The 55936-nt window shown below is 69.9% G+C and carries 54 protein-coding genes and 1 pseudogene (1 of these 55 cut by a window edge); 23 read left to right on the plus strand and 32 right to left on the minus strand.

Annotated elements, in window-relative coordinates; all coding sequences use genetic code 11:
- Positions 1 to 403: 403 nt before the first annotated feature.
- The 7 genes from tyrS to AB0I43_RS35930 form a co-directional block, all read right to left on the minus strand.
- A complete protein-coding gene (tyrS, locus tag AB0I43_RS35900; RefSeq protein WP_357433452.1) occupies positions 404 to 1693 on the minus strand; it encodes a tyrosine--tRNA ligase in 1290 nt (429 codons plus the stop codon).
- A gap of 244 nt (positions 1694 to 1937) precedes the next feature.
- Positions 1938 to 2363, minus strand: coding sequence for a DoxX family protein (locus AB0I43_RS35905; RefSeq protein WP_357433454.1), 426 nt, complete (start codon positions 2361 to 2363; stop codon positions 1938 to 1940).
- A 121-nt stretch (positions 2364 to 2484) separates the two neighbouring features.
- Positions 2485 to 3090 (minus strand): DNA-3-methyladenine glycosylase, encoded by a 606-nt coding sequence (locus AB0I43_RS35910; RefSeq protein ID WP_357433455.1) that lies wholly within the window; start codon positions 3088 to 3090, stop codon positions 2485 to 2487.
- 23 nt (positions 3091 to 3113) lie between these two features.
- The gene (locus AB0I43_RS35915) at positions 3114 to 4262 is read right to left on the minus strand and encodes a low temperature requirement protein A (protein ID WP_357433457.1); all 1149 of its coding nucleotides are present in this window, start codon (positions 4260 to 4262) and stop codon (positions 3114 to 3116) included.
- Between the two features lie 42 nt (positions 4263 to 4304).
- Positions 4305 to 5189, minus strand: coding sequence for an RNA polymerase sigma-70 factor (locus AB0I43_RS35920; protein ID WP_357433459.1), 885 nt, complete (start codon positions 5187 to 5189; stop codon positions 4305 to 4307).
- Between the two features lie 83 nt (positions 5190 to 5272).
- Positions 5273 to 6457 (minus strand): FAD-dependent oxidoreductase, encoded by a 1185-nt coding sequence (locus AB0I43_RS35925; protein ID WP_357433461.1) that lies wholly within the window; start codon positions 6455 to 6457, stop codon positions 5273 to 5275.
- Between the two features lie 102 nt (positions 6458 to 6559).
- A complete protein-coding gene (locus AB0I43_RS35930; RefSeq protein WP_357433463.1) occupies positions 6560 to 7258 on the minus strand; it encodes an NAD(P)H-binding protein in 699 nt (232 codons plus the stop codon).
- A gap of 94 nt (positions 7259 to 7352) precedes the next feature.
- Between AB0I43_RS35930 and AB0I43_RS35935 the strand changes: the two genes are divergently transcribed.
- The 5 genes from AB0I43_RS35935 (at position 7353) to AB0I43_RS35955 (ending at position 11652) form a co-directional block, all read left to right on the plus strand.
- On the plus strand, positions 7353 to 7826 hold the full coding sequence (locus AB0I43_RS35935) for a MarR family transcriptional regulator (RefSeq protein WP_357433465.1): 474 nt from the start codon (positions 7353 to 7355) through the stop codon (positions 7824 to 7826).
- Positions 7827 to 7896: 70 nt separating this feature from the next.
- Positions 7897 to 9408, plus strand: coding sequence for a multicopper oxidase domain-containing protein (locus AB0I43_RS35940; RefSeq protein WP_357433466.1), 1512 nt, complete (start codon positions 7897 to 7899; stop codon positions 9406 to 9408).
- Between the two features lie 110 nt (positions 9409 to 9518).
- Positions 9519 to 10247 carry an ABC transporter ATP-binding protein gene (locus AB0I43_RS35945; RefSeq protein ID WP_357433468.1) on the plus strand — a complete coding sequence of 243 codons (729 nt, stop codon included), beginning with the start codon at positions 9519 to 9521 and terminating at the stop codon, positions 10245 to 10247.
- The gene (locus tag AB0I43_RS35950) at positions 10244 to 11017 is read left to right on the plus strand and encodes an ABC transporter permease (RefSeq protein WP_357433470.1); all 774 of its coding nucleotides are present in this window, start codon (positions 10244 to 10246) and stop codon (positions 11015 to 11017) included. The genes AB0I43_RS35945 and AB0I43_RS35950 overlap by 4 nt, the downstream gene beginning before the upstream one ends.
- Positions 11014 to 11652, plus strand: a complete 639-nt coding sequence (locus AB0I43_RS35955) for a TetR family transcriptional regulator (RefSeq protein ID WP_356978811.1) — start codon at positions 11014 to 11016, stop codon at positions 11650 to 11652. The genes AB0I43_RS35950 and AB0I43_RS35955 overlap by 4 nt, the downstream gene beginning before the upstream one ends.
- On the opposite strand, the gene AB0I43_RS35960 is transcribed toward AB0I43_RS35955, so the two are convergent.
- Both AB0I43_RS35960 and AB0I43_RS35965 read right to left on the minus strand, forming a co-directional pair.
- Positions 11627 to 11857, minus strand: a complete 231-nt coding sequence (locus AB0I43_RS35960; RefSeq protein ID WP_356978809.1) for a Trm112 family protein — start codon at positions 11855 to 11857, stop codon at positions 11627 to 11629. The two genes, AB0I43_RS35955 and AB0I43_RS35960, sit on opposite strands and share 26 nt — an antisense overlap.
- Positions 11858 to 11867: 10 nt before the next feature.
- Positions 11868 to 14009 (minus strand): hypothetical protein, encoded by a 2142-nt coding sequence (locus AB0I43_RS35965; RefSeq protein WP_357433500.1) that lies wholly within the window; start codon positions 14007 to 14009, stop codon positions 11868 to 11870.
- 316 nt (positions 14010 to 14325) lie between these two features.
- Here AB0I43_RS35965 and AB0I43_RS35970 point away from each other — a divergent pair, with 316 nt between their 5' ends.
- On the plus strand, positions 14326 to 15420 hold the full coding sequence (locus AB0I43_RS35970) for a glycosyltransferase (RefSeq protein WP_356978807.1): 1095 nt from the start codon (positions 14326 to 14328) through the stop codon (positions 15418 to 15420).
- Entirely contained in the window at positions 15407 to 16549 is a 1143-nt protein-coding gene (gene rffA / locus AB0I43_RS35975; protein WP_356978805.1) for a dTDP-4-amino-4,6-dideoxygalactose transaminase, read from the plus strand. The genes AB0I43_RS35970 and rffA overlap by 14 nt, the downstream gene beginning before the upstream one ends.
- Here the strand turns inward: rffA and AB0I43_RS35980 are convergent.
- From AB0I43_RS35980 to AB0I43_RS36005, 6 genes are all read right to left on the minus strand, one after another.
- Positions 16546 to 17145 carry a methyltransferase domain-containing protein gene (locus AB0I43_RS35980; protein WP_356978803.1) on the minus strand — a complete coding sequence of 200 codons (600 nt, stop codon included), beginning with the start codon at positions 17143 to 17145 and terminating at the stop codon, positions 16546 to 16548. The two genes, rffA and AB0I43_RS35980, sit on opposite strands and share 4 nt — an antisense overlap.
- 130 nt (positions 17146 to 17275) lie before the next feature.
- Positions 17276 to 17797, minus strand: coding sequence for a L,D-transpeptidase (locus tag AB0I43_RS35985; RefSeq protein ID WP_356978801.1), 522 nt, complete (start codon positions 17795 to 17797; stop codon positions 17276 to 17278).
- Positions 17798 to 17995: 198 nt separating this feature from the next.
- On the minus strand, positions 17996 to 18448 hold the full coding sequence (locus tag AB0I43_RS35990; RefSeq protein WP_356978799.1) for a GtrA family protein: 453 nt from the start codon (positions 18446 to 18448) through the stop codon (positions 17996 to 17998).
- 13 nt (positions 18449 to 18461) lie between these two features.
- Positions 18462 to 20684, minus strand: coding sequence for a hypothetical protein (locus AB0I43_RS35995; RefSeq protein ID WP_357433472.1), 2223 nt, complete (start codon positions 20682 to 20684; stop codon positions 18462 to 18464).
- Between the two features lie 52 nt (positions 20685 to 20736).
- Positions 20737 to 23694 (minus strand): AMP-binding protein, encoded by a 2958-nt coding sequence (locus AB0I43_RS36000; RefSeq protein ID WP_356978795.1) that lies wholly within the window; start codon positions 23692 to 23694, stop codon positions 20737 to 20739.
- Between the two features lie 157 nt (positions 23695 to 23851).
- Positions 23852 to 24637, minus strand: a complete 786-nt coding sequence (locus tag AB0I43_RS36005; RefSeq protein ID WP_356978793.1) for a hypothetical protein — start codon at positions 24635 to 24637, stop codon at positions 23852 to 23854.
- Positions 24638 to 25482: 845 nt separating this feature from the next.
- Here AB0I43_RS36005 and AB0I43_RS36010 point away from each other — a divergent pair.
- From AB0I43_RS36010 to ilvA, 7 genes are all read left to right on the plus strand, one after another.
- Positions 25483 to 26889 (plus strand): family 2B encapsulin nanocompartment shell protein, encoded by a 1407-nt coding sequence (locus AB0I43_RS36010; RefSeq protein WP_356978791.1) that lies wholly within the window; start codon positions 25483 to 25485, stop codon positions 26887 to 26889.
- Between the two features lie 73 nt (positions 26890 to 26962).
- A complete protein-coding gene (locus AB0I43_RS36015) occupies positions 26963 to 27829 on the plus strand; it encodes a geranyl diphosphate 2-C-methyltransferase (RefSeq protein ID WP_356978789.1) in 867 nt (288 codons plus the stop codon).
- Positions 27826 to 28383: an isopentenyl-diphosphate Delta-isomerase gene (gene idi / locus AB0I43_RS36020; RefSeq protein ID WP_356978787.1), complete on the plus strand. Its 558-nt coding sequence runs from the start codon at positions 27826 to 27828 to the stop codon at positions 28381 to 28383. Before AB0I43_RS36015 ends, idi begins: the two co-directional genes overlap by 4 nt.
- A 271-nt stretch (positions 28384 to 28654) precedes the next feature.
- Positions 28655 to 29002 (plus strand): hypothetical protein, encoded by a 348-nt coding sequence (locus AB0I43_RS36025; RefSeq protein ID WP_356978785.1) that lies wholly within the window; start codon positions 28655 to 28657, stop codon positions 29000 to 29002.
- A 136-nt stretch (positions 29003 to 29138) separates the two neighbouring features.
- Entirely contained in the window at positions 29139 to 30311 is a 1173-nt protein-coding gene (locus AB0I43_RS36030; protein WP_356978783.1) for a serine hydrolase domain-containing protein, read from the plus strand.
- Positions 30312 to 30335: 24 nt separating this feature from the next.
- Entirely contained in the window at positions 30336 to 31037 is a 702-nt protein-coding gene (locus AB0I43_RS36035; protein ID WP_356978781.1) for an HAD family hydrolase, read from the plus strand.
- A gap of 120 nt (positions 31038 to 31157) precedes the next feature.
- Positions 31158 to 32387 carry a threonine ammonia-lyase gene (gene ilvA, locus AB0I43_RS36040; protein WP_356978779.1) on the plus strand — a complete coding sequence of 410 codons (1230 nt, stop codon included), beginning with the start codon at positions 31158 to 31160 and terminating at the stop codon, positions 32385 to 32387.
- Positions 32388 to 32436: 49 nt separating this feature from the next.
- Here the strand turns inward: ilvA and AB0I43_RS36045 are convergent, their stop codons facing one another.
- The 4 genes from AB0I43_RS36045 to AB0I43_RS36060 are packed head-to-tail and all read right to left on the minus strand — an operon-like array spanning position 32437 to position 35652.
- Positions 32437 to 33405, minus strand: a complete 969-nt coding sequence (locus tag AB0I43_RS36045) for an ABC transporter substrate-binding protein (protein WP_356978777.1) — start codon at positions 33403 to 33405, stop codon at positions 32437 to 32439.
- A gap of 28 nt (positions 33406 to 33433) precedes the next feature.
- Positions 33434 to 34438, minus strand: a complete 1005-nt coding sequence (locus AB0I43_RS36050; RefSeq protein ID WP_356978775.1) for an ABC transporter permease — start codon at positions 34436 to 34438, stop codon at positions 33434 to 33436.
- A gap of 17 nt (positions 34439 to 34455) precedes the next feature.
- Positions 34456 to 35271 (minus strand): ATP-binding cassette domain-containing protein, encoded by an 816-nt coding sequence (locus tag AB0I43_RS36055; protein WP_356978773.1) that lies wholly within the window; start codon positions 35269 to 35271, stop codon positions 34456 to 34458.
- A 57-nt stretch (positions 35272 to 35328) separates the two neighbouring features.
- Positions 35329 to 35652: a multidrug efflux SMR transporter gene (locus AB0I43_RS36060; protein ID WP_356978770.1), complete on the minus strand. Its 324-nt coding sequence runs from the start codon at positions 35650 to 35652 to the stop codon at positions 35329 to 35331.
- Between the two features lie 116 nt (positions 35653 to 35768).
- Here AB0I43_RS36060 and AB0I43_RS36065 point away from each other — a divergent pair, with 116 nt between their 5' ends.
- Positions 35769 to 36452: a hypothetical protein gene (locus AB0I43_RS36065; RefSeq protein ID WP_356978768.1), complete on the plus strand. Its 684-nt coding sequence runs from the start codon at positions 35769 to 35771 to the stop codon at positions 36450 to 36452.
- A gap of 15 nt (positions 36453 to 36467) precedes the next feature.
- Here AB0I43_RS36065 and argH read toward each other — a convergent pair whose 3' ends face one another.
- The 3 genes from argH to AB0I43_RS36080 form a co-directional block, all read right to left on the minus strand.
- On the minus strand, positions 36468 to 37889 hold the full coding sequence (gene argH / locus AB0I43_RS36070) for an argininosuccinate lyase (protein WP_356978766.1): 1422 nt from the start codon (positions 37887 to 37889) through the stop codon (positions 36468 to 36470).
- Positions 37886 to 38761, minus strand: coding sequence for a class I SAM-dependent methyltransferase (locus AB0I43_RS36075; RefSeq protein ID WP_356978764.1), 876 nt, complete (start codon positions 38759 to 38761; stop codon positions 37886 to 37888). Before AB0I43_RS36075 ends, argH begins: the two co-directional genes overlap by 4 nt.
- 62 nt (positions 38762 to 38823) lie before the next feature.
- Entirely contained in the window at positions 38824 to 40026 is a 1203-nt protein-coding gene (locus AB0I43_RS36080) for an argininosuccinate synthase (protein ID WP_356978762.1), read from the minus strand.
- A gap of 166 nt (positions 40027 to 40192) precedes the next feature.
- On the opposite strand from AB0I43_RS36080, the gene AB0I43_RS36085 reads away from it, so the two are divergent.
- Entirely contained in the window at positions 40193 to 40345 is a 153-nt protein-coding gene (locus AB0I43_RS36085) for a hypothetical protein (protein ID WP_356978760.1), read from the plus strand.
- Here the strand turns inward: AB0I43_RS36085 and AB0I43_RS36090 are convergent.
- Genes AB0I43_RS36090 through AB0I43_RS36120 form a run of 7 tightly spaced genes read right to left on the minus strand, consistent with a single transcriptional unit; the run spans position 40342 to position 47473 of the window.
- Positions 40342 to 40857, minus strand: a complete 516-nt coding sequence (locus tag AB0I43_RS36090; protein ID WP_356978758.1) for an arginine repressor — start codon at positions 40855 to 40857, stop codon at positions 40342 to 40344. The genes AB0I43_RS36085 and AB0I43_RS36090 overlap by 4 nt on opposite strands.
- Positions 40854 to 41795: an ornithine carbamoyltransferase gene (gene argF / locus AB0I43_RS36095; RefSeq protein ID WP_356978756.1), complete on the minus strand. Its 942-nt coding sequence runs from the start codon at positions 41793 to 41795 to the stop codon at positions 40854 to 40856. Before argF ends, AB0I43_RS36090 begins: the two co-directional genes overlap by 4 nt.
- The gene (locus AB0I43_RS36100; RefSeq protein WP_356978754.1) at positions 41792 to 42991 is read right to left on the minus strand and encodes an acetylornithine transaminase; all 1200 of its coding nucleotides are present in this window, start codon (positions 42989 to 42991) and stop codon (positions 41792 to 41794) included. Before AB0I43_RS36100 ends, argF begins: the two co-directional genes overlap by 4 nt.
- Positions 42988 to 43941 (minus strand): acetylglutamate kinase, encoded by a 954-nt coding sequence (argB, locus tag AB0I43_RS36105; protein WP_356978752.1) that lies wholly within the window; start codon positions 43939 to 43941, stop codon positions 42988 to 42990. The genes AB0I43_RS36100 and argB overlap by 4 nt, the downstream gene beginning before the upstream one ends.
- The gene (gene argJ / locus AB0I43_RS36110; protein ID WP_356978750.1) at positions 43938 to 45155 is read right to left on the minus strand and encodes a bifunctional glutamate N-acetyltransferase/amino-acid acetyltransferase ArgJ; all 1218 of its coding nucleotides are present in this window, start codon (positions 45153 to 45155) and stop codon (positions 43938 to 43940) included. The genes argB and argJ overlap by 4 nt, the downstream gene beginning before the upstream one ends.
- A complete protein-coding gene (gene argC / locus AB0I43_RS36115; protein ID WP_356978748.1) occupies positions 45152 to 46219 on the minus strand; it encodes an N-acetyl-gamma-glutamyl-phosphate reductase in 1068 nt (355 codons plus the stop codon). Before argC ends, argJ begins: the two co-directional genes overlap by 4 nt.
- Positions 46220 to 46246: 27 nt before the next feature.
- Positions 46247 to 47473, minus strand: a complete 1227-nt coding sequence (locus tag AB0I43_RS36120; RefSeq protein ID WP_356978746.1) for a cation:proton antiporter — start codon at positions 47471 to 47473, stop codon at positions 46247 to 46249.
- 242 nt (positions 47474 to 47715) lie between these two features.
- On the opposite strand from AB0I43_RS36120, the gene AB0I43_RS36125 reads away from it, so the two are divergent.
- The 4 genes and pseudogenes from AB0I43_RS36125 (at position 47716) to AB0I43_RS36140 (ending at position 51097) form a co-directional block, all read left to right on the plus strand.
- Positions 47716 to 48909: a cytochrome P450 gene (locus AB0I43_RS36125; RefSeq protein WP_356978744.1), complete on the plus strand. Its 1194-nt coding sequence runs from the start codon at positions 47716 to 47718 to the stop codon at positions 48907 to 48909.
- Positions 48910 to 48962: 53 nt separating this feature from the next.
- A pseudogene (locus tag AB0I43_RS36130) lies at positions 48963 to 49031 on the plus strand (hypothetical protein); the annotation flags it as partial.
- Positions 49032 to 49260: 229 nt separating this feature from the next.
- Positions 49261 to 49878: an adenylate kinase gene (locus tag AB0I43_RS36135; protein ID WP_356978742.1), complete on the plus strand. Its 618-nt coding sequence runs from the start codon at positions 49261 to 49263 to the stop codon at positions 49876 to 49878.
- Between the two features lie 49 nt (positions 49879 to 49927).
- Positions 49928 to 51097: an alpha/beta hydrolase gene (locus AB0I43_RS36140; RefSeq protein ID WP_356978740.1), complete on the plus strand. Its 1170-nt coding sequence runs from the start codon at positions 49928 to 49930 to the stop codon at positions 51095 to 51097.
- Here AB0I43_RS36140 and AB0I43_RS36145 read toward each other — a convergent pair whose 3' ends face one another.
- A complete protein-coding gene (locus AB0I43_RS36145) occupies positions 51098 to 51586 on the minus strand; it encodes a pyridoxamine 5'-phosphate oxidase family protein (RefSeq protein WP_356978738.1) in 489 nt (162 codons plus the stop codon). It abuts the gene before it with no gap.
- Between the two features lie 61 nt (positions 51587 to 51647).
- Here AB0I43_RS36145 and AB0I43_RS36150 point away from each other — a divergent pair, with 61 nt between their 5' ends.
- Complete coding sequence (locus AB0I43_RS36150; RefSeq protein WP_356978736.1) at positions 51648 to 52613, plus strand: YafY family protein; 966 nt, start codon at positions 51648 to 51650, stop codon at positions 52611 to 52613.
- A 4-nt stretch (positions 52614 to 52617) separates the two neighbouring features.
- Here the strand turns inward: AB0I43_RS36150 and AB0I43_RS36155 are convergent, their stop codons facing one another.
- The gene (locus AB0I43_RS36155) at positions 52618 to 53772 is read right to left on the minus strand and encodes an epoxide hydrolase family protein (RefSeq protein ID WP_356978734.1); all 1155 of its coding nucleotides are present in this window, start codon (positions 53770 to 53772) and stop codon (positions 52618 to 52620) included.
- A 63-nt stretch (positions 53773 to 53835) separates the two neighbouring features.
- Here AB0I43_RS36155 and AB0I43_RS36160 point away from each other — a divergent pair, with 63 nt between their 5' ends.
- Positions 53836 to 54801, plus strand: a complete 966-nt coding sequence (locus tag AB0I43_RS36160) for a WYL domain-containing protein (protein ID WP_356978732.1) — start codon at positions 53836 to 53838, stop codon at positions 54799 to 54801.
- Positions 54802 to 54885: 84 nt separating this feature from the next.
- Positions 54886 to 55536 carry a Clp protease N-terminal domain-containing protein gene (locus AB0I43_RS36165; RefSeq protein WP_356978730.1) on the plus strand — a complete coding sequence of 217 codons (651 nt, stop codon included), beginning with the start codon at positions 54886 to 54888 and terminating at the stop codon, positions 55534 to 55536.
- Here AB0I43_RS36165 and AB0I43_RS36170 read toward each other — a convergent pair.
- Positions 55533 to 55936 carry the end of an FAD-dependent monooxygenase gene (locus AB0I43_RS36170; protein ID WP_357433474.1) on the minus strand. The gene runs 688 nt beyond the window's last position, so 404 of the gene's 1092 nt are visible here — the last part of the coding sequence; its start codon lies off the right edge, out of view — the gene reads right to left on this strand; its stop codon occupies positions 55533 to 55535. The two genes, AB0I43_RS36165 and AB0I43_RS36170, sit on opposite strands and share 4 nt — an antisense overlap.

Consider the following 55936-nt stretch of genomic DNA (forward strand, 5'->3'; position numbering starts at 1 on the left):
TCCCAACCGGGGGGTATGAAATGGCTGGCACCAATAAATTATTGGCACTGACATTCATCGACACACTATTGAGTTCTCAAAGAACACACGCACAAACATCCGCTCCAGATTTAACCGGGGCTTCCGTGAGGCAACTGTTCCAGCCTAAGACTCGCACCGCACAGTGTCAAATCCCTGCTCGGTCTCGCGGTCTGGCATGCCAGGCGCTCCCCGTCCTACCTCGTTTCCCTGGCCTCTCGGCTCCGGGTCGGTGTCCGTGTCGCTCTGACTCGACATAAGTTACGCGGCAGGGAACGCAAGGTCAAATCGGCACTACACGCGTGTAATTCCGCTGGTCAGACACCCTGGAGACGGCCCGAATGCGGGCTTGGGCCACGATTTTGTGACCCAAGCCACGCTGAGATCAGGCTGCTGCCCGGCGCGCGCCCGCCAGGTTCTTCTTGCCCCGGCGCAGCACCAGCCACTGTCCGTGCAGGTAGTCGGCCTCGGCGGGGGTCCATTCCAGGTCGGTGATCTTCTCGTTGTTCACGTACGCGCCACCCTCGTTGACCGCGCGCCGTGCCGCGCCGCGGCTTTCGGACAGCCCGCTCGCGACCAGCAGGTCCACGATCGTCTCCCCCGCCTTCACCTCCGCCACCACGCCGTCGACCGCGGCTTCGCGCAGCGCCGCGCCCAGCGTCGGCTCGTCGAGCTCGCGCAGTTCGCCGCGACCGAACAGTGCCTGGCTGGCCAGCTGCACCGCTTCGGTGTGCCGCGCGCCGTGCACCAGGGTCGTCATCTCGGCGGCCAAGCGGCGCTGGGCCTCCCGCGCGTGCGGGCGCTCGGCGGTGGCCACCTCCAGTTCGTCGAGCTCCTCGCGCGAGAGGAAGGTGAACCAGCGCAGGTACCGGACGACGTCCGCGTCCGCGGTGTTCACGAAGTACTGGTACCAGGCGTAGGGGCTGGTCATCTCCGGGTCCAGCCAGAGGCTGCCGCCGCCGGTGGACTTGCCGAACTTCTTGCCGTCGGCCGAGGTCACCAGCGGCACGGTGAGCGCGTGCACCGGCTCGCCGTCGACGCGGCGGTTCAGCTCGACGCCGGCGATGATGTTGCCCCACTGATCCGAGCCGCCGACCTGCAGCGTGCAGCCGTACTGGCGGCGCAGTTGCAGGTAGTCGTTGGCCTGCAACAGCATGTAGCTGAACTCGGTGTAGGACATGCCGTCGCTGTCGAGCCGCCGCTTGACCGTGTCGCGGGCGAGCATGACGTTGATCGAGAAGTGCTTGCCGATGTCGCGCAGGAAGTCGACCGTCGACAGCGATCCGGTCCAGTCCATGTTGTTGGCGATGATCGCGCCGTTCGCCGAATCGTCGAGGTCGACGAAACGTTCCAGCTGCGAGCGGATCCGCCCCGCCCACTCGGCGACGGTGTCGGTGGAGTTCATGGTGCGCTCGCCGACATCGCGCGGGTCACCGATCAGGCCGGTGGCGCCGCCGGCGAGCACGATCGGCCGGTGGCCGGCCCGCTGGAAACGCTTGAGCGCGAGCAACGGAACCAGGTGTCCGGCGTGCAGGCTGGCGGCGGTGGGGTCGAACCCCGCATACAGGGTCAGCGGACCGGCCTCGGCCGCCGCCCGGAGGGCATCGAGGTCGGTGGACTGCGCGATCAGTCCGCGCCAGGTCAGTTCATCGATGATGTCGCCGCGTTCGCTCACGCTGTCCCATCTTTCCGCACGTGTGTCCTGCGCGGATGCGCAGGTGCCAGGAGGGATTGTGCGCGCCGGGCCGCGCGGCGGCCACCGAATAACAGCGGCCACCTGGCGCGCGCCCCCGGGGACTCGCGAACCAGATGGCCGCTGGACCGATCACTGCCAACCCGACGGTGATCGATCGGCAACGAGCACGACCCGGCGGCCGGCGGGAAGACCCACCGATCGCCGGGCGTGCTCTAGAGCAGTGTCACCGCGAGATCGTGGCGCGCAGAGCGGCGATGGAGTCGCGGCGCTCGTAGGCGATCCAGGCGAAGATCGCCGAGAGCACCAGCGGGAAGATGGCCATGCCCGGCATGTCCGCGAGGAAGGCCTGGGTTCCGGCGGCGAGCAGGGTGAGCACCGACAGACCGCCGGCGGCCAGCGCGCTCAGCTTCGGCACCATCAGGCCGATGCCGCCCGCGACCTCGGCGACGCCGATGAAGACGAGCAGTGCGAGCGGGATGGCGACGGGCGCGCTCTCGTTCGCCATCAGCGTCTGCGGGATGACGAGCTTCGGACCGCCGGAGGCGATGACGAAGAACAGGCCGAGCACGATCTGCAGCGTCCACAGCACGCGGTTGCGGATCTTGGCGGAGGTGGTGACGGTCTGGGCGGGAGCGGTGATGGCGGTCATTTCTGCGTTCCTTCTGGTCGGTCGCGCCGGGTTGGTAGCGCGTTCAGCAGTAAGGACGGAGGCCGCCGAGGAAACTCATCGCGGGTGCCGAAGAATTTTTCGAATTCGCCGAAACCGCTGGTCACTTCGTTGCGCGTGGGCTGCGCCGGTAGGCGGACACGGCCCGCGAGGACGGCAACCAGAAGCGCCACGGGACCTCCGCGGCCGCGCTAACCCCGACCCGCGGCCCGCTCGCGATGGCGGCGGGATCCTGGTTTCCGTTCAGCTCCAGCCGGATCGGGGCGGCGGGCTCGAACAGGTCGGCGCCGTAGTCGGCCAGGGTGATGCCGAGCGCGCTGCCGAAATTGCCGGGGCCCCTGGCCAAGTCGAGATCGGTGCGAGCGGTGGGGCGGCGCTCGCGGGCCGTGTCCAGGCCCGCGATCACCTCGCCGGAGCGCAGCAGCACGGCGCTGGCCACCCCGTCGAAGCCGGTGGTGACGTTCACGCACCGGTGCATGCCGTAGCTGAGATAGACATAGAGAAAGCCGGCCGGTCCGAACATCACCGCGTTGCGCGGGGTGCGCCCGCGCCCCGAGTGCGAGGCGGGATCCGGCCACGGTCCGGCCGGGTCGCCGCCGTAGGCCTCGACCTCGACGATGCGCACCCCGACCGGCCCGGACCACAGCGTCGCCCTCAGCAGCCGGCGGGCGGCGGCGGGCGGTTCGAGAGCCAGTTCGTCAGCGGACACGGCTTCCCATTGTGGACGAGACCTCAGACATAGGAGCTGTGGTGCCCGGACCGCAGCGTGATCACGTCGTCGATGATGACCACCGCGAACGCGGCCGCGACCAGGGCCGCGAGCTGAGCCCAGGCCACCCACAGCAGCCCGATCGGCAGGGTGGCGGCCAGGGCGGCCGCCCCGATTAGCCGGGTCCACGGGCGCGGCAGCGACAGCGCCTGCCGGAAACCCCACTGCCCGCAGAAGTACAGCGCGACACCGCCGGTCAGCGCGGCCGCGGCCGGCCAGGTGGCGGCCTCGTTGCCGTGCGCGATGCTCATCTGGATGCCGGCCGCGGCCAGCGTGACCCCGGTCAGCATCGGATACACCGCGTAGCCGTAGGCGAGCACCGCGGGCCGCGAGCGCTCCCGGGCCGGGACCGCGGCGAGCGCGTGCTCGCCGCGTTCGTCGTCGACGCCGAAATACGCCCACCACAGCACATAGGCCAGCCCGAGCCCGAGCGCGACATTGGCGACCAGGCCGAGGGTGAGGTCGCGGTCGGTGAGGCCGACGCCGATCGAGACGATCGATTCACCGATCGCCACGATGATGACCAGGCCGTGCCGCTCGGCGAAGTGCCGTGCCCGCACCTCGAAGCCGCTGGTGTCGATCAGGTAGGGGGTGAGGATCTGCCACGCGAAAGCCAGTGCCCAGCACAGATATTGCGGCCAGCCGTGCAGGAAGCCGCCGGTCAGCACCAGTGCGGCGGCGATCGCGTTGAACGGCGCTATCTTCTTGATCGCGACCAGCGCCGAGGCGCCGCCGGCGGAGGCGAACAGCGCCGTGTGCACGGCGGTCACCAGGACATAGCCCAGCCCGAAGACGACGCCGGTGCCGTGGAAGGCGTCCGGAATGGCGAGCGCGAGCACGAAGAAACCGAACATCCCCACCAGCAGCAGGGTGCGCCGGCCGGAGGTGTTCGGGGCCACCTCGTTGGTCAGCCAGGTGAAGCCGTCGTACATCCACCAGATGACGCCGAACACGATCACGATCTGCGCCACCGCCTCCCACCCCGGATGATGCACGAAGACGTGGGTGAGCTGGGTGATGGTGAAGACGAAAACGAGGTCGAAGAACAGTTCCAGGGTCGACACCCGTAACTGTCCGCCTTCGGGGTCGGTCCCCGCGATCTGGCTGGTCACCGCAGAAGCGTAGAGCGCGCGCCGCCGGTTCGCCGCGCAGGCTCAGCCGAGGGTCTCCGGATCCAGATACAGCCCCTTCAGTTTGTAGGGGTTGACCTGGAAGCGCAGATTCCGGATGTGACCGTCGGCGAGGTCGTAGGTGAAGGCGGCCACCGGATTTCCGCCGATCGTGGCCAGCGTGCCCAGTTCACCGTTGATGTGCGCGGACCGGAACTCCACGCCCGCCACCGACGGTTTGGCCAGCACGCCCAGCACCCAGCGCGCGACGTGGTCGGGGCCGTGCAGCGGCCGGCGGGCCGCGGTGACCACGCCGCCGCCGTCGGACCAGGAGGTGACCTCGGGGGCGAGCAGATCCATCAGCGCGTTCAGGTCACCGCCCGCGCACGCGGCCATGAACTGCTCGGTGACGTGCGCGCGTTCGGCGGTGTCGGTGTCGAAGCGCGGCCGCCGCGACTGCACGTGCGCGCGGGCGCGGTGCGCGATCTGGCGCACGGTGGCCTCGGTCTTGTCGAGGGTGTCGGCGATTTCGGCGTGCGAGTAGCCGAAGACCTCCCGCAGCACGAACACCGCGCGTTCGACCGGGCTCAGGGTTTCCAGGACCACCAGCATCGCGGTGGAGACGGTGTCCGCCAATTCGGTCTCCTCGGCGATGTTGGGCGTGGTCAGCAGCGGTTCGGGCAGCCAGGGCCCGACGTAGTTCTCGCGGGTCGCGCGGGCGGAGGTGAGCCGGTTCAGCGACAGGTTGGTGACGGTGCGCACCAGGTAGGACTTGGGGTGCTGCACGGTGGCGCGGTCGGTGGCATGCCATTTCAGCCAGGTGTCCTGCAGGATGTCCTCGGCGTCGGTGACGGTGCCCAGCATCCGGTAGGCGGTGGAGAACAGCAGGCGGCGATGTTCGATGAACGGATCCGGCGTCTCGTCGTTCATCGGTCGGTTCTCCTCGTCGTCGATCACGTGAACCATCGTCGGACAGCCCGCCGGGCGAGCGCTCGGCGGGCTATCCGCGACGGTCACGCGGTGGCACGGGTGGCCTTGCCACCTTTGGACAGCTGCACCGGGATGTCGATCTTCATGCCCATCCGGTAGGCGTTCAGCGGGCTGCTGCTGACCGATTCCTTGTACATCCGGGCGGCGCGGCCGGTCAGGTAGAACCGGCCCGGGGTGTCGTCGGCCTTGGTGAACTGGATGACCGCGTCGCGGCGGCCGAGGCTGACCGGCTGATGGAAGTAGCCGAACCGGAAGGGCCGCACCGGCTTTCCGCGCAGTTGCGCGACGATGGCGGCGACGGTGTAGTCGGCGGTCGGCAGGCCCGACTGGCAGGTGCCGTGCACCTGGCCCCAGGCCTGGCGCACCGCGGCGGCGTCGCCGATCGCGCGGATGTCCGGGTGCGACACCGAGCGCAGGGTCGGGTCGACGACGATCAGTCCGTGCGCGTCGGTTTCGATGCCGGACTCGGCCGCCAGCGGCGACACCCGGACACCGGCGGTCCACAGCGTGAGATCAGCGGGAAGGGTTGCGCCGCCCGCCAATTCGATGGCGTCGGGCAGCACCTTGATGACCTTGCGGCCGATCTCACGGACCACACCGAGCCGATCGAGCACCCGGTTCAGGTAGGCGCGCGCCTTCTCGCCCATCATCGCGCCGGGCTCGCCGGTGCTGACCAGGGTGACGGTGAGATCCGGGTACTGCTCGGCGATTTCGGCCGCGGCCTCGATGCCGGTGAGTCCGCCGCCGCTGACCACGACCGCGCCGCCGCGCGCGGCGACCGCCGCCAGCCGCTCGGCGAAGCGGTGCGCCTCGCGGGGGTCGTTCAGCGTCCAGGCGTGTTCGGCGGCGCCGGGCACGATCGAGGTGTCGGTGCTGGAGCCGAGCGCGTAGATCAGTTCGTCGTAGGGCAGCGTGACGGCGTCGTCGACGCGAACCATCCGGCGTTCCGGGTCGATGGCGGTGGCCCGGCCCTGGACGAATTCGACGCAGGTGCCCTCCAGCAGGGCCGGGATCCGGTGGTCGCCCAATTCCTGGCCGGCCGCGATCTGGTGCATGCGCAGGCGCTCGGTGAAACGGTCCGACGGGTTCACCAGGGTGATCCGCACGTCGAGTTTGCGGGTGCGCCGCGCCAGCCGGATGGCGGCCAGCATGCCGGTGTAGCCCGCGCCGAGAACGACGATTCGGTGGGTGGTGGTCTGGGTGGTCATGGCCGTGGCTCCCGTGCTCTCTTGGTTGCTGACGACCATGGGACAGATGACCCCCGCCGGACGTGACACCCCAGCCGTGTGATCTGAGTCACATAGCTGGATTCAGCTCTTACCCAGCGCTTCCGAGCGGATCAACTGCAGGATGCTCGGGTTGTCGGCGGTGGTGACGACCGCGACCGTGTCGCGCACGAACAACCCCTCGGTCTCGGCCAGGCGCAGCAGGCTCGCGGCCAGATCGACCCGCGCGGTGAAGCGGCTGTCGGCATGTCCGGCCACCATCGTGTACTCGGTGACGGCGGGCAGCTCGAAGAGCCCGCTCGGGCGCACGATCGTCCAATCCAGCTCGGTCGCCCGCAGCAACGCTTCCATCCGGCGCATGTCGTCGTAGAGGGTGCGGCCCAGAACCCGCGCGATATAGGGCTGCACGACGCGGTTGAACAGGAACCCGGCGTCGGAGTAGGGCCTGAGGTCGACCGCGCTCGAGGAAACCACGGCGATGCGCCGCACCCGATGCTTGCGCATCGCTGTCACGATATTGCCGACACCGGCGGAATAGGTGGTGATCTCCGCCTTCCCGAACGGCACACCCAGGACGGACAGCACCACATCGCCGCCGGCGACCGCGGTGTCCACCGAATCCTGGTGCAGCACATCGCCTTCGAAGACAGTGAGCCGGTCGTGCGCGAGCGGGAAATCGGCGGGCCTGCGGGTGACGGCGACGACGTCGTGGCCCGCGTCGAGGGCTTGACCGGTCAGCAGGCGGCCGGTGGGTCCATTGGCCCCGAAAACGATGATGCGCATGTGATCCTCCAGGAAGCGGTATGTCGCCGACGCCGCTCGATTCCGGCGTCGTATCATATGAGAACCATATCATCTAATACGAGAGTCGTACTATATGAGTGACGTAAGAGATAGAAGGCGGGCCGCGAACGCCGTCAAGGAGTCGCTGCGGGAACTGAATTCGCACCTGGCCCTGCTGAACCGGGTGTTCGGCAGCAAGCTGGAGCTCAAGGACGCCGACTGGCACTGCCTGGACCTGATCAGCCGGCACGGCCCGATCAGCCCGGGCGCGCTGGCCAAGCTGGCGGGCCTGCACCCCGCAACGATGACCGGCATCCTGGACCGGTTGCAGCGCGGCGGCTGGGCGGTGCGCGAGCGCGATCCCGACGCCGCCGATCGCCGCGCGGTCACGGTGCGCGCGGTGCGCGACCGCAACCCCGAGCTGTATCGCGTGCTCGCGCCGATGAACACCCGGATGGACGAGCTGTGCGAGCGATACACCCCCGAACAGCTGGAATTGATCGCCGATTTCCTACGGCGCACCACCGGCGCGAGCCAGGACGCGGCCGCCGAACTCGGTGCGGACTAAGGGATAGACCAGGGGCAGATCCGGGTCGCTCCCCGATGTCCGAAAGCCGCCCGGTTCCTAGTTTCAGTGCATGGCTTCGGTTCCCTGGTTGCGGCGGTTACTGCTCGGCGTCGCACTGCTGGTCGTTCTCGTCCCCGCACTGATCGGCGGGTGCGTCACGTGGGTGTACACCGGCGCGGCGATATCGACCGCCGGCAGCACGGATTTCCGGAACGAACTGGCGATCCCACCGCTGGCCGAGGGCGCCCTCGACCCGGACGGCACCCGGATCTTCGACCTCGAGATGCGCACGGGGCGTAAGGAATTCCGGCCGGCACAGACCACCGAGACGTGGGGCTTCAACGGCGACTACCTGGGGCCGACCCTGCGCGCCCGGCGGGGCGAACGGGTGGAGGTGCGCGTGCGCAACGCGTTGCCCGAAGCCTCCACAGTGCACTGGCACGGCATGCATCTGCCCGCGGCCATGGACGGCGGGCCGCACCAGACGGTCGCCGCGGGCGCGTCCTGGACGCCGCGGTGGACGATCGATCAACCGGCCGCGACCCTCTGGTACCACCCGCATCCGCACGGCGCGACCGAACAGCACGTGCGCCGGGGCTTGGCGGGCCTGTTCCTGCTCGACGACGAGAATGCCGAATCCCTGTCGCTGCCCGCGGAATACGGCGTCGACGACCTTCCGGTGATCGTGCAGGACGTGAAGTTCACCGGATCCGGGTTCGACAACGCCCACCGGATCTTCCGCAACGCCGGCTTTCTGGGCGAGCAGATCCTGGTCAACGGCACGCTCGCGCCCTACCGCGAGGTCGGCGCCGAGCTGGTGCGCCTGCGCCTGCTCAACGCCTCGACCGCGCGGATCTACAACTTCGCCTTCGCCGACGAGCGCACCTTCGCCCTGATCGGCACCGACGGCGGCCTGGTGCCGCGCCCGCTCACCCTGGATCGCGTGCAGCTCTCCCCCGGCGAGCGCGCCGAGATCGTGGTGCGGATGCGCGCGGGCGAGCGAACGGTGTTGCGCAGCAACCCGCTCGACGCCGGACTCGATTTCTGGAACCAGCGCTTCTCCGGGGGCGACGACCGGTTCGACATTCTCGAACTGCGCGCCGCGGCGGCGCTGCGCCCCGCGCCCCCGTTGCCCGCGGCACTCGCGGCACTGTCGGTGCCCGACGGCGCGCAGGCGGCGCGCGAGCGGCACTTCGACCTGAATCTGGCCGGTATCAACAATGTTCCGATGGCGATGGACCGGATCGACCTCACGGTCACCCGGGGCAGCACCGAGATCTGGGTGGTGCGCAACGCCGACGGCATGCCGCACAACTTCCACGTGCACGACGCGCAGTTCCGCGTGCTGTCGGTGAACGGCGGACCGCCGCCCGCGCCGCTGACCGGAGCCAAGGACACGGTGTTCGTCGCACCCGACAGCACCGTCCGGCTGGCGCTGCGCTTCGACGGACCCGCGGACCCGGACACGCCCTACATGTATCACTGCCATCTGCTCTGGCACGAGGATCAGGGAATGATGGGCCAGTTCGTCGTGGTCGAGCCCGGGCAGGCGGCGGGGGCGCCGCCCGGGCATGGGCACTGAGCTGGGGTTACACCCGACCTGCTTGTGTTCCCGGCGGCACCGGCGTTTAATTCAACACATAGTGAATTCAACGCTCGATGAATTGAGCGCACCGAGGAATCGAGGCGACCATGCCGCACCCCTCAACCCCCGCCGTCGAAGTCCGGGATCTCACCGTCCGGCGCGGTAAACGCGAAGTGCTGCACCAGATTTCGCTGACCGTGCCGCGCGGGTCGATCACCGGGCTGCTGGGCCCGTCCGGCTGCGGCAAGACGACGCTGATGCGCGCCGTCGTCGGCACACAGATCGTGGAATCCGGCCAGGTGCACGCCCTCGGGCAGCCCGCGGGGTCGCCCGACCTGCGCCGCCGCATCGGCTACGTCACCCAGTCCCCCAGCATCTACGCCGACATCAGCGTCCGCGAGAACGTCGCCTACTACGCCGCGCTCTACGGCCGCGACCACGACGCCGTCGACACCGCCATCGCCGCGGTCGGCCTCGGCGAGCACGCCCGGCAGCGCGGCGACGAACTCTCCGGCGGTCAGAAGACCCGCGCCTCGCTGGCCTGCGCCCTGGTCGCGCAGCCGGAGCTGCTGATCCTCGACGAGCCCACGGTCGGGCTGGATCCGGTCCTGCGTGTGGACCTGTGGAAACAGTTCCACGAACTGGCCGCCAACGGCACGACCCTGCTGGTCTCCAGCCACGTCATGGACGAGGCCGAGCACTGCGACCGGCTGCTGCTCCTGCGCGAGGGGCACCTGCTCGCCGAATCCACCCCGGACGAACTGCGCGAACGCACCGGCGAACAGAACCTCGAGCGCGCCTTCCTGACCCTGATCACGAGGGGATCCCAGTCATGACCAGCACCCCGGTGCGCACACTGCGCCCCTACCTCGCGACCACCGAACGCATTCTGCGCCAGCTCCGCAACGACCACCGCACCGTCGCCATGATCGTGGTGGTGCCCGCGCTGCTGATGACGCTGCTGTACTTCATCTACGCGGAGGCCCCGCACGCGCCGCACGGGCCGTCCCTGTTCGACAAGGTCGGCATCAGCATGCTCGGCATCCTGCCGTTCATCGTGATGTTCCTGATCACCGCGATCGCCATGCAGCGCGAACGCACCTCGGGCACCCTCGAAAGACTGCTCACCACACCGCTGTCCAAGCTCGATCTGCTGGCCGGGTACGGCACCGCGTTCTCCCTGGCCGCCGCCGCGCAGGCCGGGGTGGCGTGCCTGGTGTCGTTCGGGCTGCTCGGGCTCGACGCCGCGGGCAACCCGGGCTGGGTGGTGCTGATCGCGATGGTGGACGCGGTCTGCGGGGTCGCGCTCGGCCTGCTGGCAAGCGCGTTCGCGCGCACCGAATTCCAGGCGGTGCAGTTCATGCCGGTGATCGTCGCGCCGCAGATCTTCCTGTGCGGTCTGCTGGTGCCGCGCGATCAGCTGCCGAGCTGGCTGGAACCGATCAGCAATGTGATGCCGCTGAGCTACGCCGTCGACGCGCTGCAAGAGGTTTCGCGGTCACCGGAGGCGACCGGGCAGATGTGGCGGGACCTGGCGATCGTGGCCGCGTTCGCGATCGTCGCCCTGTGCCTGGGCGCCGCGACGCTGCGGCGGCGCACCGCATGACCGGCGCCCGAGCGCGCAACGGACGGTCCGGGCGCCGGCCCGGGCAGTCCGGCGCGCGCGAGCAGATCCTGGCGGCCGCGCGGTCGCGCTTCGCCGAGGCCGGCTTCGACAAGACCTCGATCCGCGCGGTCGCCGGGGACGCCGGCGTCGATCCGGCGCTGGTGCACCACTATTTCGGGACCAAGCAGCAACTGTTCGCCGCGGTGGTGGAATTGCCGGTGGATCCGGAGGCGACCCTGCGGTTCATCGAGGCCGCGCCGCTGGACCAGCTCGGGCCCACCATCCTGCAGGCGGTCGCGACGGTGTGGGATTCCCCGGCCGGGCCCGGCCTGATCGCCGCGGTGCGCACCCTGCTCGGCGGCAGCGATCCGGAGCTGGCGCGCACCTTTCTGCTCGAAGTCGTGCTGGAACGGGTGCGGCTGCGCATCGCGACGCCCGAGGACGACGGGCGCACCCGCATCGCGCTGGTCGCCTCGCAGATGATCGGCGTGCTGGTGGCACGCAAGATCGTCGGGGTGGAACCGTTGGCGTCGATGCCGATTCCGGAGGTCGTCGCCGCGGTGGGGCCGACGCTCCAGCGCTACCTGACCGGTGAGCTCGACAGCGCGGTCACGCCTGGGCGTGCTGCCCGGTGAAGCTCTCGTGCTCGGCGTCGGTGACGTCGCGGGCCTCATCGATCAGTAGCACCGGGATGCCGTTGTCGATCGGGTAGGCCCGGCGCAGGCGCGGGTTGTAGAGCAGGGAATCGCCGCCCGCGCGGACCAGCAGCAGCGGGCCCTTGTCCTGCGGGCAGGCCAGCAGGCTCAACAGGGTGGCGTCCAAGGCGGTTTCCTCCGGCATGACCGAAAACTTACCCGACGGTCGCCGCGGCCCGATCGGGCTCCTGCCGTTCCCGGCGGCGCTGCCGGACGTACATCCACTGCAGCACGCCCGCCCCGGCCACGCCGGCCAGCGCGCACAGCGCGCCGATCTTCCAGCCCGGCGGCCGCCAGGTCAGCACCAGCTCGGCGCCCCGGGTGCCCGGCGGCAGGTCCACGGCGACAAAGGATTTCGCGACCACCGAGATCGGTACCGGACGGCCGTCCAGGGTGGCGCGGTAGCCGGGCCAGCCCAATCGCGCGAACACGATGCGCGCGCCCTCGGGCGCTTCGACCCGGACCCGGCTGGTGGTGGCGGTCTCGGAGACCGAGCGCGCGGAACCGGCCGACATGTCGGCGACGCGGCCGTTCTGCGTGGAGATCGGGCCGTCCACGCGTTCGAGCACCCAGATGTATTTCTCGTGACCGGGGTAATCGGCCCACTTCCAGCCCGCGGGCGCGGGCTGATCGCGGGCGTCGGGGAACAGCGCGCGTTGCAGCACCACCCGGTCCAGCTTCATCAGGTCGACCAGCGGCCGGCCGGTGGTCTGCTCCGGCGCGAACAGCCGGCGATAGGCGTCCGGGCAGACGCTCGAGTCCCAGCGCATGCACAGCAGCTCACCGAAATAGAAGTGCCCGGTCGGGGTGTAGCCGTTGACGTAGCTCAGATCCAGTGACTTGGCGTAGTTGCCGAACACCAGTGAGGCGTAGGCGCCGTCGAGGCTCTTGTCACCGGGCTGCACCAGGCCGCGTTCGGAGAGCTGGATGGTGTTGCCCGGGAAATCGGGGAACGCGGCCTTGGCCTCGGACCGGTTGGTCGGATAGTTGTAGGACATCGGCGTCGGCTGCGCGGCCTCCACCTGCCAGAACGCGATCGGGAACATGGCCGCGATCGCCAGCGCGCACACCGCGACCGCGTTCTTCCGCAGCCCCAGCCACACCGCGCCCGCCACCAGCGCGGCCACCAGCGCCACCGCCAGCACGTGCCGGACCACATTGTGCGGATCGGCGGAGAACGAGCGCAGCCACAGGGCCGCGATCAGCACGGCGGCCGCGATCGCGCGGGTCCGCAGGCTCGCCAGGGTGCCGTAGCGCGAGACCAGCACGCATACCAGCACCAGCAGGCCGATCGCCAGCATCGGCAGCACCCGCACCGGCCAGCGCAGCGGCCCGATCGTGCCCGGCCCCGCACTCCACATCAGCATCATCAGCGCGAACAGCGCCACCGCCGACAGTTCGCGCCAGGACTCCCGGGCCCGCCGCCAATCGATGAAGGCCAGCGCCGGAATCAGGAACCAGGCGATATAGGTGACCGGCAGCGGCTGCACATACCCCCACCAGGAGGTGAACGCGGGCAGCGTGCTGGGCAGGCTGGCGTTCAGCGACTCCGACCACGGAATGGTCAGGAACTGGTCGTTGATGATCGCCGAGGTGCCGCGCCAGGTCACCTTCGCCGAGAGGATGCTGGGCAGGAAGGTCAGCAGGCCGGCCAGGCCCGCGCAGCCCGCCGCCGCGACCAGCTTCGGCACGTTCACCCATTTGCGCTGGTACAGGATCTCGCCGACGGCGACCGCGGCCAGCATCAGCACCGCTTCCACCGCCGGGAAGATGTACTGGGTGCTGATCGTCAGATAGAGGAAGACGAAAACCGGGATCGGGCCCGAGTTTCCGCGCACATAGCGCACCGCCGACGCCCACGCGTGCACCATCCACGCCGTCCCGGTCAGCGCGGTCATCCAGCTGGCCTGGTCGAAGAACAGGAAGAACCCGGAGAGCGGGAACGCCACGCCCGCCACCGCCGACCACCACGGCTTCGCGCCGTACACCAGGCAGATCCGGTAGACGCCGAGCGCGGCGATGATCGAGAAGATCAGTTTCACGACGGTGGCGTACAGCGCCATGTTGTCCACCGACGGCGCGATCAGATCGATCAGCAGCTGCGGCGGGTTGAACAGGCCCGCGTCGTCCATCATGTTGTTGCCCGACATCCACCGTTCGGGCACCAGCACCGGGAACTCGCCCTTGCGCAGCGATTCACCCAGTCCGATCCACAACCCGGTGTACTGGGATTCGGTGTCGTCGGTATAGAAGTGGCGGGCATTGGCCAGCAGCACCGCGAAATAGCCGAGCACCACCCCGAGCGCGGTGAGCAGACCCCAGCGGAAGACCGCACCGCGCAGGAAATCCCAGCGCGCGGCGGCGGGCGGCGCCTCGGGAGCGTCCGGCTCGGGGGCGGTAACGCGTTCCTCCGAAGCCGATGCCACTGCACTGTCTGTCACGAGTTCCGTACCCTACCCGCTCGGCTCGGGCCGCTCCCACCGCGCGGACGAGTGCGGGTGCTGAGCGCCGAAAGCACCGAACGCGCACCGTGTTAGAGTTCGGCCGCTCGGTCTCTACTCTCAGGCCAAGGAGTACCGGCACGCACCGATAGCGAAAGTCGAAATCACGCAGATGCCGATTCCCCCCGCACGCTCGAACACCGCCACGACCGATGGCAATGGCGGCCGCCCGGGTACGGATCGGCCGCACACGGTCTCGGTGGTCGTGCCGATCTACCGCGGCGAGCACACCATCGGCGATCTGGTCGCCGAACTGCACCGGATGACGGCCCCCAGCGCCAGCCCCGCCGGCACGTCCTATGTCATCGACGAGATCGTGCTCGTGCACGACCACGGCCCGGACCACTCCGACGTAGTGCTCCAGCAGCTGGAACAGACCTATCCCGAGGTCCGCGTCATCTGGCTCAGCCGCAACTACGGCCAGGACGCCGCGACCATCGCGGGCATGTCGGCCGCGCGCGCCGACTGGATCGTCACCATGGACGAGGACGGCCAGCACGATCCCGCCGCCATCGGCGCGTTCCTGGACGCGGCGCTGCGCGAACGCGCCGACCTGGTCTACTCCAAGCCGAGCAACACCCGCCCGCACGGCTTCCTGCGCAACATCACCTCGCGCGGCGCGAAGATCGTGCTGGCCACGGTGTTCGCCTTCCCGGATTCCACCCGTTTCGAGAGCTACCGGCTGATCCGCGGCGACATCGGCCGCCAGCTCGCCGGGGTCGCCTCCAACGGCGTGTACCTGGACGTGGCGCTGACCTGGGTGGTCGGCACCGTCGCCCAGGTGCCGGTGTCGTTGCGCGCCGAAGGTCGCGAGGAGTCCGGCTACAACTACCGTCGGCTGTTCTCGCTGTTCTGGAAGATGGTGCTGTGCAGCGGGACCCGTGGTCTGCGCGTGGTCAGCCTGCTCGGGGTCACATTGGCGCTGATCGGCGTCGCGCTGGCCGCCGTCTTCGCCTACGAGGCGCTCACCAGAGACAACTACGCCCCCGAGGGCTGGACCTCGCTCATGGTGGTGCTGCTGCTGGTGTCCGGAGCGATCCTGTTCTCCCTCGGCCTGATCGCCGAGTACCTCGGGGTGGCCCTGCACGTGCTGGTAGGCAAACCGCTGTATCTGACGGTAGATTCGCCGACACCGCGTCCCGCCGAGACCGCGCGGGATTTGTCCAGCACCGTCGCCAGTAGGGGGACCGATCGTGTCGAGCACTGACCGCGTCATCTTCAGCCGGCCCTACCGCGCGCGCCGGGAACTGGCCAATCTGGAGGCGGTGCTCGCCTCCGACCACAGCCACGGCGACGGCCGGTTCACCGCCGCCGCCACCGCGAAGCTCAAGGCGATCACCGCGGCGCCGCACGCGCTGCTCACCACCTCCTGCACCTCCGCGCTGGAAATGGCCGGACTGCTGCTGGAACTCGGGCCCGACGACGAAGTGATCGTGCCCAGCTTCGCCTTCACCTCCACCGCGACCTCGATGGCGCTGCGCGGGGCGACCTGTGTATTCGCCGACATCGATGTGAGCACCGGCAATCTGGACCCGGCCTCGGTGGCGGCCGCGGTGACCCCGCGCACCAAGGCGGTCGTGGTCATCCACTACGGCGGCGTCGCCGCCGACATGTCCGGTCTGCTGGCCGTCGCGAACACGCACGGCCTGGCCATCGTCGAGGACAACGCGCACGGCCTGGGCGGCAGCTGGCAGGGCCGCAAGCTCGGCACCATCGGCACCCTGGGCACGCTCAGCTTCCACGACACCAAGAACGTGCACTGCGGTGAGGGCGGCGCGCTGCTGCTCACCGACGAGATCCTGATGGCGCGCGCGGAGATCATCCGGGAGAAGGGCACCGACCGGGCCCGGTTCCTGCGCGGCGCGGTCGACAAATACTCCTGGCAGGACATCGGATCCAGCTATCTGCCCAGCGAATTGAACGCGGCGGTGCTGGACGCGCAGCTCGAGGAATTCGACGCCATCCAGGCCGGGCGGCACCGGGTGTGGAACGCCTACGCCGCCGCCCTGCCCGACTGGGCCGCGCGCAACGACGTCCGCCTGATGACGGTGCCCGCCGACCGCGAGCACACCGCGCACCTGTACTACCTGCGCACCCCCACCGAGGCGCGCCGCGACGACCTGATCACGCATCTGCGCGAGCGCGGCATCGTGGCGCCGTTCCACTACGTGCCGCTGGATTCCAGCCCGGCCGGGCTGAAGCTGGGCCGCACGCCCGTGCCGTGCACCGGCAGCGCCGAGTTCTCCTCGACCGTGGTGCGGTTGCCGCTGTGGCCGGATCTGGCCGACGCGCAGATCGGGCGCGTGGTCGAGGCCGTCACCGCGTTCGCGGTCTAGGCCGAGAGCACGTAGAGCTTCTCGCGGCCGCCGGCGATCACTTCGCTGTGCACCACCCTGGACTCGTAGCGGGCGAAGAATTCGTCGAGGGTGCGTTCGGTGAAACGATGCTCCTGTGCGCCCGTGCCCGCGTTGGTGAACCGCTGGCCGATCGCCGCGAGTACGCGATTGTCGCTGGTGGCCAGGTTGCGGATCGGTTCGGCGATGATCACCTGCGTGCCCGCCGCGGCCAGCATGCGATCCAGCACGGCCGCCGGGTCGGGCAGGAAGTGGTAGAGACTGGCCTGCATGAGCACGTATTCGGCTTCGGGCAGCACGGCCTCGGAGTGCACGTTCCACACCATGCCGCGCCCGCCCGCCTTGTCCAGCTCGGCGATGAACCCGTCGTTGAGATCGAGCCCGGTGTAGTCGACGGACTGGCCGCGCAGATACCGGGTGTAGAGCGTGGCGGGGCCGCAGCACACGTCCAGCACGCTGGCCCCGGCCGGGATCCGGGCCGCGACCGCGCGATAGCGCGCGGCGTAATACCGGCCGTACAGACCGCGCATCAGCACCTCGTAGAGGGTGCGGTTGCGGTAGATGAGGCTGGTACTCACTAGGTAACCCCTGGACAGTCGTCGAACATCGGCGGCATCGGTGACAACTATGCCAGGTGAATCCAATTGGTCCGCACCGAGATCCGGCCCGCTCGAATCTCGAGGCGGGCCGGATCAGGCGTGCGGTGGATTATTCGACGACTTCGATGACGTCGCCCGGGTCCACGTGGTTGAACAGGCGCTCGGCGCCGTCGGGCGTCATCCGGATGCAGCCGTGCGACTGCTCCTCGATCGGCCCGATGTGGGTGGCGATGTCACCGTTGAAGAACACCGCCCACTCCATGGGGGCGTTGTGCATGGTGCTCCAGTGGAACGGCTTCTTGAACGCCACCTTGAACACCCCGGGCGGGGTCTCGTAGCCGGGGCGGCCGTGCGAGATCGGCGTGGGACCGTAGGTCACCCGGCCGTCCTCCATCAACCAGGCCTGATTCTGCGACTTGCTCATGCAGACCCGGGCGCCCGCGGCGGTGCACGGCGCGAAGACCGGAGGGGGTGGCGGGGGCGGGATCAGGGCCGGTGCGCCCGGGACATCGGGGCCGCCGGGCCAGAGTGGATCGGCGTGCGCCGTGGGCGCCGACAGCACGGCGGCCGCGGCGATGCCCGCTAGCAGGGCGTATCCGGCCGATGCTCTTCGTACACGGTTGCTGCTCATCACGCCGACCTCCTGGCTCAGCCGCCGGGTCCGCACCGCAAGCGGCATCTATGGCGGTTCGGGGACCCTGAGACGACCCCTGACGCCGGGTTGATCGAAACAGTCGAGATGTTGTCGATCCTTACCGACGCCAGGTTGAGCGGTCAACGCCTCTTACGAGTGCGTAATCGTTCTGTTGCCGTGTCGCTGCGGCCGATATCAGGCCGGGTCTGCTTCGGCGACCGGCTTGCGGCGGAACGAGATGTGCCGGTGACCGAAGTAGCTCGCGATCGCGACCAAACCCATCACCCCCACCGCCGCGGGAATGTCGGGCAGGTGCAGCACCGAGACGGCCAGTTGCAGCAGCACCATGTTCATCAGCAGGCCACCGGAATTCACGCCGCAGAAGGCGAGGAAATCGCGCAGCACCTGCCCGCGCACCCGAAACACCAGGAACCGGTGCAGCACGAAGGCGATGACGATGCTCACCGCGTAGGCCGCGGCGGGCGCGAGCGCGGCCGGCACCCGATCGCCGAACACCTTCAGCCACATCACCGTCAGCGCCATGCCCATGCCGGTGTTCACCATGCCGACCATCGCGAACGCGATCTCCTGGCGTCGCACCAGCCGCAGCAGTGGGCCCGGATCGGGCGCTGTCGCGATCGTGTTCACGGCTCTACTCATATCATCCCGCGTTCGCGAGTTCGGGCTCGGAGGGGTCGGGAGACTTCGGGTCGGGCGTGCGGCGGCGCTTGCCGCGCTGGTAGATGTATTGCAGCAGGGCGATATCGAGGAGGGCGAACAGGGCGGCGCCCGCACCGATCGGCCAGCCCGGCGGGCTCCAGGACAGCACCAGTTCGGCGTCGGTGGTGCCCGGGGGAATCCGGATGGCGGCAAAGGTTTTGCCGACCATGTCGACCGGGACCTCGGAGCCGTTCAGCGTCGCCGTGTAACCGGGCCAGGCCAGCCGCGCGAAGATCACCTGGCCGCCGGCGGCCGAGCTGACCCGCGCGCGACTCTCGGTGTCGGACTCCGATTCCGAGGTGGCGGTGGCGCCGGAGACGGTGGCGATGCGGCCGTTCCGCGTGGAGATCAGGCCGTCGACGCGTTCGAGGACGTCGATGTATTTCTCGTGGCCGGGGTAGTCGACCCATTTCCAGCCGGTCGGGGCGGGCTGGTTGCGGGCGTCCGGGTAGAGCGCCTTGTGCAGGACCACGCGGTCGACCTTCATCAGGTCGACGATGGTCTTGCCGGTGCTGGGCTCGGTCGCGAACGCGCGACGGTAGGCGTCGGGGCAGACGCTGGTGTCCCAGAGCATGCACAGCGTCTCACCGAACCAGAAGTGCCCGTTCGGGGTGTAGCCGCTGACGTAGGTTTTCTCCAGGTTCTTGGCGTAGTTGCCGAACACCAGCGACCCGTAGGCGCCGTCGAGCGTGCGCTCCTCCGGCGGGATCAGCGCCCGGTCCCCCAGTTGCATTGTGGTGCCCGGGAATTCGGGGAAGGCGGCCTTCATCTCGGAGCGGTTCTCGGGCAGATTCCAGCCCAGCGGCGTCGGCTGGGCGTGCTGCACCTGCCAGAACGCGATCGGCAGGACCGAGACCAGCACCAGCACCGCCGCCGCGGCCGCACCGCGTTCGCGCCCCAGCCACACCGCGCCCGCGCCCAGCCCCAGCACCACGAGCACCGCGGCCAGATGCCAGCCCATCTCGTTCGGCGCGGCGGAATAGGAACGCACCCACAGCAAGCCGACCAGCAGCGCCGCCGCCACGGCGCGATTGCGCCACTGCCGGACGGTCGCGAACCGGCCCAGCAGCACGCACACCACGACCAGCAGGCCCAGCGCCACCATCGGCAGCACCCGCCCCGGCCAGCGCAGCGGGCCGATGGTGCCCGGGCCCGCGGTCCAGAACAGCACCAGCGCGGCGAACAGCACCGGCGCGGTGAGCTCACGGACGTGCTCGCGCGCCTTGCCCCAATCGATGAACGCCAGACCCGGAATCAGGAACCAGGCGATGTAGACCACCGGCATCGGCTGCACGTAACCCCACCAGGAGGTGAAGGCGGGCAGCGTGCTCGGCAGGCTCGCGTTCAGCGACTCCGACCACGGCACGGCGAGCAACTGGTCGTTGTTGATCTGCGCGGTCCCGCGCCAGGTCGCCTTCGCCGACAGCGCGCTCGGCAGATAGGTGGCCAGCCCGGCCAGCGCCGCGCACGCCGCGACCGTGGCCAGCCGCAGCGAGGGCAGCCACTGCCTCTGATAGATCCACTCCCCGAGCAGCACCGCCCCGATCATGATCGCGGCCTCGACCGCCGGGAAGATGTACTGCACCGAGATGCACAGATAGAGGAAGACGAACGTCGGGATCGGGCCGCTGCGGCCGCGCGCGTACCGCACGCCCGACGCCCACGCGTGCGTCAGCCACGCGGTGCCGGCGAGCGCGGTCCACCAGCTCGCCGAATCGAAGAACAGCATCCAGCCGGTGAAGGGCATGCAGACGCCGGCCACGGACGCCCACGGCGCGGCGGCGCCGTACACCAGGCACACGCGATAGACGCCGAGCGCCAGGATGATCGCGTACACCAGTTTCACCAGCGTGGCGTAGACCGCGAGATTCGGCATGGACGGCGCGAGCAGATCGATCAGCAGCTGCGGCGGATTGAGCAGCCCCGCTTCCTCGATGGTGTAGTTACCCGCCATCCAATGCTCGGGCACCATGGTGGGCAGCTGACCTTCGCGCAACCGGCGGCCCAGCATCACCCACAGCGGGGCGTACTGGGATTCGGTGTCGTCGGTGTAGAAATGCCGGACATTGGCCAGCAGCACCGCGAGATAGCCCGCGACGACGCCGAGCGCGGTGATACCGCCCCATTTGTTCACGGCTCGCGCAGCGCGAGTTCCACTGTCCACCACGAGTTCCAGACCCTACACGGCGCACCTGTGTTTGTACTCGCGCCGCTCGCTAACCTCCGTCGGCGCCGAGCAGGCGCTCCGCGTCGGCCTCGGCCAGGATCTCGTAGGCCTCGGATTCCCGGTTGTACCACCAGGTGTCCGGCCCCGGGCGCGGGCCGCCGGCGGCCTGCACCGCACGCGTGGAAGGCCGATAGGAGGAGCTGCGGGCGATGTCGTCGACGACGTAGACGACATCGGGCCGCTGCGCCGGATCGAGCGCGCGCAGCGCCTCGGTGACGTCCTTGGGTTCCAGGCGCATACCCGCGCGCACGCTCACCGCGGCCACCGCCAGGCAGCTGCCGCCGGTGTGCAGGCCGTAGGCGACCTCCATGTCGACGGGCGTGATGTCGTTGAGCACGTCCACGATCGGCTGGGTGTAGACCGGGCCGCGGTCGGTCAGGATCACCGTGTCCTTGCGGTCGACCAGCCAGTAGTCGCCCTCGCTGTCGCGCCGGAACAGGTTCTCGGTCGGCATCCAGGAATCGCCTGGGCCGAACACCCCGCGCAGCCCGCCCGCCGAGATGTCCACGCCCTCGGAGGCTTTGCCGAGCAGCAGGCCCACCTCGTTGTCGGCGCAGCGGCGCGCGAAACCGGATTCGTCGTTCAGGATGCGCCCGGTCGCCGGATCGTAGGCGACGAGTTCGACCTTGGCGGTGCCCGGCACCGGACGGCCCTTGCAGCCGGCCTTGGCGCCGGTGACGTTGGCCAGCACCACATCACCCTCGATCGAGGCGTAGAACTCGAGCACGCGGGCCGGTGCGAACTGCTCGGTGGTGCGCCGCCACAGGCCCGCGGGCATGCCGGAACCGATGAACAGGCGGATCGGATGGGTGTGCCCGACCGGGAACACGCCCGCGTCCAGGATGTCGCGCAGCATGGTCCAGGTGTAGGTCACCACGGTGACGCCGTAGCGGTGCACCTCCTCGGCGAAGCGCGCCGGATCCAGCGAGCGGGCCAGCGCGATCCGGCTGCCGCCCGCGATGGCGCCGCCCAGGCTGACCAGCAAACCGGACGAATGGTGCAGCGGCGCAAGGCAGTACACGGTGTCGCGGCGGTCCAGGTCGGCCGCGCTGGCGGTGCCGAACGCCGAGAGCGCCCAGCGGTGGTTGCTGATGTACTTGGTTTCCAGGCGATCACCGGTGCCGGTGACGAGCACGAACGCGAGTTCGCGCGCCAAACCGGGATCGGGCCGGTACCAGCCGGGCAGCCGCACCCGCGCCGGATCGATCTGCTCCAGATCCACCACCTGATCCCCGACCGGCAGCTCCAGCGTGCGCGCGTCGCCGCCGCCCAGCACCAGGACGCGCAGGCCGGTGGCGGCGGCCTGGCGCAGATTCTCCGGATCCGCGACCAGCGTGGAGATCCCGGTGAGCTCGACGGCGCGCTCGACCTCGCTGCCCGGCGCCAGCAGCACGCCCACCGCGCCGATCCGCGACAGCGCCGCGACCGTGGCCAGCGCGCTGGGCCTGGTCTCCATCAGCACGCCGACCCGCGCCGCCGGCCGGATGCCGACCGAGACGAGCCCGCGCACCACGTTGTCGATGCGGGCGTTGACCGCCGCGTTGGTGTGCATGCGATCGTCGAACAGGAAGCATTCGCGCTGCGGCGCGCGGCGCGCCTGCTCGGCGAGCAGGCGGCCCAGCGAGATCCGGGTGTTCGGCTGGATCATGCCCAGGCGGGTCAGCCGGGGCAGCGCCCGCGCCGCCTCACCGGCCAGCTCGATGGAGCCGCGCACCGTGTTGCCGGCGATGCCCTCCACCGCCTTGCCCATGCCCGCACCGGCCTCGGCGAGGCTGGCGGCGGCGTGCACCACGCGGGTGGCGGCGCCGCGCGGGCCGGTGCTCGGCACGTGCTCGTTCATCCGGAAGATCTCCGCCGGCAGCGGCCGGTCGCGGTCCAGCCAATCGATCCACTGCCGCACCAGCGGCCAGGTGTGGTTGGTCGCGGTACTGCCCGCGACCAGGCCGAAGTGCCCGGCCACCAGCGTCGCCTCGTAGACCTCGGCGTTGGGCGCGGCCCGCACGATGCCGCGCACCGCGGCGGGCTGGCCGATGTCGTCGACCTCGCCGACGAACGCCAGGATCGGGCACTTGAGCTCGGCCAGCGAGATCGGCTGATCGCGGATCACGAAGCCGCCCAGCATCATCCGGTTGTGCACCACGAACTGGCGGAGCAGGTCGGCGGCCGCCGGGCCGGCGTAGCCGACCCAGCCGTCGCTGTTGAGGAAGCGGCGCTGCCGCTCCTTGGGCAGCAGCGCCTCGCGGTCGTGCAGCTGGCGCAGGAAATCGACGCGGGCCTTGGCGGTCTTGACCGGGTCCAGCATCTGGAAGCCGAGCCGGACCATCGAGTCGGTGATCGGCAGCCGGGTGACGACGTGGTCGGCCAGGAAATCGGCGACCTCGCGCACCAGGCCGTAGGGCAGCCCGAAGGGCATGCCCGCGACCACGTCGACGGGGCTGCCGAAGGTGACGATGCTGGCCACGCCCTTGCCGTAGCGGTAGGCCGCGGTCTGGTAGGCGAACATGCCGCCCTGCGAGTAGCCCATCAGGTGCACGCTGGAGCCGGTGGCCTCGGCCACGGTGTCGATGGCGCTGCTCACCGCCAGCACGTGGTCGGCGAGGTCGCGCTGCCAGCCGCCCTCCTCGGCGGCGGGCGAGCCGAAGTCGACCACCCAGCAGTCGACGCCGCCGCGGTGCAGGATCCCGACGGCGCCGTCCTCGGCGTTCACGTCCCAGATGTCGGCGTTCACCATCAGCGGCGGGACCAGCAGCGCGACCGGGCGGCCCGGCGCGGCGTCGGCGGGGAAATAGCGGCGCAGGCGATACATCCGGCGCCGCTCGACCACGTCGAACGGCGAGGATTCGACGTCGTGGGTGAGCCCGCCGAAGCGAATCACCTCGAGACCGTTCTGCGCGGTCGCCAGCAACCGCTGCATCGATCCCACCACGTCCTTCGCACTGAATTTCACGATCGCTCCTGGCCCTACCCTGCACGCGTGCCACGCCCTGCGGCGTGACGCACCGGAAGGAACACCCTTCCGGCCCCCGAGACGCACGCCGTCTCTGTTGTCACGAGCTTCCCATATCGGGTGGCGCCCATGGGGCGGCTGTGACAGGTTGCATCACTCAGTGCCGCATCACATTGGCGTACATGCTCTCGAACGGCTGCGGGCTCACGCTCAGGTCGCCGCGGAACGGATAGTCCATCGCCGCGATCAGGAACAGCATGGTGCCGAGAAAGAAGGCGAACAGGCCGCCGAGCAGCAGATGCGCGCCGCGTTTGAGACTGAACAGGCACAGCAGCGCGATATTGATCGCCGCGCCGACCAGGATGACCCACCACAGCACGTCGGGGATGCCGCCCTGGCTGGCGTTGATCCGGTGCCGCCGGTCGGAGTCGAAGGCGGCGAACTGCTCGATCGTCGCCGCGTGCACGATCTCCTGGGCCGGGGTGCTGGGCTGGAACGCCAGCAGGTGTTCCTGGAATCGGGTGACCAGCGCCGTGCCGCCCATCGGTTCCTCGCCCGCGCGCAGGGTAGGAAAGACGACGGCGAGCACGTCCTCGGTGTAGTCGACGAGGTCGCGCTGCAGCACCAGGCGTTCCGGTTCGGGGTAGGCGGCAACCTCCCGGTAAAGCGTGCCGACGGCGGCGGCCTCGTCGGCTATCAAACTTTGAGCATGATCGTTGGACTCATAGGTCGCGGCCGCGATCAGGCCGAGCAGCAAACCGTAGAAGACGCCACCGACGGTGAGCACCATGATGACCATGTCGTTGTTGCCCGGTTCCGGCCCGAAGATCCGTAGCACGGTGGGTCGAACCAGCACGATGCCGGTGCAGGTCAGTACGACCGGTACGCCGGTCATGATCACGAACACCAGCCAGATGGGCAGCCCGTAGATCCATGTGAACATGAGCGGCAACAATAGCTATCAGTTGGCAACTGAGTTGGCTTCGCCACGAGGCACTCTGGTCCGTTACCGGTCGGCAACTCGATCGAAGACGTTTCGTTACCATCCGAATTCGATCTCGGCAATCTTCGAATTCCGCTGCGTACCTGCGGGTTCCCGCTCTATATTTCATGCCGTTCACAAGCCCTGCCGCGTAGATCGGCCGCACCGTCGCCGATCCCGCAGGCCGTAGCCGGTCTGCCGTTCGACGTGAACCAGCGCAGCTCAGCACCGACCGATGGCATCCGCTCCAGCCCTGGAGCGTGCTCCGAGCCGCGCGACCGCAACGAATTGCTCAGTGGAGGATCATGTTTCGAGTGAGCCGCGCAAGCGGCGCCGAGTACCGACTATCGACGACCCACCGTCGAGGGATGCCCCGATCCTCGGCAGCGCGCAGTCACCGCTGCCGATCGGGGCGAGCCAGTGGCTGGCACCTATCCAGCGCATCCTGGGCCGCCGATCAGGATGCTTCCGTACCGCACGCCCGGAATGTCCGTCCCAGCGCGACATTCCGGGCGTGCGGTTTTTTGTGTCACCGGCATTCCCCGGATTCCCCGCCAGAATTTTTCGCATCGTAAGCGTGTCGTTACCATCCGAAATCCGATCCCCCCATTGCGCACAATCCGCTGCCGGACCGAGGTCCTTTCACTACTATCGACAGCGTCTGAAACGCTTTGCCGCGTAACTAAATTCGCTCCCCCCGGTTGACCTCCGCAGGCTTCCCGCCTGCCTCTTCGTTGTGCCCGACGACAGCGTCGTAAACAAACCGCCCGCGTTCAGCGCGGAGATTTGTCGAGATGAGGACACGCATGACCATCGAAGACATCCCCACCCGCACCGAAGAACAGCGAAAGAGCCTCAGTACGGCGGCCGCCCGCCAGTTGGCGACCACCACCAAATCCGTCCCCCAGATGCAGGCCATCAGTTCCCGGTGGCTCACCCGCTCGCTGCCCTGGGTCCAGGTCAACGGCGGTACCTACCGGGTCAACCGCCGCCTGACCTACACCGTCGGCGACGGCGTGGTGACCTTCGCCATCAACGGCGGCTCGGCCCGCGTGATTCCGCTGGAACTGCAGGAAATGCACCAACTGCGCGGATTCAGTGACGAAGACGCGCTCGGCGAACTCGCCAACCGCTTCGAGCAGCAGGATCTCGACGCCGGCACGGTGATCGCCGAATTCGGCAACCCCATGGACCAGGTCGTGCTGATCGTGCACGGCAAAGTCAGCAAATTCGGCACCGGCCAATACGGCGAGCAGACCCGCCTCGGCCAGCTCGCCGACGGCGATTTCTTCGGCGACGAAACACTCACCGAATCCTCGGCCATCTGGCCGGAAACGATCAAAACCGTCACGCCCACCACGGTGCTCACGCTCTCGCGCACCGCCCTGGAGCAGGTCCTCGAGCGCGTGCCCGAATTGCGCGAGCATCTCGAACAGGTGGCCGCGCAACCCGAACGGGCACAGAACCGGCACGGCGAGGCCGAGATCGAGATCGCCTCCGGGCACGCGGGTGAGCCGGCGCTGCTGGGCACGTACGTCGACTACGACGTCGCGCCGCGCGAGTACGAGCTCAGCCTGGCCCAGAGCGTGCTGCGCGTGCACTCCCGCGTCGCGGACCTGTTCAACGACCCGATGAACCAGGTCGAACAGCAGTTGCGGCTCACCGTCGAAGCGCTCTACGAACGCCGCGAATACGAACTGGTCAACAACCCCGACTTCGGCCTGCTGCACAACTGCGACCTCAAACAGCGGATCTATCCGGAGGCCGGCCCCCCGACGCCGGACGACATGGACGAACTGCTCAGCATGCGGCGCAGCACGAAACTGTTTCTGGCGCACCCGAAGGCGATCGCCGCCTTCAGCCGCGAATGCAACAAGCGCGGCCTCTATCCGGACCCGGTCGAGGTCAACGGGCATCGCGTCCCGGCTTGGCGCGGCGTGCCGATCTTCCCCTGCGGCAAGATCCCGGTCAGCGACACCCAGACCACCTCCATCCTCGCCATGCGCACCGGCGAGAAGGAACAGGGCGTGATCGGGTTGCACCAGACCGGAATTCCCGACGAGTACGAGCCCAGCCTGAACGTGCGCTTCAAGGGCATCGACGACCAGTCGCTCATCTCCTACCTGGTGAGCTGCTACTTCTCCGCGGCGGTCCTGGTTCCCGACGCCCTGGGCATGCTGGACAACGTCCTGGTTGCCCGGCAGGCCGACTGAGCCCGCACAGACTCCTTCGGCCCCGCGGGGCCGGGGAAGCGTTACCAAGTTGCACGAGAGAGGATGATCCAGAATGACCATGCTCGATCCTGATGCGGTGCTACGTACCCGGTACCAGAAGTCCGTCGCGGAGTACTGGAACAACAACCCGAACGACGATCGGGTCAACACCAAACTCGGCGAGGTGGACGGGCTCTACCACCACCACTACGGCATCGGCGAGCCCGATCTGTCGGTGCTGGAGGGCCCGGAGGAGACCAGGCAGCAACGCCTCGTCACCGAACTGCACCGCCTCGAGACCGCGCAAGCCGAATTCCTGCTCGACCACCTCGGCGACGTGCGCCCCGGCGACCGGCTGCTCGACGGCGGGTCCGGCCGCGGCGGCACCAGTTTCATGGCCAATCAGCGGTTCGGCTGCCAGGTGGACGGCGTCACGATTTCCCAGTACCAGGTGGATTTCGCCAACGCCCAAGCGGTCGAACGCGGTGTCTCGGACAAGGTGAAGTTCCACTTCCGGAACATGCTCGACACCGGATTCGAGTCGGGGTCGCGCCGCAGTATCTGGACCAACGAAACCACCATGTACGTCGACCTTTTCGAGCTGTTCGCGGAGTTCTCGCGGCTGCTCGAGCCCGGCGGGCGCTATGTCTGCATCACCGGGTGCTCCAACGACGTCACCGGCGGGCGTTCGTCCTCGGTCAGCTGGATCGACGCGCACTACGGCTGCATGATCCATCCGCGCGGCGAGTACTTCCGCGCGCTGGCCGCGAACAACCTGGTGCCGATCGACGTCGTCGACCTCACCGCGGCCACGATCCCCTACTGGGATCTGCGGACGCACTCCGAGCTCGCGACGGGTGTGGAGAAACCCTTCCTGACCGCCTACCGGGAGGGGAGCTTCCAGTACCTGATGATCGCCGCCGATAAGGTAGGTCGGTGAGTGATCACCAGGAGCAACCGCTGACCGACCGCGAAGCCCTGCCCGTCGAGCTGGTGGACGAGGCCGGGCGCGCGGTCGGCGCGTGCCCGGTGGCCGAGGCGCATGCCGCGCCCGGCCGCCTGCACCGCGCCTTCTCGGTGCTCCTGTTCGACGAGGCCGGACGCGTGCTGTTGCAGCAGCGCGCCGCGGTGAAGACCCGGTTCCCGCTGCTGTGGGCCAACACCTGCTGCGGGCATCCCGCCCCCGGCGAGCCGGTGACGGCCGCGGCCGCGGTGCGGCTGGCCGAGGAGCTCGGGCTCGCGACGCCGCTCACCGAGGTCGGCGAGTTCGTCTACCAGGCACAGGATCCGGCGACCGGCCGGGTCGAGTACGAGTGGGATCACGTGCTGGTCGGCACGCTGTCCGCGGGCGAGCCGCGGCCGGATCCGGCGGAGGTCGCGGCGTTCGAGTGGGTGCCGGCCGAGGTCGCGCAGACCGCGATGGCCGAGCACCCGGACCGGTACACGCCGTGGCTGGGGCCGGTGCTCAAGATCGCCACCGAAGCCCGGCGCTGATCTTCTCCTCGAAGCTGTTCTGAAATCTCTGGATTCAGCTAATCCGGGGCACCCTCTGGGTGGCAATTCTCATGCTCAGATTCGCATATCTAGATGGTGGGATGTCTGTAACAACTGCACAGGCCGGTGCGACAACCCCAATGTCCGCCCCAGGTAGGAAGCTCAGATGTGATCGAAACCTTGGGCAATTCACAGGTATGACACAGCGTCCCGCCAGCCGCGTAGCGGATTGTTGAGGGCGTACCGAAATTTGCCGTAAGCGAGGTGTGCGATGGTCGAAGTCGAAATCTCCGACGACAGGGTGAAGTTCCACGTGCTGGGTGGACACCGCCTGCTGGCGCTGCGCGACGAGGTCACCCTGGATGTGTCCGCGATCAAGGAGGTGCGCATCGCCGAGGTGGATCTGCGTCCGCCGTGGATCCGCACGCCCGGCGCCTTCTTCCCCGGCGCGATCGCGGCCGGCACCTTCCGCGGGAAGGGCCGGAAAGAGTTCTGGGACACCAATTTCAAGGGTTCCGCCATCCGGATCGATCTGGACGGGCCGGGCTACACCCGCCTGGTCGTCGACGTGGCCGATCCCGACGCCGCGCTGGCCGAATTGATGGCCGTCGCCGCCTGAGCACCACTCCCCCGCTGCCCGGTCTCGTTCGCGAGGCCGGGCTTTTTCGTGGGTCCCGGCCCCGCGCAGCCGGTTCGGACCGCCCGAACGACGCTGATTTACGCTGTACGGGAGACACGGGAAGGGCTGATCGACGATGACCGACATTCCGACCAAGCAGTTCGTGGACCGCCGCTACGTGCGGCTGGTAGCCGAATTCGACCGGCTGTTCCGCAAACCCGAGGACGGGGGCGGCGCGCTCACGGTGTACCAGCACGGCGAGCCCGTCGTCGACGTGTGGGCCGGTATCGCGCGCCCCGGGCAGCCGTGGCAGCACGACACCGTCGCCATGGCGTACTCCACCGGCAAGGGCGTCGCCTCGACGCTGCTGCACCGCCTCGCCGAACGCGGTCTGGTGCAGTACGACTCGCCCGTCGCCGACTACTGGCCGGAATTCGCGGCCGCCGGCAAGGAGCGCATCACCGTGCGCGACCTGCTCACCCATCGGGCCGGGCTGCACCGGCTGCGCGGCCTGCTGCCCGGCCCCGCCGAGGGATTCCTCGACGACCCGGCGGTGACCGCCGCCCTCGCCGCCGCCGCGCCCGACCCGCGGCACGCCGTCACCAGCGGCTATCACGGCATCACCTACGGGCACCTGGTCGCCGAGCTGATCCGGCGGGTCTCCGGCTCGAAGTTCACCGAACTGCTGCGCAGCGAGATCGCGGAACCGCTCGGGGCCGAGGAACTCTGGTTCCGGGTGCCCGACGGCGAGCGGCACCGCATCGCGCCCAACTTCCCGCGCCTGACCGTCGCCGGCATGGACTGGGATCGCAGCAGCGCGCTGCTCGGCCGCACCCGATTCAGCGCGGCCGCCGACACCACCCCGGCCGGATTCGCCGACCTGGTCTCCGATCCGCGCCTGCACGATTCGGTGATGCCCGGCGTCAACGGTGTCTTCTCCGCGCGCGCCCTGGCTCGGCTCTACGGCGCGCTGGCCAACGGTGGGGAACTCGACAGCTACCGGCTGCTGCGGCCCGAGACCATCGAAAAGGCCCGGGAGCGGCAGGTTTTCACGCCCGACTACGTGCTGGCGTTCCGGATTCCCTGGGGGTTGGGCTATCACGGCGTTCCGATGAAACCGTCCAAGGCCGATCCGATCTCCGCCTTCGGGCACTTCGGGCTCGGCGGCTCCGGCGCCTTCGCCGATCCCGCCACCGGCATGTCGCTCGGGTTCGTCACCAACCGCCTCGGTGGCAAGCTGACGCCGCTCGGTGATGCGCGGCTGGCCCGGCTCGGGACGATCGCGCACAACATCGCCAAACAGGGGTAGCCCGCGCGGACGTAGGGTCGTGGGGTGACGGTGCGGGGTTTGCTGTGGGATGTCGACGACACGCTGTTCGATTACTCGGGATCGGACCGGGCGGGCGTGTTGCGGCATCTCGAGGCGGAGGGGCTGCTGGCCGAGCACGGCGGGGCCGACCGCGCGGTCGAGCGCTGGCAAGCGGTGATGGAGGCGGAATTCGCGCGGTTTCTGGCCGGTGAAGTGGACATCTTCGAGCATCGGCGCTGCCGGGCCCGGGTGTTCCTCGGCACCGAGCTCTCCGACGCGGAGGCCGACGCCTGGTTCGGCCGGTACATCGCGCACTACCAGGATTCCTGGACCCTGTTCCCGGACGCGGCGGCGAGCCTCACCGCGCTCGCGCCGCTGACCCGCCAGGCGGTGCTCTCGAATTCGTCGGTGGTCAATCAGGAGCGCAAGCTGCGGACCCTCGGTATCCGCGAGCATTTCGAAGCGGTCCTGTGCGCCGACGAGATCGGCCACGCCAAACCCGCCGCCGCCGCGTTCCACGCCGCCTGCGCCGCCCTCGATCTCCCGCCGGGCGCGGTCGCCTACGTCGGCGATCGGCTCGACGTCGACGCCCTCGGCGCCCGGGACGCCGGCCTGACCGCCATCTGGCTCGACCGCGCCGCCACCGGTATCGATCTGCCCACCGGCGTGCTCCGCGTCACGAGCCTGGCCGAGCTGCCGGAGCTACTGCGGCAACTCGGCTCCTGAACAATCGCGGGGCTCGGGCGCATCAGCGACGCGCGACCAGAGGGCCTCGCCCGGAATCCCGGCAGCGGTGTGGCTGCCAGGTGGCCGAGTCGTGGGACGAATCAGGGTGCGGGTGGCAGCATGTGCGGCATGGAGTTGCTCGGGCTGGCGGAAATCGAGGCGGCGGCGGCGAAGTTGGCGCCGGTGATGCGGCGGACGCCGATGGTGGCGTCGCGGGTGTTGTCGGAGCGGGTGGGGGGTGAGGTGTTTCTGAAGTGCGAGAACCTGCAGCGAACCGGGTCGTTCAAGCCGCGCGGGGCCTACAACCGGATCGCGAACCTGCCCGAGGGGGATCGCGGGCGCGGGGTGGTGGCGGCCAGCGCGGGTAATCACGCGCAAGGGGTGGCCTGGGCGGCCAGTTCGCTCGGTATCGAATCGACGGTGTTCATGCCCGTGGGCGCCTCGATCCCGAAGCTCGCGGCGACCAAAGCCTACGGGGCGCAAGTACGCCAGATCGGGGAGACGATCGACGAGGCACTGGAGGCGGCCCAGGATTTCGCGATGCGGACCGGGGCGACGCTGATCCACCCGTTCGATCATCCGGACATCGTGGCCGGGCAGGCGACGGTGGCGCAGGAGATCCTGGAGCAACTGCCCGAGGTGGGCACGGTGCTGGTGCCGACCGGCGGCGGCGGCCTGCTGGCGGGCATCGCGATCGCGCTGCACCATCTGGCGCCGGACGTGCGGGTGGTCGGCGTGCAGGCGGCCGAGGCCGCGGCCTGGCCGGATTCGCTGAGCACCGGCAAACCGGTGCGGGTGGCCCGGATGTCGACGATGGCCGACGGCATCGCGGTGGGCCTGCCCGGTGAGGTGCCGTTCGCGCACGTCGCCGCGCACGGTCCGGGCATCGTGACGGTCGACGAGGAGGCGCTGTCCAAGGCACTGCTGCTGTGCCTGGAGCGCGCCAAGCTGATCGTCGAGCCCGCGGGCGCGGCGGCGGTGGCGGCGCTGATGAGCTGCACCCCGGCGGAATTGGGGCTGCGCGGCCCGGTGTGCGCGGTGCTGTCCGGCGGCAATATCGACCCGCTGCTGCTGACCCGGCTGATCGGGCACGGGCTCTCCGCCGCGGGCCGCTACCTCGAGCTGCGGATCACGATCTCCGACCTGCCCGGGGCGCTGAGCAGCCTGCTGACGGTGGTCGGCAAGACCGGGGCCAGCGTGGTCGACGTCGCGCACTCCCGGACCGGAACCTGGTTGGCCGTCAACGAGGTCGAGGTCTCGCTGACGCTCGAGACCCGCGGCCCGGACCATCGGGGCGCGGTCCTCGACGCCCTGGTGAACGCGGAATACACCGTGCGCGTGGAGGATTAGCTCCGCGAGAGGCCGTGCGGCTTCCGGACGGAAGCCGCACGGTCACCCCTCAGCACTTGCGCTTGTAGAAGTACCTGGCGTTGGCGTCCAGGTCGGTCTGGGTGATCGCGACCATGTCGGTGCGCAGCGTGCGCGTCACCGGCTTGCCCTCGATCGCGGCGACCGCCTGCTCGACGCCCTGCGCGCCGATGCCGCCCGGATCCTGGGCGATCAGCGCCTGGACCGTCCCGGCTTTCAGGTCTTCGACCTGTTTGGGGCTGGCGTCGAACCCGACGAGCTTCACCTGGCCGAGCTTTCCCGCGTTGCGCAGGCCGGTGGCGGCGCCTTCGGCCGAACTCAGGTTGGTGGCGAAGATGCCGGCCAGATCGGGGTGGGCGGCGAGGGTGGCGGTGACGATGGAGGCGGCCTGCGCGGCCTCGTTGTTGTTGTACTGCACGCCGAGCGAGGTGATGCCGGGGAACGCCTTGACCGCAGCTTCGAAACCCTGGGCGCGGGCGTCGGTGGTGGAGGTGCCGGCCTTGGTGTTGATCACCAGGACCGGGCCCTTGTCGCCGATCAGCTGGGCCAGGGTGCGCGCGGCGAGCTCGCCGCCCTTCGTGTTGTCGGAGGCGATGGAGGACTGGGCCACCGAGGTGTCGTCGAGGGCGGTGTCCACTTCGACGATCTTGATCCCGGCGTCGCGCGCCTGCTTCATCGGGCTGGCCATGGCGGTGGCGTGCGTCGGGGCGATCAGGATGCCGCCCGGCTTGTTCGAGACCACGCCGCTGAGGATCGGAGTCTGCTGTGCCGCGTCGAATTCCGTCGGCGCCTGGGTGTCGAGCCGGTAGCCGAGCTCTTTCGCCTTCGCCTCGGCGCCGCACTGCATGGAGATGTAGAACGGTTCGTCGGCGACGCCGGGGATGAGCACCAGCTTCTTGCTGTCGCCACCGCCACCCGAATCACCCACGTTCCCGGTGCAACCCACGACCAGCACGCCCGCGATCAGCGCACCGATCACCGCTCCGACTCGTTTCCCCATCTCCGGACCTCCTTGTTGCTACGGACCCCTACTTCCGGTTCCGCGCCCGGCGCCGCGCCTGGTCGAACCAGACCGCCGCCACGAGAACCACACTGACCGCGATCGGCTGCCAGAACACCGGCACGCCCGCGATCACGAAACCCTTCTTCAGCACCGACGGGATGAACACCCCGATCACCGTGCCCAGCACGGAACCGACCCCGCCGAAAAGACTGGTGCCGCCGATGACCACCCCGGCGATGGCGTCCAGATTGTCGGTGGTGTGGCCGCCGATCGTGGTGGTGCCGAAGTACGCCAGATTCATGAAACCCGCCAGCCCGGCCAGCATTCCGGTCATCAGGTAGACCAGCACCAGATGCCGGGTGACGGCGATGCCGGAGCACCGCGCCGCCTCCGCGCTGGATCCGATCGCGTAGGTGTAGCGGCCGAACCGGGTGGTGTGCAGCAGGATCGCCGCGCACACGGTCACCACGGTCGCGACGAGCACCAGGTTCGGCACGCCGCCGAGCGAGGTGCCGAAGCCCAGAGTGTTGCGGAGTTTGTCCGGGACGGTACGGGTGTCGACGCCGCCGGTGATCAGCTGAGCCGCGCCGAGCGCCGCACCGAAGGAGCCGAGCGTGACGATCAGCGGCGGAATCTTGGCCTTGGCCACCAGGAATCCGTTCAGCAGGCCCCACAGTCCGCCGCCCACGACGGCACCCGCGAAGCCGAGCCCGATGATGCCCCAGCCCGCCCCGGTGGCGTCCTCGTCCGGGCTCAGCCCCTCCATGGTCTTGGCGCCGATCACCCCGGCGAAGATCAGCACCATCCCGACCGAGAGATCGATGCCCGAGGTGATGATGACGAAGGTCATGCCGACCGAAAGCACCAGCAGCACCGAGGTTTCGATCAGCAGGGTCTGGAAGGTGAAGCGGGTCGGGAAGGCATCGGGGCGCAGCACGCTGAACACCACGCACAGCCCGACCAGCACCACGCCGATCCAGACCGTGCTCGCCCCCGAGAGTCGTTGCAGGACAGTTTGTTCCCTCAGCACTAGGCGATCCTCGGCACTCACTCGGCCTCCTCCTGCGACAGCGCGCCCGTCATCGCGGCGACCAGCTGCTCCAGGGTGGCCTCGGCGGCGGTGAACCGGGCCACCCGCTTGCCCAGGCGCAGCACCTCGATCCGGTCGGCCACGGCCAGCACCTCCGGCATGTTGTGGCTGATCAGCACCACGGCGATGCCTTCGTCGCGCACCCGGCGGACGACCTCGAGCACGCGTTCGCGCTGCACGACGCCGAGCGCGGCGGTCGGCTCGTCCATGAACACGACCTTGCTGGCCCACATGACCGCCCGCGCCACCGCGACGCTCTGGCGCTGCCCGCCCGACAGCGCGCCGATCGGTACGTCGGTGCGCTGCAAGGTCACGCCGAGCCTCTGGAAATGCTCCACCGCGCGGCTGCGCATCGCGGCCTTGTCGAGCATGCCGAGCCGGCCCGGCAGGCCGCGGCGCAGCAGTTCGCGCCCGAGGAACAGGTTGGCCGCGGGGTCCAGGTCGGGGGCGACCGCGAGATCCTGGTAGACGGTTTCGATTCCGAGTTTGCGCGCGGCGGTCGGGGTGGTCAGCTGGACCGGCGCGCCGTCGAGCAGGATGGTGCCGCCGCCGGGTTGCTCGGCGCCCGAAAGACATTTCACCAGAGTTGATTTGCCCGCGCCGTTATCCCCGATCAGCGCGACGACTTCACCGGCGCCGACCTGAAAGTTGGCGCCGCGCAGGGCTTCCACACCGCCGTAGTGCTTGATCAGCCCGCGGGCTTCCAGCACGGCGGCCTCGCCGCCCGCGCCGGGTGGCGGTGGTGAACTCTGCTGGCCAAACGACCAGTCCATCGCCCGATCCTACGATCACCCGCTCCCCCGCCGGGCGGATTCATCGAAACTGGATTCTCAGTGCGCCCCACCCAGTTCCAGCGCCAGCACGCCCAGGATCACCAATCCGATACCGCCGACCTGGACCAGTGTGAGCCGTTCGCCCAGGAACAGCGCGCCGATGGCGGCGACCGCCGCCACCCCGATAGCCGACCAGATGCCATACGCGACACCGAGATTCATTCCGCGCTTGAGCGCCTGGGACAGGAAGTAGAACGCCGCACCGTAGCCGATCACCACGATGATCGAGGGCACCAGCTTGGTGAAACCCTCGGACAGCTTCAGCGACACGGTCGCGGTGATCTCGGAGGCGATGGCCAGCGCCAGCAGCAGCAGGGTCATCTCCGCAGGATAGCGGCCCGGCCGCGCTCTACCCGGTGTGGTAGCGGACCATAAGGAAGCCGAAAGCGGGTGGGCGCATCCTGGTCCGGAGGAGAGGACGCGCGGGAGGGGTTGTCGTGGAAGTGATGTTCCTGGGTTTCGCCGCGGCGATGATCGCGGGGTTCGTGGTGTTGCTGGCCGTCGTGGTGCCGGCCCAGCTGCGGGCCGAGCGCCGGCGGCGGGAGGCGCGGCGGGCGTGGGCCTGGCAGCACGGGTGGCACTACGAGGAGCGGCCGCGGGTGGCGTGGACCGGGCGGATGCCGGGGCGCAACGCGCGCGGGGTGCGCTGGATGATGACCGGGCGGATCGGGCAGCGCTGGGTCAGCGTCGCCGATTACTACTACGAGAGTTCGTCCGGGGATTCGACGTCCACCCACAACTATGTCGCGGTGGTGGTGCAGCTGGAGCGTCCGCTGCCGTGGGTGGGCGTCGCCGCGCGAGGCGCGTTCTCCCAGCTGGGGCGCTCCCTGTTCGGCGACAAGCCCACCGCGACCGGGCATCCGGGCTTCGACAGCCGGTTCCGGGTCGAGGCGGCCGAGCCGCGCTGGGCGCACGAACTGATCGGCCGGCCCCTGATCGAAGCGCATCTCGCGAACGCGGTGCCGTGCTGGAGTGTGGCGGGCAACCAATTGCTCGCGCACTACAGCGGCAAGCTCGGCGCACCCGAGCTGATGGGACGCTACGCCGATCCCCTGCTGCGGGTGGCCGACCTGCTGGGCCAGGGCGTCGAGCCGTGGGTCACGGTCCCGCCGCCCCGGTAGCGCGCTGACCCGATCTCAGCGCAACCAGGCGCGCATCTCGGTGACGGCGGTGCGCACGTCCGCCAGCTGCGCCGCGACCTGCACCCCCGCGGTGCCGCCGCGCGCGTTGCGGGAGGCGATCGACCCCTGCACCGTGAGCACCTCACGCACCTGCGGGGTCAGCCCCGGATCGATCGCGGCGAATTCGGCGTCGGTGAGTTCGTCCAGGCCCACGCCCCGCGCCTCGGCGGCCTTCACGCACGCACCGGCCGCCTCGTGCGCGACCCGGAACGGAACACCCTGGCGGACAAGCCATTCGGCGATATCGGTGGCAAGGGTGAACCCGGCCGGAGCGAGTTCGGCCATCCGGTCGGTGTGGAAGGTCAGCGTGGAGACCAGGCCCGCGATCGCCGGGAGCAGCAGTTCCAGCTGCGCCACCGAGTCGAACAGCGGCTCCTTGTCCTCCTGCAGATCCCGGTTGTAGGCCAGCGGCTGCGCCTTCAGCGTGGCGAGCAGGCCGGTGAGGTTGCCGATCAGGCGGCCCGCCTTGCCGCGGGTCAGCTCGGAGACGTCGGGGTTCTTCTTCTGCGGCATGATCGAGGAGCCGGTGGACCAGGCGTCGGCGAGTGTGATGTAGCCGAATTCCGGTGTGCTCCAGATGATCACCTCCTCCGCCATGCGACTCAGGTCGACCCCGATCATGGCCAGCACGAACGCGGCCTCGGCCGCGAAATCCCGCGCGGAGGTGGCGTCGATCGAGTTGGCCGCCGCGGCGGTGAAATCCAGTTCGGCCGCGATCTGCTCCGGATCCAGGCCGAGTGAGGAACCGGCCAGCGCGCCGGAACCGTACGGGGACACCGCCGCTCGCTTGTCGAAATCACGCAGCCGATCGATGTCGCGCAGTAGCGGGTGCGCGTGCGCGAGCAGGTGATGGGCCAGCAGCACCGGCTGGGCGGCCTGCAGATGGGTCTTGCCCGGCATCACCGCGTCCGGATGCGCCGCCGCCTGCGCGACCAGCGCGTCGACCACCTCGAGCAGACCGAAGGCGACGCGGCGCACCGCGTCCCGCAACCACATGCGGAACAGGGTGGCGACCTGATCGTTGCGGGAACGGCCCGCGCGCAACCGCCCGCCCAGCTCCGCGCCGACCCGCTCGATCAGCCCGCGCTCCAGCGCGCCGTGCACGTCCTCGTCGGACTCGGCCGGACCGAAGGCACCCGAATCCACGTCGGCGGCAAGCTGTTCCAGCCCGGCCAGCATGCCGGACAGATCACTGTCGGAGAGCAGACCGGCCTTGTGCAGCACCCGCGCGTGCGCCTTGGACGCGCGCACGTCGTACGGCGCCAGCGCCCAGTCGAAATGCGTGGACTTGCTCAGCGCCGCCATCGCGGCGGCGGGGCCGGAGGCGAACCGCCCACCCCAGAGCGCGCCTTCGTTGGTGCCGTGGGCCTCGGTCATCGTGTGCTGTCTCCTCCGGGTCGGATTGCGGTCATCAGGATGGCGTGCTCGTCCAGGCCGTCGGCCACCGCGCGGCCGTGGCTGGTCAGCACCTCGTGCGGGGTGGTGGATTCGGTGGCCCAGCCCTGGCCGGCGAACCAGTCGACCGGGTGCGCGCGGCCCTCGGCGGAATAGAACAGCTGCTCGAGGTCGATGCCGAGCTCCAGGTGCCGGTCGCGCTCGGGGTTGTGGCCCGGCTCGCCCAGCAGGGTGTTCAGCGCGACCCGGCTGCCCGGCGCGCTGAGTTCGACGATGTCGGCGAACAGCCGGTCCTGTGCGTCGGGGGGCAGGTAGCGCAGCAGGCCCTCGGCCAGCCAGGCGGTGCGTGAGTGCGGGTCGAACCCGTGGTCCAGCAGGGCTTTCGGCCAATCCTGGCGCAGGTCCGCCGGGACCTCGCGCCGGACGGTCCGGGGCGCGCAGGCGGCCAGCGCGCCCGCTTTGAATTCCAGCACCGCCGGCAGGTCGAGCTCGAACAGGACGCTGCCCTGCGGCCAGTCCAGGCGGTAGCCGCGCGCGTCGAGCCCGGCAGCGACGATAACGAACTGCTGGATGCCCGCGGCGGCCGCGGCGGTGACGTAGTCGTCGAAGTAGCGGGTGCGGGCCGTGATCGACGCCGCGATCGGCGCGTAGGCGGCGGCCAGTTCCGGTTCCGGTTCGCCCGAAACCAGGCGCGTCCACTGCTCCGACCCGGCCGCGCGCACCAGCACCTCGGCGAACGGATCACCGAACAGCGCGTCCGGGCGGCGGGTCTCCGCCGCCCGCAGCACGGCCACGCCGAGTGCGGTCAGGCCGACGCCGGAGGTGATGTCCCAGCTGTCGTCGTCGCTTCGCATCGCAGTCGCCCCTTCCGGCCGGTCTCGCTGCTTCGAGGCTACGACCGTCCCGGCTCGGGCAGCTACTTCTGGTTCAGGTCGCGGCGCGCGGCGACCTTGGAGGACAGGCCGTGGATCTGCACGAAGCCTTTGGCCAGCGACTGGTCGAAGGTGTCGCCCTCGTCGTAAGTGGCCAGGTTGAAGTCGTACAGCGACTGCTCGGAGCGACGGCCGTTGACCACCGCGGAGCCGCCGTGCAGCACCATCCGGATGTCGCCGGAAACCGACTGCTGGGTCTCGGCGACGAACGCGTCCAGCGCGCGCTTGAGCGGGGAGAACCACAGGCCGTCGTAGGCCAGCTCGCCCCAGCGCTGCTCGACCTGGCGCTTGTAGCGGCCCAGCTCGCGCTCGATGGTGACGTTCTCCAGGGCCTGGTGCGCGGTGATCAGCGCGATGGCGCCCGGGGCCTCGTAGATCTCGCGGCTCTTGATGCCGACCAGCCGGTCCTCGACCATGTCCAGGCGGCCGATGCCCTGGCGGCCGGCGCGGTGGTTCAGCTCGACGATGGCCTCGAGCACGCTGACCGGCTTGCCGTCGATGGCGACCGGTACACCCTTGTCGAAGGTGATGATGAGCTCGTCGGGGGCCTCGAAGTTGACCGTCGGGTCGGCGGTGTAGTCGTAGACGTCCTTGGTGGGCGCGTTCCACAGGTCCTCGAGGAAGCCGGTCTCGACGGCGCGGCCCCACACGTTCTGGTCGATCGAGAACGGCGACTTCTTGGTGACGTTGATCGGGAGCTTGTTCTCCTCGGCGAAGGCGATGGCCTTCTCCCGGGTCCAGGCGTAGTCGCGGACCGGCGCGATGACCTCCAGGTCGGGCGCCAGCGCGCCGATGCCGACCTCGAAGCGGACCTGGTCGTTGCCCTTGCCGGTGCAGCCGTGCGAGACGGTGGTGGCGTTGTGGAACTTGGCCGCCTCGACCAGGTGCTTGACGATCAGCGGGCGGCTGATCGCGGACACCAGCGGGTACTGGCCCATGTACATGGCGTTGGCCTGGATGGTGGGCAGGCAGTATTCGTCGGCGAACTCGTCGCGCGCGTCGACCACGATGGCCTCCACGGCGCCGCAGTCCAGCGCGCGCTGGCGCACCACGTTCATGTCCTCGCCGCCCTGGCCCAGGTCGATGGCGACGGCCACGACCTCGGCACCGGTCTCCTTCGCGATCCAGCTGATGGCGACGGAGGTGTCAAGCCCACCGGAGTAGGCGAGTACGACGCGCTCGGACATTTCTGTGTGCTCCTCGAGTCTGGTGGGGGGATCTACAAATGATTATGCACGACGCTGCAATCCCATTCATAATCGGGGTGGGCAGTGTGCGCGTTAACCCCCACCACCGGGCCGCCGGGTGCGACCATCGATGCCATCAGCGCACCCTCGACCAGAGGACGGGCCCATGCTGCATCCGATCGCCAACGAATTCTCCCTCCTCGCCCACGGCATCCTGGATATCGGCCGCGCCATCGCCGACTTCGTCCAGGACATCATCAACCTGTCCACCCCGGACGACCCCGGCGGCCGCGGCGGCGGCCACTACCCGTTCGCCTAGGCCAGGGCCTCGATCTTCGCGGCCAGTTCCGCGCCGGTGAGGGGTTCGCGGGCGATGACGGCGATGGTGTCGTCGCCGGCGATGGTGCCGACGATGAAGGGCAGCGAGGCGCGGTCCAGGGCGCTGGCCAGGAAGTGCGCCGCGCCGGGCGGGGTGCGCAGGACGGCGATGTTGCCCGAGGCGTCGGTGGAGACCAGCAGGTCGCCGAGTAGCTTGGAGAGCCGGTCGGTGCCGCCGGTGACGCCGCGCACGGGGCTGCCGTCCTCGGGCACCACGTAGACGCCCGCGCCGCCGTCGGCCGCGCGCAGCTTCACCGCGCCGAGTTCGTCCAGATCCCGCGACAGGGTGGCCTGGGTGGTCTCGATGCCCTCGGCCGCCAGCAGCGCCGCCAGCTCGGTCTGGCTGCGGACGGCGTGCGCGGACAGCAGCTCGATGATGCGGGACTGCCGCCCCGCCCGGGTCCGCGCGATCGCGGGCGTCTTGCCCGGATCGGCGGGCGCGCTCGCGGTCATCGGTCCCCGCCTCGCTTCGCGAGCAGCCACACCAGCAGCGCCTTCTGCGCGTGCAGCCGGTTCTCGGCCTCGTCCCAGACCACGCTGTGCGGCCCGTCGATCACCTCGTCGGTGATCTCCTCCCCGCGATGCGCCGGAAGGCAGTGCAGCACAACGGCATCGGACTGCGCCCGGCCGACCAGCTCGGTGTTCAGCTGGAACGGCCGGAACGGGCCGACCCGGTCCAGCCCGTCGTTCTCCTGGCCCATCGAGGTCCAGCAGTCGGTGACCAGGGCATCGGCGCCCTCGGCCGCGGCCTGCGGATCGCCGGCGAGGGTGATGGTGGCGCCCGTCTCGGCGGCCCGCTTGCGGGCGGCCTCCAGGATCCAGGGCAGCGGTTCGAAACCCGCGGGCGCGGCGACGGTGACGTTCAGGCCCGCGGTGACGCCGCCGAGCAGCAGCGAGTGCGCCATGTTGTTGGCGCCGTCGCCGAAGTAGGTCAGGTTGCGGCCCGCGAGATCGCCCATGCGTTCGCGCAACGTCAGCAGATCCGCGAGCACCTGGCACGGGTGGAACTCGTTGGACAGCGCGTTGACCACGGGAACCGTTGCGGCCGGGGCCATCTCGTCCAGGCGCGCCTGTTCGAAGGTGCGCCAGACGATGGCGTCGACATAGCGGGAAAGCACCCGGCCGGTGTCGGCGAGGGTCTCCTCGCGGCCCAGCTGGGTGTCGCGCCCGTCGACGACCACGGCGTGCCCGCCGAGCTGGGCGATGCCGATCTCGAAGGAGAAGCGGGTGCGGGTGGAGTTCTTCTCGAAGATCACCCCGACGCCGCGCGGCCCCTCCAGCGGCCGGTGCGCGAACGGCGACTGCTTGAGTTCGGCTGCCAGGGCCAGGATTTCGGCCTGCTCCACCGGGGTGACGTCGTCGTCCCGGAGAAAGTGCCTGAGCTCGGTCATTTGCTTCCCTTCGCGTCTTCGACCGCTCCGTCGAGGATCTGGGGCAGGTCGGCGACGAAATTGTCGGCCTGGGTCTCGGTGAGCACCAGCGGTGGCGCGAGCCGGATCGTATCGGGCTTGGGTGCGTTGATCAGATAGCCGGCCGCCCGGGCCCGAGCCTCGGCCTGGGCCGAGATGTCCTGGGTCAGTGCGATTCCCAGCAGCAGGCCGGCGCCGCGCACATGATCGACCAGCGGATGGTTCAGCGCCTCGATGCCGTCGACGATGTGCTTGCCCAGCGCTTCGACGTGCGCGAGCAGCCCCTCGTCGTCGATGGTGCGCAGCACCGCGAGCGCCGCCGCGGCGCAGACCGCGTTGCCGCCGAAGGTGGTGCCGTGCAGGCCGGGGGTGAGCAGCTCGGCCGCCGGGCCGATGGCCAGCACCGCGCCGATCGGCAGGCCGCCGCCGAGCCCCTTGGCCAGCGTGATGACGTCGGGCACGATCCCGAAAGCGTGGTGCGCGTAGAACTTTCCGCACCGGCCGATGCCGGTCTGCACCTCGTCGAGCACCAGCAGCGCGCCGTGGCGGGCGGTGATCTCCCGGGCCCGGGCCAGGTAGTCCAGCGGCGGCACGATGACGCCGCTCTCCCCCATGATCGGTTCCAGGAACACCGCGGCGGTGTCGGCGTCGACGACGGCCTCGAGCGCGTCCGCGTCGCCGTAGGGCACGTGCACGACGCCGGGCGGCATCGGCTCGAACGGCGTCCGCTTGGCGGGCTGGCCGGTCAGGGCGAGCGCGCCCATGGTGCGGCCGTGGAACGCCTCCTCGCACGCGACGATCTTGCCGCGCCCGGTCAGCCGCGCGATCTTGAACGCGGCCTCGTTGGCCTCGGTGCCGGAGTTACAGAAGAACGCCCGCCCGTGCCCGTCGCCGAATTGCGCCAGCAGCCGCTCGGCCAGCTCCAGCGCGGGCTCGTTGACCGCCAGGTTGGAGGTGTGCCCGAGCGTGCCGAGCTGGGCGGTGACCGCCTCGATCACGGCCGGGTGCCCGTGCCCGAGCGAGTTCACCGCGATACCGCCGAGGAAATCGAGGTAGCGCTTGCCGTCGGCGTCGTAGACCACCGCGCCCGCGCCGCGCGCCAGCGCGACCTTCGGGGTGCCGTAGTTGTTCATCATCGCGGCGTTCCACCGCGCCTGCATTTCCGCAACCGTGCTCATGATTTCGTTCCGTCCGGGACGCCGGCCGGCGTCACCATTGTTCCGATTCCTTCTCCGGTGAACAGTTCCAGCAGCACCGAGTGCGGGACCCGCCCGTCGATGACGTGCGCGGTCGGCACCCCGCCCTGCACAGCGCGCAGACAGGCTTCCATCTTCGGCACCATGCCCGCGTCCAGGCTGGGCAGCAGCCGCGCCAGGTCGGCGGCGTCGATGCGCGAGGTCAGCGAGGAGCGGTCCGGCCAGTTCGTGTACAGGCCCTCGACATCGGTGAGCACCACCAGTTTCTCCGCGCCGATGCCCTCGGCGAGCGCGGCGGCGGCGGTGTCGGCGTTGATGTTGTGCACCACGCCGTCGGCGTCGGGCGCGATCGTGGAGACGACCGGAATCCGCCCGGCCGCGATGAGATCCAGCACCGCCTCGGGGCTGACCGCGGTGACGTCGCCGACCAGGCCGATGTCGGTGGCGACGCCGTCCACGTCCACGGTGCGCCGGGTCGCGGTGAACAGGTGCGCGTCCTCGCCGGAGATGCCGACCGCGTAGGGACCGTGCGCGTTGATCAGGCCGACCAGCTCCCGGCCGACCTGACCGAACAGCACCATCCGCACCACGTCGAGCACCTCGGGCGTGGTGACCCGGAAGCCGCCGCGGAATTCACCTTGCAGGCCGAGCTTTTTCAGCATGGCGCTGATCTGCGGGCCGCCGCCGTGCACCACCACCGGGTGCACGCCGACGGTGCGCAGGAACGCCATGTCCGCGGCGAAGGCGCGCTTGAGCTCGTCGTCGATCATGGCGTTGCCGCCGTACTTCACGACGACGATCTTGTCGCGGAACTTCTGCAGCCAAGGCAGCGCGTCGGCCAGGACGTGCGCCTTGTCCAGCGCCGAAAGGGTGTGCAACACAGTATTCACCCGCCCCGCCGACTCCGTCGACCGACCATCCCCCGCGGTCATGAGCTGTAGGCCGAGTTCTCTTCGACGTAGCCGTGCGAGAGGTCGGTGGTGCGCACCATGGCCGCGCCCGCGCCCACGTTCAGCTCGACCCGCACGTCGATGTCGGCGCCGGACAGGTCGACCTGCCGCGCGCCGGGCGCGCCGACGCTGTCCACGCAGACCGGATTTCCGTTGAACGACACCGAGATCCGGTCCGGATCCAGCGTGACCGGGGCGATGCCGACGGCGGCCAGCACCCGGCCCCAGTTCGGGTCGGAGCCGAACAGCGCCGTCTTGACCAGGCTGTCGCGCGCGATGGCGCGCGCCGCGATCAGCGCCTCGTCGTCGGAGGCCGCGCCCTCGACGAACACCCGCACCCGCTTGGTGACGCCCTCGGCGTCGGCCATCAGCTGGGCCGCCAGGTCGTCGCACACCGCGAGCACCGCGGCGTCGAGCTCCGCCTGGGTCGGGGTGACCGCGCTCGCGCCGTTGGCCAGCAGCAGCACGGTGTCGTTGGTGGAGCAGGAGCCGTCCACGTCGAGCCGGTCGAAGGTGAGCCGGGTCGCCTTGCGCAGCGCGGCGTCGAGTTGCTCGGCGGAGGCGACGGCGTCGGTGGTGAGCACCACCAGCATGGTGGCCAGCGAGGGCGCGAGCATGCCCGCGCCCTTGGCCATGCCGCCGACGTTCCATTTGTCGCGATGGTGGAACGCGGCTTCCTTGGGCACCGTGTCGGTCGTCATGATGGCGTGCGCGGCCTCGGTGCCGCCGGAGAGACCGCCGCCCATCTCGTGCACGATCTCGGTGATGCCGGGCAGCAGCTTGTGCATCGGCAGCCGGTCACCGATCAAACCCGTTGAGCAGACCGCGATTTCGCCCGCGCCGGTCTCCACGCCCCAGTTGCTCAGCGCCTTGGCCAGTTCCTCGGCGGTCTGGTGGGTGTCCTGGAAACCGCCGGGGCCGGTGCAGGCGTTGGCGCCACCGGAGTTGAGCACGACGGCACGCAACCGGCCGCCGGTCAGCACCTGCTGCGACCACAGCACGGGCGCGGCCTTGACCTGGTTGCGGGTGAACACGCCCGCCGCCGCGTATTCGGGCCCCTCGTTGAGCACCAGGGCCAGATCGGGCTTGCCGCTGGCCTTGATGCCCGCGGCGATGCCCGCGGCGCGGAAGCCGAGGGGCGCGGTCACGCCCTGGGTCCGCACCAGTTTGCCGGAGGCGGTATCGGTCGTCGTCACGGTGCCACTCCTACGGTGGAAAGTCCTTCGGTCTCCTCGAATCCGAGGGCCAGGTTCATCGATTGCACCGCGGCGCCCGCGGTGCCCTTGGTCAGGTTGTCGATCGCGCCGATCACCACCAGCCGGCCCGCGTCCGCGTCGACCGCGACCTGCAGGGTGATGGCGTTGGAGCCGAGCACCGAACCGGTCTGCGGCAGCACGCCTTCAGGCAGCAGGTGCACGAAAGGCTCGTCGGCGTAAGCCTTCTCGTAGACCGCGCGCGCCTGCGCGGCGTCCACGGTGGTGGGTGCGGTGCAGGTGGCCAGGATGCCGCGCGGCATCGGGGCGAGCACGGGGGTGAACGAGACCCGCACGGTCGTGCCGCCGGCGGCGGTCAGGTTCTGCGCGATCTCGGGCGTGTGCCGGTGCGCGCCGGCGATGCCGTAGGCGCGGGCCGAGCCCATCACCTCCGAACCCAGCAGGCCCACATCGAGTTTGCGGCCGGCGCCGGAGGTGCCGCTGACCGCGACCACGTGCACGTCGGGCTCGACGATGCCCGCGGCGACGGCCGGGGCCAGCGCCACGCTGGACACCGTCGGGTAGCAGCCGGGGACCGCGATCCGCTTCGCGCCGCGCAGGGCCGCACGGCCGCCGGGCAGCTCGGGCAGGCCGTACGGCCAGGTGCCCGCGTGCGGGCTGCCGTAGTACTTCTCCCAGACCGCCGCGTCGTGCAGCCGGAAATCGGCACCGCAGTCGATGACGACGGTAGATTCCGGCAGCGCCGCGGCGATGACGGCGGACTGCCCGTGCGGCAAGCCCAGGAAGACCACGTCGTGCCCGGCGAGTTCCTCGACCGTGGTGGGTGCGAGCACCCGGTCGGCCAGGGGCAGCAGGTGCGGCTGCAGCGCACCCAGGGTGGTTCCGGCGTTCGACCCCGCGGTCAGCGCCCCGATCTCGAGGCGCCCGTCTCGGTAGCGCGGATGGGCCAGCAGTAGTCGCAGCACTTCACCGCCCGCGTATCCGCTCGCGCCGGCGACAGCGATCCGCGTCACCCCGCTCGCAGGGGCACCAGAGGTATCAGCCATGAAATGATTATGCACGACAATGCAATCTCATTCATAGTCGGGCCGGTCGTTTCCGATCAGCCGGGCGATCAGCGGGAACAGCAGCACGGTCGCCGCGCCCGCGGCCACCAGCACCGAGGCCAGCTCCGCTCCCATCAAACCCGAACTCGTCGCCACCTGCGTAACCGCGACGATGATCGGCAGACCCGTCGCCGCGTACAGGGCCAGTTGCGCGCGCTCGCGGACCGTGGGCAGGTTCGCGCCGTGCGGCACGTAGCGTTCGCTCAGCCACACCGGCACCCCGCGCGCCAGCGCGATCGAGAGCACGAACAGCGCCCACAGCAGCGGACTTCGCAGCACCGCCGGAATGTCGATGCCCATCCCCGAGACCACGAAGAACACCGGGATCAGCATGCCGTAGCCGATGGCCTCCAGCGCCCGCTCCAGTTCGGGATGCGCCCCCGCGACCATGCCGCGCAACACCACACCTGCGGCGAACGCGCCGAGCACCACGTCCAGATCGAAGGTGTCGGCCACCGCCATCAGCGTCAGCAGCAGCAGGACCACGCCGCGCACCGGCAGCTGCGAGGTGCCGCCGCTCATGCCGTTGAGCGCCCGGCTCAGCCACGGCACCCGATGGAAGACGCGCTGCGGCACGAACCCGATCCACACCGCGGCGGCCAGGAACAGCAGCAGCACCACGATCGCGGCCAGCGGGCTGCGGCTGGTCAGCAGCACCGACATGGCCACGATCGGCGCGAGCTCGCCGACCGCGCCGTGTGCCAGCACCGCCCGGCCCAGCGGCTGATCCAGCAGCCCCGCCTGTTTGACGATCGGCAGCAGCGTACCCAGCGCCGTCGAGGTCATCGCGATGGCGATCGCGATCAGCGCGGCGAACTCGGCCTCGGTCCCCTCCGCCCACACCGCCATGCTCACCAGCACGAACGCGAACCCCAGGCACACCACCCACACCAGCCACGCCGTCCGCCCCGGCTTGCCGCGCAACAGCTTCGGATCCAGCTCGTAGCCCGCGAGCAGGAACAACATGCCGAGCCCGAGTTCGCTGAGCAGATCGACCCCGCCCCCGGTCCCCGCCCACGCCAGCACATGCGGCCCGATCAGCGCCCCGAGCAACAGCAGCACCACCACGTCCGGCACATAGCCACGCAGTAGCCGCGAAGCGACGGGCCCGATCACCGCCACCAGCGCGATCAAGAACAGCGAGATGATCGCCGACGGCTGCGCGTCCTCCTGAACTGCGGCAAGCAGGTCCATCGGCCAATCCTGGCACAACCGTCGGAAGATCCACGGCACCGGTGAGCGCCACCTGCCGCGAGTTGCTGGCACACACAGACCGGCCGGGCGATCGATCCGCGGCCGCCGCCCGGAGCCGGTTTCACCCCGGGCCCGATTGGTCTAAGTTGGAGGACGATGCGCATTCGAATTCCGCTGCGGCCCAGGCATATCGCGGTAACCGACGAACATCGCCACGCCCCGGCGACATCAAGGGCCGGCGAATGACCATCACCTGCCCGTTCGACGCCGCCTACCCGGCGAATCCGCATGCGACGCACGAGGCGCTGCGAGAAACCGGGCCCGCCCATCGCGTCGCGCTACCCGACGGCTCCGAGGCGTGGCTGATCACCCGCGCCACCGATGTCCGGCAGGCGCTGGCCGATCCGCGGTTGTCGGTCGATCGCCGCGCCAGCCGGGGCGGCTACCCGGGTTTCGGGCTGCCGCCCGCACTCGACGCCAATCTGCTCAATCGTGACGGCAGCGTCCATCTGCGCCTGCGCCGCCGCGCCGCGCGGGCATTCACTGCACGCCGGGTTCAACTGCTGCGCAACGGCATCCAGGCTGTGACGGACCGGCTGCTCGCACAGCTCGCGACCCAGCAGCACGTCGATCTGATCGCCGCGTTCGCCGCGCCGTTGTCGCTGTCGGTGATCGGCGATCTCCTCGGCATCCCGCCGGAGGACCGCGACCGCTTTCGTGGTTGGACCAACACCCTGCTCGCACCCGATCCGGCTCGGCCGCGGTCGGCGGTGGAGGCGGTCGGGCAGATCGAGCGATTCATCAGCGAGCTGGTGCGGCACAAGCGCGCCGACCCGGCCGACGACTTTCTCTCCGACTTGATCGCCGACACGCACGTCGACGACACCGCCGGCGACGACGAACTTGTCTCGCTCGCGTTCCTGCTCTTCTGGGCAGGCTACGAGAACCCGGTGAGCACGCTCGGCAACGCCCTGGCGGCTCTGCTGAACGATCCCGGGCAGCTGGCGGCGCTGCGCGCGAACGGCGAACCCGGCGACGCGGCGATCGAGGAGTTGCTTCGCTTCGCGCACGGAAGTCAGTACGCGATCCGGCGTTTCGCGACCGAGCCGATCATCGTCGGCGGCGTTCACATTCCCCAGGGCGACACCGTGCTGCTCGGCCTGGCCTCCGCCAACCGCGACCCGCGCTGGATCACCGACCCCGGCACGCTCGATCTCACGCGCGCCGAGAGCGGCGCGCACCTGGCGTTCGGTCACGGCCCGCACTACTGCCTGGGCGCGCCGCTGGCCCGCCTCGAGTTGCGGATCGCGCTCGGCGGGCTGCTCGGGCGCTTTCCCGACCTGCGGCTGGCGGTACCCGCGCGGGAGCTGTGCTGGCGGCCGTCTTTCCGGGAGCACGGGCTGGAGAGTCTGCCGGTCCGGCTGCGTAGTAGCTGAACCGCTCGGCGCGGTCTGCCGTCTACGAAAAAGCCGGTGCCGACGGCATTTTCGTGCCAGGTCCGACGGATCCGGAGTTGATCGGCACGGTGGTCCGCGCCACCGCCCTGCCGGTCAACGTCCTCTATCCCGGCACGGGCCCGTCCGTCGCCGAGCTCGGCGCCCTCGGTGTCAGGCGGGTCAGACCGGTTCGCTGCTCTACCGGGCGGCGCTGGCCGCCACCGTCGGGACCGCCGCCGCCGTGCGCGCCGGTTCCGGGATCCCGAGCGGGCTTCCGAGTTATCGTGACGTGCAGGCACATTCACCTCGGCCGTAGACGGCGCGGTGTCACCCGGCGGCAGGAGGACAGAGATGCGCGTTGTGCTGGTGGGACCGCCCGGGTCGGGCAAGGGCACGCAGGCCCGGATCCTGTGCGAGCGGCAGCACGTGCCCCAGATCTCGACCGGCGACATGCTGCGCGCTGCCCAGGCCGCGGACGACCTGCCCGAGCACCTGGCCCGGCAGATGTCGGCGGGCGGGCTGCTCCCGGACGAGGTGGTGCTCGGCTTGATCGCCGAGCGGCTGACCGCGCCGGACTGCCGCGCGGGATTCCTGCTCGACGGCTTCCCGCGCACCGTGCCGCAGGCCACCGGCCTGGGCGAGCTGCTCGAAAACCAGGACGCCGCACTGGATTCGGTGATCGCGCTGGACGTCCCGGCGGAGCAGCTGGTGGAGCGCGCCGTCCATCGCCGGGTCGACCTCCGCACCGGCAGGATCCACCATCTGATCGCCGACCCGCCGCCCGCCGGCGCCGAGCTGGAGCACCGCGCCGACGACCACGAGGACGTGGTGCGCCGGCGCATCGAGAACTACGAGGCGATGACGGCGGCGCTGCTGCCGTTCTACGCCGAGCGGGGCCTGCTGCGGCGAGTGGACGGTGTGGGCTCGGTCGAGGCGGTCGCCGAACGGGTGCGCGCGGCCCTGGCCTGATCGGCGCGCCGGAGCCGGAACCCGCAGGGGCCATGGGTTAATGAGCGCCATGGTGATTCGCTGGGTCGTTGCCATCGTCGGCGTGGTGCTCGCCGCGGCGCTCGCCGTCATCACCTACGTCATCGCCCGCCCGCCGATCCCGCCGCGCCTCATTCCGGTTTCACTGCTGGTCAGCAACTACGGGCTGTATGTGCTGCCGGCCGCCCTGCTGGGCCTCGGCATCGGCGCGATTCTCACCCAGCGGCGCAACGCCCCGGTCGTGCGCGTGCTCGGCAAAGTAGTCGGGGTCGTCTGCGTGGCCGGCCTCGTCGCCGCCTGCTTCCCGCTGGTCGCGTCGTGGCGGGAAGCGCACCGGCACGGCGTGGACCTGTCGGTGCTGGACTACCTCACCGGCGGTTCGAACACCGGCGAGCCGCGAGCGGAATTGTCGACCACGTACGCGACCGTCGACGGCACGAATCTGCTGCTGGACGCGAAACTTCCGGCCCGCGCCGCGGAGCGCCCGCGCCCCGCGGTGGTCTGGGTGCACGGCGGCGGCTGGTCCCAGGGCGATCGCGGCGAAGCGCCCAACTGGCACCGGTGGCTCAACGACAAGGGCTACGCGGTCTTCGCCATCGAGTACCGGCTGGCGCCGCCGCCGCGCTGGAACCAGGCGCCGGGTGACGTGAAATGCGCGGTGGGCTGGGTCAAACAGCACGCCCGCGAGTACGGCGTGGATCCGGAGCGAGTGCTGCTGGCCGGCGGTTCGGCGGGCGGCAACCTCGCCCTGCTCAGCGCCTACTCCGACGAGCGGGTGCCGCCGAGCTGCCCGGCCGGGGACACCTCGGTGCGCGCGGTGGCCGCGTTCTATCCGCCGGTCGATCTGAGCCTGGGTTACCGCGACAGCGGCGATCCGGAGTATGCGCGAAGGGTCCTGCGAGACTATCTCGGTGGCACCCCGGAGGAATACCCGGAGCGCTATGCGGCGGCCTCGCCGCTCACCTATGTCCGGCCCGGCGTGCCGCCGACCCTGCTGCTGCACGGGACCCGCGACCACGTCGTCGCCTACCGGCAGTCCACGGTGCTGGCGGACCGGCTGACCGAGGTGGCGGTGCAGCACGAACTGCTGCCGATCCCCTACGGCGAGCACGTCTTCGACTTCGGCTGGGGAGATTGGGGCACCCAGATCTCCCGCCAGGTGTTCGCGCGTTTTCTCGATCGGCACTTTCCCGCGCCCTGATCACTTGTGGACGACGCGCTCGCCTTCGCCCGGCTTCCAGATGGTGATGGCGAGCTTGTCGTCGACGAGCTCGATCGCGGACGCGCCGGTGAGATCGGCGACGTAGAAGTGGTCGAACTCCTGGCCGCGGATGTCGAACCCGGACTCGTCGAACAGGGCCTGGGCGAAGCGGGCGTGCACCTGCTTGTCCGGCAGGTCGCGCACGCGGCCGAAGAGTTTCGCGTCGCCGTCGCCGACCATGGTGTCGACGGTGGCGGTGTGCAGGCAGAACCGCGGATCGCGCTCGAGATCCTTGAACTTCAGGGTGTTCGGCATGCCCGCCACCACCAGCATGCCGTCGAAGACGCGCGGTTCGATCGGGCTGATCCGCGGTGAGCCGTCGGCGCGCACGGTGGCGAGCATGCACAGGTTCCCGGTGGCCCGGTGCCGCCGGTCGAACACGGTCGCGATCTGCGGTGCTTCTCGGGTGAACTCGCTCCAGAGGGTCATGTGACCACCGTAGGAGCTGAACCTGACATCTCCTGTCAAGGTTTCTGGCTAGGGTCGACGCATGCGCGCGAGTCGATTGGTGCAGTTGCTCCTGCTGCTACAGACCCGGGGCCGGGCCACCGCACCCGAGCTGGCCACGGCCCTGGAGGTGTCGGTGCGCACGGTGTACCGCGATGTCGAGGCGCTGTCGGAGGCGGGCGTCCCGGTGTACAGCGAGCCGGGCCGCACCGGCGGGATCCGGCTGGTGGACGGCTACCGCACCCGGCTGACCGGGCTGACCTCGGAGGAGGCCGACGCGGTGCTGCTGGCCGGCCTACCCGGCGCGGCCGCCGACCTCGGCTTGGGCACGGTGCTGGCCACCGCGCAACTGAAGGTGCTCGCCGCGCTCCCGCCGGAGCTGCGCGGGCGGGCCACCCGCGTCGCCGAGCGCGTGCACATCGATGTCCCCGGCTGGTTCCACCGCCCCGACGAGACGCCGACGCTGGCCACCCTCGCCGACGCGCTGTGGCACGACCGGCGGCTGCGGCTGCGCTACGGCCGCAAGGATCGGGTGGTGGACCGAGTGCTCGATCCATTGGGCCTGGTCTTGAAAGCGGGCACCTGGTACCTGGTGGCCCGGCAGGGCGCCGACATCCGGTCCTACCGGGTCGGACGCATCCTCGCCGCGCAGCCGCTCGACGAGTTCTTCACCCGCCCCGAGCATTTCGACCTGACCGCGCACTGGTCGGCCACGCAGGACGAGTTCGCGCAGTCCATGCTGCGGGTCCGGGCGCGCTGCCGGCTGCGGGCCGACCGGGTGCACCTGCTCCAGCACAGCTTCGAACCCGCCGCCGTCACCGCCGCGCTGGCGTCGATGACCGAACCGGACGCGGCGGGCTGGGTCGAGCTGGATCTGGCCTCGGAGTCCTATCCCGTTCTGCTGCACAGCATTCTACCGCTGGGCGGCGACGCCGAGGTACTGTCTCCGCCCGAGTTGCGCGCCCGGCTCGGCGAGATCGCGGAGCGGATGGCGGGCAACTACCGGTGACGGCTCAGCGCAGGCCGCGGAAGAATTCGCGGATATCGGCGATCAGCAGATCGGGAGCCTCCATCGCCGCGAAGTGCCCGCCGCGGTCGTACTCCTTCCAGTGCACGATGGTGTGCTGCTGTTCGGCCAGCGCCCGGATCGACAGGTCACCGGGGAAGATGGCGCAACCGGTCGGCACGCCGGAGTTCTTCGCTTGCGCGCCCCACACCTGGGATTCCTTGTAGAGCCGGATCGAAGACGCGAAAGTCTTTGTGTGCCAGTAGATGCTGGTGACGGTGAGCAGCGCGTCCCGATCGACCGCCTGGTCGGGCAGCTCGATCGCGGGATCGGTCCAGCGCTGGTACAGATCGGTCAGCCAGCCCAGCAGTCCGGCGGGTGAATCGTGCAGGCCGATCGCCAGCGTCTGCGGGTGCCCGGCCTGGACCGCGGCGTAGTCGAGGCGGGTGAAGCTTTCCTCGCCGGTGAGTTCGGCCAGCCGGGTCCGGTCCGCCGCGCTGTACTCGGCCTGCGCGCCGTCGTCTTCCCAGGAGGGGACGGTGATCGGGCCGTTGATGTGCACGCCGAGCACGTGCGCGGTGTCGATGCGGCCCAGGTCCGGCGCGACGAACGAGCCGACGTCGCCGCCGTGCGTGCCGTAGCGGTCGTAGCCGAGCCGGGCCATCAGCAGCTTGAACAGCTCGGCGTAGCGTTCGGTCGCTCCGTGCCCCGGCTGCCGCGTCGGACCGGAGAACGCGAATCCCGGCGGCGAGGGGATCACCAGGTGGAAGGCGTCGCCCGGGTCGCCGCCGTGCGCGCGGGGATCGCTCAGCGGGCCGATGACGTCGAGGAATTCGGTGTAGGTTGCGGCCCAGCCGTGGACCAGCAGCAGCGGGACGGCGTCCGGCTCGGGCGAGCGGACGTGCACGAAATGCACCGGCTGCCCGTCGATTTCGGTAATGAACTGGGGCAGCTCGTTCAGCCGCGACTCCTGGGCGCGCCAGTCGTAGCCGGTGCGCCAGTACTCGGCCAGCTCCCGCAGGTAGCCGACCGGAATCCCGTAATCCCAGCCGACGCCGGGCAATTCGTCGGGCCAGAGCGTGTCGGCGAGCCGGCTGTGCAGCTGGTCGAGCTGAGTCTGGGGGACGTCGATGCGGAAGGGCCGGATCTCGGTATTCGTCATGCTTTCGACTCTAGGAACGTCTTAGGACAGCATTGTTCCTAAGAATCCGGCATTCTGGCGATCATGCTGGAAACCTCGGCGCGACTGTTGAAGCTGCTGGCCCTGCTGCAGACCCACCGGGATTGGAGCGGGGCCGAGCTCTCCGAACGGCTCGGCGTCACCGGCCGCACCGTGCGCCGCGACGTGGAGCGGCTGCGCGAGCTCGGCTATCCGGTGCTCGCCAGCCAGGGCACGGCCGGCTACCGGCTCGGCGCCGGGGCCGCGCTGCCGCCGCTGCTGCTCGACGACGAGGAGGCGGTCGCCGTCGCGGTCAGCCTGCGCGGCGCCGCCGACGGCAGTGTCGCGGGGATCGAAGAGGCGGCGGTGCGCGCGCTGAGCAAACTCGAGCAGGTGCTGCCGCCGCGCCTGCGGCACCGGGTCCGCACGCTGCGCGGCGCCACCGTCCGGGTGAGCGCGCCGCGGGCCACCGTGGAGCCGGACACGCTGATGGCCATCGCCGAGGCGTGCCAGCGCCGCGAACAGCTGCGTTTCGACTACCGCGCGCACGACGGCCGGGCCAGCGTCCGCAAGGCGGAGCCGCACAGCCTCGTGCACTTCAACCGGCACTGGTACCTGGTGGCCTGGGACGTGGACCGCGCCGACTGGCGCAGCTTCCGGGTGGACCGGCTGACCCCGAAGATTCCGACCGGCCCGCGCTTCACGCCCCGCGAACTGCCGGAAGGCGATGTGGCGGCCTATCTTTCGCGGCAGCTCTCGGTGCGCACCTGGCCGTGTCAGGCGACGGTGCTGCTGCCCGTCGCGGCCGAGGTCGCCAGCGAGCGGATCTGGCCGGGCATGGGCGTGGTCGAAGCCGTCGACGAGCACCGCTGCCAGTTGCACGTCGGCGCGGACAGCGCCGAGGCCCTGGTGTGGATGATCGCGTCCGCCGATCTCGATTTCACCCTGCTGAGCGGTCCGCCCGAGCTGGCCGCCGCCCTGCGCAAGCAGGCCGCGCGCTGCACCGGCGCGGTGCGCGAGTTCCCGGGATAGCGCCCGGGTCGCTGAATCCGGCGGCGGGGGCGGCGATCCCCACTACGATGGAATCCTCCGACAGCTTCGTGGACAGGGGGCGCAGTGTTCGAGAAATTCACCGCCCGGGCGCGCCGCGTCGTCGTGCTCGCCCAGGCCGAGGCGCGCGCCCTGGATCACCACCGCATCGGGGCCGAACACCTGCTCGTCGCGGTGCTGCGCGAAGCGGAATCCGACGCGCGCTCGCCCTCCGCGAAAACCCTGTCACTGCACGGCTATACGCTCGCCGACGCGATCGAGCAGGTCGGGCTCGCCCGGGATCCGGGCGGCACGCCGGTGCCGGAGTTCCTCCCGTTCACCGAGGACGCCAAAGACGCGCTCCAGGCCGCGCTGCGGGAGACGCGCGCGCTGGGCCACGCCGCGATCACCCCGGATCACGTGCTGCTGGGCGTCATTCGCAGTGCCGCCCTCCATGCCGACTCCCCCGCCGCGGCGGCCATCGCCGCGCTCGGCATCACCGCCGAGGATCTGCGGCATCCGGCCGGGTCGCGGCGGCTGCCGCTGACGCCGCTGGTGCAGTTGGCGTTCCAGCGCGCGAATACCGAAGCCCTGCGGGCGGGCGGTGGCCAGCTGGGCACGGCACACCTGCTGCTCGGGTTACTCGACGCCGATCCGAAGCTGGCCGAGCGCGTGTTCGGCGAGGACACCGAGGCCATCACCGCGAAGGTACGCGAGATCGGCACCGATACCGGCTAGGGCGTCCAATCCAGCACCGAGCCCAAAGCTTTCACCTGCGCCGAGGCGGGCGTCAGCCGCAGCACCGCGTCGCGCGCCGCGACGGCGGGCGGCCAGGACAGCTGCGCCACTGCGCCGATCCGGTCCGAGCGGCGCGCGATCAGTTGCGCGCGGGGGCGGCGCAGCCGGTCGTAGCGGGCCGGATCACCCTCCGACCGGGCGAGCACCACGGCGTCCTCGATCGCCTGGCACGCGCCCTGGCCCAGATTCGGCGTCATGGCGTGGGCGGCGTCGCCCAGCAGCGCGATCCGTTCGGCCACAAAGGTTTTCAGCGGCGGCAAGGTGTAGATGTCGTGTTGCAGCACCGCCGCGGGCGCGGCGGCGTCGAGCAGGGCCGGGATCGGGTCGTGCCAGGCGCCGA

Source organism: Nocardia sp. NPDC050435 (assembly GCF_040655395.1).
Lineage (GTDB): Bacteria > Actinomycetota > Actinomycetes > Mycobacteriales > Mycobacteriaceae > Nocardia.

What these genes read in the sequence shown, in the direction of transcription:
- AB0I43_RS36010 (WP_356978791.1), top strand. Translation starts at nt 25,483, where the DNA reads ATGACCATCGAAGACATCCCCACCCGCACCGAAGAACAGCGAAAGAGC.
- AB0I43_RS35960 (WP_356978809.1), bottom strand. Translation starts at nt 11,857, where the DNA reads ATGCCGGAGGAAACCGCCTTGGACGCCACCCTGTTGAGCCTGCTGGCC.
- AB0I43_RS35925 (WP_357433461.1), bottom strand. Translation starts at nt 6,457, where the DNA reads ATGACCACCCAGACCACCACCCACCGAATCGTCGTTCTCGGCGCGGGC.
- AB0I43_RS36080 (WP_356978762.1), bottom strand. Translation starts at nt 40,026, where the DNA reads ATGTCCGAGCGCGTCGTACTCGCCTACTCCGGTGGGCTTGACACCTCC.
- AB0I43_RS35985 (WP_356978801.1), bottom strand. Translation starts at nt 17,797, where the DNA reads ATGAGCAGCAACCGTGTACGAAGAGCATCGGCCGGATACGCCCTGCTA.
- AB0I43_RS36075 (WP_356978764.1), bottom strand. Translation starts at nt 38,761, where the DNA reads ATGCGAAGCGACGACGACAGCTGGGACATCACCTCCGGCGTCGGCCTG.
- AB0I43_RS35955 (WP_356978811.1), top strand. Translation starts at nt 11,014, where the DNA reads ATGACCGGCGCCCGAGCGCGCAACGGACGGTCCGGGCGCCGGCCCGGG.
- AB0I43_RS35935 (WP_357433465.1), top strand. Translation starts at nt 7,353, where the DNA reads ATGAGTGACGTAAGAGATAGAAGGCGGGCCGCGAACGCCGTCAAGGAG.
- AB0I43_RS35940 (WP_357433466.1), top strand. Translation starts at nt 7,897, where the DNA reads ATGGCTTCGGTTCCCTGGTTGCGGCGGTTACTGCTCGGCGTCGCACTG.
- AB0I43_RS36150 (WP_356978736.1), top strand. Translation starts at nt 51,648, where the DNA reads ATGCGCGCGAGTCGATTGGTGCAGTTGCTCCTGCTGCTACAGACCCGG.
- AB0I43_RS36090 (WP_356978758.1), bottom strand. Translation starts at nt 40,857, where the DNA reads ATGACCGCGAGCGCGCCCGCCGATCCGGGCAAGACGCCCGCGATCGCG.
- argC (WP_356978748.1), bottom strand. Translation starts at nt 46,219, where the DNA reads ATGGCTGATACCTCTGGTGCCCCTGCGAGCGGGGTGACGCGGATCGCT.
- AB0I43_RS36025 (WP_356978785.1), top strand. Translation starts at nt 28,655, where the DNA reads ATGGTCGAAGTCGAAATCTCCGACGACAGGGTGAAGTTCCACGTGCTG.
- argH (WP_356978766.1), bottom strand. Translation starts at nt 37,889, where the DNA reads ATGACCGAGGCCCACGGCACCAACGAAGGCGCGCTCTGGGGTGGGCGG.
- AB0I43_RS35950 (WP_357433470.1), top strand. Translation starts at nt 10,244, where the DNA reads ATGACCAGCACCCCGGTGCGCACACTGCGCCCCTACCTCGCGACCACC.
- AB0I43_RS36005 (WP_356978793.1), bottom strand. Translation starts at nt 24,637, where the DNA reads ATGTTCACATGGATCTACGGGCTGCCCATCTGGCTGGTGTTCGTGATC.
- AB0I43_RS36045 (WP_356978777.1), bottom strand. Translation starts at nt 33,405, where the DNA reads ATGGGGAAACGAGTCGGAGCGGTGATCGGTGCGCTGATCGCGGGCGTG.
- AB0I43_RS35930 (WP_357433463.1), bottom strand. Translation starts at nt 7,258, where the DNA reads ATGCGCATCATCGTTTTCGGGGCCAATGGACCCACCGGCCGCCTGCTG.
- AB0I43_RS36140 (WP_356978740.1), top strand. Translation starts at nt 49,928, where the DNA reads ATGGTGATTCGCTGGGTCGTTGCCATCGTCGGCGTGGTGCTCGCCGCG.
- AB0I43_RS35970 (WP_356978807.1), top strand. Translation starts at nt 14,326, where the DNA reads ATGCCGATTCCCCCCGCACGCTCGAACACCGCCACGACCGATGGCAAT.
- argB (WP_356978752.1), bottom strand. Translation starts at nt 43,941, where the DNA reads ATGACCGCGGGGGATGGTCGGTCGACGGAGTCGGCGGGGCGGGTGAAT.
- AB0I43_RS36120 (WP_356978746.1), bottom strand. Translation starts at nt 47,473, where the DNA reads ATGGACCTGCTTGCCGCAGTTCAGGAGGACGCGCAGCCGTCGGCGATC.
- AB0I43_RS36145 (WP_356978738.1), bottom strand. Translation starts at nt 51,586, where the DNA reads ATGACCCTCTGGAGCGAGTTCACCCGAGAAGCACCGCAGATCGCGACC.
- AB0I43_RS36135 (WP_356978742.1), top strand. Translation starts at nt 49,261, where the DNA reads ATGCGCGTTGTGCTGGTGGGACCGCCCGGGTCGGGCAAGGGCACGCAG.
- AB0I43_RS36030 (WP_356978783.1), top strand. Translation starts at nt 29,139, where the DNA reads ATGACCGACATTCCGACCAAGCAGTTCGTGGACCGCCGCTACGTGCGG.
- AB0I43_RS36100 (WP_356978754.1), bottom strand. Translation starts at nt 42,991, where the DNA reads ATGAGCACGGTTGCGGAAATGCAGGCGCGGTGGAACGCCGCGATGATG.
- AB0I43_RS36060 (WP_356978770.1), bottom strand. Translation starts at nt 35,652, where the DNA reads ATGACCCTGCTGCTGCTGGCGCTGGCCATCGCCTCCGAGATCACCGCG.
- argF (WP_356978756.1), bottom strand. Translation starts at nt 41,795, where the DNA reads ATGACCGAGCTCAGGCACTTTCTCCGGGACGACGACGTCACCCCGGTG.
- AB0I43_RS36125 (WP_356978744.1), top strand. Translation starts at nt 47,716, where the DNA reads ATGACCATCACCTGCCCGTTCGACGCCGCCTACCCGGCGAATCCGCAT.
- AB0I43_RS36055 (WP_356978773.1), bottom strand. Translation starts at nt 35,271, where the DNA reads ATGGACTGGTCGTTTGGCCAGCAGAGTTCACCACCGCCACCCGGCGCG.
- AB0I43_RS35905 (WP_357433454.1), bottom strand. Translation starts at nt 2,363, where the DNA reads ATGACCGCCATCACCGCTCCCGCCCAGACCGTCACCACCTCCGCCAAG.
- ilvA (WP_356978779.1), top strand. Translation starts at nt 31,158, where the DNA reads ATGTGCGGCATGGAGTTGCTCGGGCTGGCGGAAATCGAGGCGGCGGCG.
- AB0I43_RS36155 (WP_356978734.1), bottom strand. Translation starts at nt 53,772, where the DNA reads ATGACGAATACCGAGATCCGGCCCTTCCGCATCGACGTCCCCCAGACT.
- AB0I43_RS36015 (WP_356978789.1), top strand. Translation starts at nt 26,963, where the DNA reads ATGACCATGCTCGATCCTGATGCGGTGCTACGTACCCGGTACCAGAAG.
- AB0I43_RS36085 (WP_356978760.1), top strand. Translation starts at nt 40,193, where the DNA reads ATGCTGCATCCGATCGCCAACGAATTCTCCCTCCTCGCCCACGGCATC.
- AB0I43_RS35945 (WP_357433468.1), top strand. Translation starts at nt 9,519, where the DNA reads ATGCCGCACCCCTCAACCCCCGCCGTCGAAGTCCGGGATCTCACCGTC.
- AB0I43_RS35920 (WP_357433459.1), bottom strand. Translation starts at nt 5,189, where the DNA reads ATGAACGACGAGACGCCGGATCCGTTCATCGAACATCGCCGCCTGCTG.
- AB0I43_RS36160 (WP_356978732.1), top strand. Translation starts at nt 53,836, where the DNA reads ATGCTGGAAACCTCGGCGCGACTGTTGAAGCTGCTGGCCCTGCTGCAG.